This window comes from Arthrobacter sp. P2b (genome assembly GCF_900168295.1).
Lineage (GTDB): Bacteria > Actinomycetota > Actinomycetes > Actinomycetales > Micrococcaceae > Arthrobacter.
In genome coordinates this window covers 1-56,434 of sequence record NZ_FVZL01000008.1, presented here as the reverse complement: position 1 = coordinate 56,434, position 56,434 = coordinate 1, and the positions used below count along the sequence as shown (strand labels likewise).

53 protein-coding genes, 1 tRNA gene, 1 other RNA gene and 1 riboswitch (1 of these 56 cut by a window edge) are annotated in these 56,434 nt (G+C 64.7%); of the genes, 27 read left to right on the top strand and 28 right to left on the bottom strand.

The features are described 5' to 3' along the window. The 4 genes from B5520_RS13885 to B5520_RS13870 all read left to right on the top strand — a co-directional run. Positions 1 to 445: the 3' portion of an FMN-binding protein gene (locus B5520_RS13885; RefSeq protein ID WP_079597657.1), read on the top strand. Its footprint begins 32 nt before the window's first position; the window shows 445 of its 477 coding nt (coding positions 33-477); its start codon lies beyond the left edge, outside the window; its stop codon occupies positions 443 to 445. A 3-nt stretch (positions 446 to 448) separates the two neighbouring features. Continuing rightward, positions 449 to 1,321 carry an FAD:protein FMN transferase gene (locus B5520_RS13880; protein ID WP_079597656.1) on the top strand — a complete coding sequence of 291 codons (873 nt, stop codon included), beginning with the start codon at positions 449 to 451 and terminating at the stop codon, positions 1,319 to 1,321. Continuing rightward, positions 1,318 to 2,859: a ferredoxin--NADP reductase gene (locus tag B5520_RS13875; protein ID WP_079597655.1), complete on the top strand. Its 1,542-nt coding sequence runs from the start codon at positions 1,318 to 1,320 to the stop codon at positions 2,857 to 2,859. The genes B5520_RS13880 and B5520_RS13875 overlap by 4 nt, the downstream gene beginning before the upstream one ends. Positions 2,860 to 2,971: 112 nt before the next feature. Then, positions 2,972 to 3,047 (top strand) — tRNA-Arg (locus B5520_RS13870). A 101-nt stretch (positions 3,048 to 3,148) separates the two neighbouring features. Here the strand turns inward: B5520_RS13870 and B5520_RS23055 are convergent. Then, entirely contained in the window at positions 3,149 to 5,263 is a 2,115-nt protein-coding gene (locus B5520_RS23055) for an HNH endonuclease signature motif containing protein (protein WP_254865578.1), read from the bottom strand. Between the two features lie 168 nt (positions 5,264 to 5,431). On the opposite strand from B5520_RS23055, the gene B5520_RS13860 reads away from it, so the two are divergent. Next, positions 5,432 to 6,484 (top strand): M4 family metallopeptidase, encoded by a 1,053-nt coding sequence (locus B5520_RS13860; RefSeq protein ID WP_079597654.1) that lies wholly within the window; start codon positions 5,432 to 5,434, stop codon positions 6,482 to 6,484. A 60-nt stretch (positions 6,485 to 6,544) separates the two neighbouring features. Further along, the gene (locus tag B5520_RS13855; RefSeq protein ID WP_079597653.1) at positions 6,545 to 6,868 is read left to right on the top strand and encodes a protealysin inhibitor emfourin; all 324 of its coding nucleotides are present in this window, start codon (positions 6,545 to 6,547) and stop codon (positions 6,866 to 6,868) included. Positions 6,869 to 6,937: 69 nt separating this feature from the next. Here B5520_RS13855 and B5520_RS13850 read toward each other — a convergent pair whose 3' ends face one another. After that, positions 6,938 to 7,906: a GlxA family transcriptional regulator gene (locus B5520_RS13850; RefSeq protein WP_079597652.1), complete on the bottom strand. Its 969-nt coding sequence runs from the start codon at positions 7,904 to 7,906 to the stop codon at positions 6,938 to 6,940. Positions 7,907 to 7,987: 81 nt separating this feature from the next. Here B5520_RS13850 and B5520_RS22765 point away from each other — a divergent pair, with 81 nt between their 5' ends. Beyond that, positions 7,988 to 8,155, top strand: coding sequence for a hypothetical protein (locus B5520_RS22765; protein WP_176156865.1), 168 nt, complete (start codon positions 7,988 to 7,990; stop codon positions 8,153 to 8,155). A 69-nt stretch (positions 8,156 to 8,224) separates the two neighbouring features. Then, positions 8,225 to 12,199, top strand: a complete 3,975-nt coding sequence (hrpA, locus tag B5520_RS13845; protein WP_079597651.1) for an ATP-dependent RNA helicase HrpA — start codon at positions 8,225 to 8,227, stop codon at positions 12,197 to 12,199. Between the two features lie 58 nt (positions 12,200 to 12,257). Here hrpA and B5520_RS13840 read toward each other — a convergent pair whose 3' ends face one another. The 3 genes from B5520_RS13840 to B5520_RS13830 are packed head-to-tail and all read right to left on the bottom strand — an operon-like array spanning position 12,258 to position 14,715. Next, entirely contained in the window at positions 12,258 to 12,686 is a 429-nt protein-coding gene (locus tag B5520_RS13840; protein WP_079597650.1) for an HIT family protein, read from the bottom strand. Continuing rightward, entirely contained in the window at positions 12,683 to 13,822 is a 1,140-nt protein-coding gene (locus B5520_RS13835; RefSeq protein WP_079597649.1) for an NAD(P)-dependent alcohol dehydrogenase, read from the bottom strand. The genes B5520_RS13840 and B5520_RS13835 overlap by 4 nt, the downstream gene beginning before the upstream one ends. Further along, positions 13,819 to 14,715, bottom strand: a complete 897-nt coding sequence (locus B5520_RS13830; protein ID WP_079597648.1) for a sulfurtransferase — start codon at positions 14,713 to 14,715, stop codon at positions 13,819 to 13,821. The genes B5520_RS13835 and B5520_RS13830 overlap by 4 nt, the downstream gene beginning before the upstream one ends. A gap of 79 nt (positions 14,716 to 14,794) precedes the next feature. Between B5520_RS13830 and B5520_RS13825 the strand changes: the two genes are divergently transcribed. Then, on the top strand, positions 14,795 to 15,940 hold the full coding sequence (locus B5520_RS13825) for a PLP-dependent cysteine synthase family protein (protein WP_254865577.1): 1,146 nt from the start codon (positions 14,795 to 14,797) through the stop codon (positions 15,938 to 15,940). Here the strand turns inward: B5520_RS13825 and B5520_RS13820 are convergent. After that, on the bottom strand, positions 15,937 to 16,593 hold the full coding sequence (locus B5520_RS13820) for an MBL fold metallo-hydrolase (protein ID WP_079597647.1): 657 nt from the start codon (positions 16,591 to 16,593) through the stop codon (positions 15,937 to 15,939). The two genes, B5520_RS13825 and B5520_RS13820, sit on opposite strands and share 4 nt — an antisense overlap. Before the next feature lie 95 nt (positions 16,594 to 16,688). On the opposite strand from B5520_RS13820, the gene B5520_RS13815 reads away from it, so the two are divergent. After that, positions 16,689 to 17,153, top strand: coding sequence for a Fur family transcriptional regulator (locus B5520_RS13815; RefSeq protein WP_079597646.1), 465 nt, complete (start codon positions 16,689 to 16,691; stop codon positions 17,151 to 17,153). A gap of 18 nt (positions 17,154 to 17,171) precedes the next feature. Here B5520_RS13815 and B5520_RS13810 read toward each other — a convergent pair whose 3' ends face one another. From B5520_RS13810 to B5520_RS13790, 5 genes are all read right to left on the bottom strand, one after another. Beyond that, the gene (locus B5520_RS13810) at positions 17,172 to 18,047 is read right to left on the bottom strand and encodes a metal ABC transporter permease (RefSeq protein WP_079597645.1); all 876 of its coding nucleotides are present in this window, start codon (positions 18,045 to 18,047) and stop codon (positions 17,172 to 17,174) included. After that, positions 18,047 to 18,862: a metal ABC transporter ATP-binding protein gene (locus tag B5520_RS13805; protein WP_079597644.1), complete on the bottom strand. Its 816-nt coding sequence runs from the start codon at positions 18,860 to 18,862 to the stop codon at positions 18,047 to 18,049. The genes B5520_RS13810 and B5520_RS13805 overlap by 1 nt, the downstream gene beginning before the upstream one ends. After that, the gene (locus B5520_RS13800; RefSeq protein WP_079597751.1) at positions 18,863 to 19,849 is read right to left on the bottom strand and encodes a metal ABC transporter solute-binding protein, Zn/Mn family; all 987 of its coding nucleotides are present in this window, start codon (positions 19,847 to 19,849) and stop codon (positions 18,863 to 18,865) included. It lies immediately after the preceding gene. A gap of 125 nt (positions 19,850 to 19,974) precedes the next feature. Further along, a complete protein-coding gene (locus B5520_RS13795; RefSeq protein WP_079597643.1) occupies positions 19,975 to 21,045 on the bottom strand; it encodes a hemolysin family protein in 1,071 nt (356 codons plus the stop codon). Then, positions 21,042 to 22,379 (bottom strand): hemolysin family protein, encoded by a 1,338-nt coding sequence (locus tag B5520_RS13790; protein WP_079597642.1) that lies wholly within the window; start codon positions 22,377 to 22,379, stop codon positions 21,042 to 21,044. Before B5520_RS13790 ends, B5520_RS13795 begins: the two co-directional genes overlap by 4 nt. A gap of 537 nt (positions 22,380 to 22,916) precedes the next feature. Here B5520_RS13790 and B5520_RS13785 point away from each other — a divergent pair. The 4 genes from B5520_RS13785 (at position 22,917) to B5520_RS13770 (ending at position 28,994) form a co-directional block, all read left to right on the top strand. After that, positions 22,917 to 26,723, top strand: coding sequence for a multifunctional oxoglutarate decarboxylase/oxoglutarate dehydrogenase thiamine pyrophosphate-binding subunit/dihydrolipoyllysine-residue succinyltransferase subunit (locus B5520_RS13785; protein ID WP_079597641.1), 3,807 nt, complete (start codon positions 22,917 to 22,919; stop codon positions 26,721 to 26,723). Positions 26,724 to 26,868: 145 nt separating this feature from the next. Beyond that, positions 26,869 to 27,468 (top strand): GDSL-type esterase/lipase family protein, encoded by a 600-nt coding sequence (locus B5520_RS13780; RefSeq protein ID WP_176156864.1) that lies wholly within the window; start codon positions 26,869 to 26,871, stop codon positions 27,466 to 27,468. 84 nt (positions 27,469 to 27,552) lie between these two features. After that, entirely contained in the window at positions 27,553 to 28,380 is an 828-nt protein-coding gene (locus B5520_RS13775) for a DUF4097 family beta strand repeat-containing protein (protein ID WP_079597639.1), read from the top strand. Further along, the gene (locus tag B5520_RS13770; RefSeq protein WP_079597638.1) at positions 28,380 to 28,994 is read left to right on the top strand and encodes a PadR family transcriptional regulator; all 615 of its coding nucleotides are present in this window, start codon (positions 28,380 to 28,382) and stop codon (positions 28,992 to 28,994) included. Before B5520_RS13775 ends, B5520_RS13770 begins: the two co-directional genes overlap by 1 nt. A gap of 306 nt (positions 28,995 to 29,300) precedes the next feature. On the opposite strand, the gene rsrA is transcribed toward B5520_RS13770, so the two are convergent. Continuing rightward, a complete protein-coding gene (gene rsrA / locus B5520_RS13765) occupies positions 29,301 to 29,561 on the bottom strand; it encodes a mycothiol system anti-sigma-R factor (protein ID WP_079597637.1) in 261 nt (86 codons plus the stop codon). Next, entirely contained in the window at positions 29,558 to 30,322 is a 765-nt protein-coding gene (locus B5520_RS13760) for a sigma-70 family RNA polymerase sigma factor (protein ID WP_254865576.1), read from the bottom strand. Before B5520_RS13760 ends, rsrA begins: the two co-directional genes overlap by 4 nt. A 280-nt stretch (positions 30,323 to 30,602) precedes the next feature. Here B5520_RS13760 and B5520_RS13755 point away from each other — a divergent pair, with 280 nt between their 5' ends. From B5520_RS13755 to B5520_RS13710, 10 genes are all read left to right on the top strand, one after another. Continuing rightward, positions 30,603 to 31,151, top strand: a complete 549-nt coding sequence (locus tag B5520_RS13755) for a DoxX family protein (RefSeq protein WP_079597636.1) — start codon at positions 30,603 to 30,605, stop codon at positions 31,149 to 31,151. Positions 31,152 to 31,157: 6 nt separating this feature from the next. Next, complete coding sequence (gene aroA / locus B5520_RS13750) at positions 31,158 to 32,558, top strand: 3-phosphoshikimate 1-carboxyvinyltransferase (RefSeq protein WP_079597635.1); 1,401 nt, start codon at positions 31,158 to 31,160, stop codon at positions 32,556 to 32,558. Further along, positions 32,542 to 33,657: a ribosome small subunit-dependent GTPase A gene (locus B5520_RS13745; protein ID WP_079597634.1), complete on the top strand. Its 1,116-nt coding sequence runs from the start codon at positions 32,542 to 32,544 to the stop codon at positions 33,655 to 33,657. Before aroA ends, B5520_RS13745 begins: the two co-directional genes overlap by 17 nt. Positions 33,658 to 33,705: 48 nt before the next feature. Next, positions 33,706 to 34,518, top strand: a complete 813-nt coding sequence (gene hisN / locus B5520_RS13740) for a histidinol-phosphatase (RefSeq protein WP_079597633.1) — start codon at positions 33,706 to 33,708, stop codon at positions 34,516 to 34,518. Positions 34,519 to 34,689: 171 nt separating this feature from the next. Continuing rightward, a riboswitch (SAM riboswitch) is annotated at positions 34,690 to 34,803 on the top strand. A 37-nt stretch (positions 34,804 to 34,840) separates the two neighbouring features. Next, complete coding sequence (locus B5520_RS13735) at positions 34,841 to 36,265, top strand: aminotransferase class V-fold PLP-dependent enzyme (RefSeq protein WP_079597632.1); 1,425 nt, start codon at positions 34,841 to 34,843, stop codon at positions 36,263 to 36,265. Positions 36,266 to 36,359: 94 nt separating this feature from the next. After that, positions 36,360 to 37,118, top strand: coding sequence for a class I SAM-dependent methyltransferase (locus B5520_RS13730; RefSeq protein ID WP_079597631.1), 759 nt, complete (start codon positions 36,360 to 36,362; stop codon positions 37,116 to 37,118). A 46-nt stretch (positions 37,119 to 37,164) separates the two neighbouring features. Beyond that, complete coding sequence (locus tag B5520_RS13725) at positions 37,165 to 37,878, top strand: metal-dependent transcriptional regulator (RefSeq protein ID WP_079597630.1); 714 nt, start codon at positions 37,165 to 37,167, stop codon at positions 37,876 to 37,878. A 15-nt stretch (positions 37,879 to 37,893) separates the two neighbouring features. Continuing rightward, complete coding sequence (locus tag B5520_RS13720) at positions 37,894 to 38,328, top strand: fluoride efflux transporter FluC (protein ID WP_079597629.1); 435 nt, start codon at positions 37,894 to 37,896, stop codon at positions 38,326 to 38,328. Continuing rightward, positions 38,325 to 38,726 carry a fluoride efflux transporter FluC gene (locus tag B5520_RS13715; RefSeq protein ID WP_079597628.1) on the top strand — a complete coding sequence of 134 codons (402 nt, stop codon included), beginning with the start codon at positions 38,325 to 38,327 and terminating at the stop codon, positions 38,724 to 38,726. The genes B5520_RS13720 and B5520_RS13715 overlap by 4 nt, the downstream gene beginning before the upstream one ends. A 54-nt stretch (positions 38,727 to 38,780) precedes the next feature. Then, complete coding sequence (locus tag B5520_RS13710) at positions 38,781 to 39,155, top strand: hypothetical protein (RefSeq protein ID WP_079597627.1); 375 nt, start codon at positions 38,781 to 38,783, stop codon at positions 39,153 to 39,155. A gap of 15 nt (positions 39,156 to 39,170) precedes the next feature. Here B5520_RS13710 and B5520_RS13705 read toward each other — a convergent pair whose 3' ends face one another. From B5520_RS13705 to ftsE, 6 genes are all read right to left on the bottom strand, one after another. Continuing rightward, complete coding sequence (locus B5520_RS13705) at positions 39,171 to 40,154, bottom strand: S1C family serine protease (RefSeq protein ID WP_079597626.1); 984 nt, start codon at positions 40,152 to 40,154, stop codon at positions 39,171 to 39,173. 177 nt (positions 40,155 to 40,331) lie between these two features. Continuing rightward, positions 40,332 to 40,702: a transfer-messenger RNA gene (gene ssrA / locus B5520_RS13700) on the bottom strand. Between the two features lie 77 nt (positions 40,703 to 40,779). Beyond that, positions 40,780 to 41,253: an SsrA-binding protein SmpB gene (gene smpB / locus B5520_RS13695; protein ID WP_079597625.1), complete on the bottom strand. Its 474-nt coding sequence runs from the start codon at positions 41,251 to 41,253 to the stop codon at positions 40,780 to 40,782. 85 nt (positions 41,254 to 41,338) lie between these two features. Next, positions 41,339 to 42,775, bottom strand: a complete 1,437-nt coding sequence (locus B5520_RS13690) for a M23 family metallopeptidase (RefSeq protein WP_079597624.1) — start codon at positions 42,773 to 42,775, stop codon at positions 41,339 to 41,341. A gap of 28 nt (positions 42,776 to 42,803) precedes the next feature. Further along, positions 42,804 to 43,718 (bottom strand): permease-like cell division protein FtsX, encoded by a 915-nt coding sequence (gene ftsX / locus B5520_RS13685; protein ID WP_079597623.1) that lies wholly within the window; start codon positions 43,716 to 43,718, stop codon positions 42,804 to 42,806. Beyond that, positions 43,715 to 44,503: a cell division ATP-binding protein FtsE gene (gene ftsE, locus B5520_RS13680; protein WP_079597622.1), complete on the bottom strand. Its 789-nt coding sequence runs from the start codon at positions 44,501 to 44,503 to the stop codon at positions 43,715 to 43,717. Before ftsE ends, ftsX begins: the two co-directional genes overlap by 4 nt. A 326-nt stretch (positions 44,504 to 44,829) precedes the next feature. On the opposite strand from ftsE, the gene B5520_RS13675 reads away from it, so the two are divergent. After that, positions 44,830 to 45,573, top strand: coding sequence for a polyprenol monophosphomannose synthase (locus tag B5520_RS13675; RefSeq protein WP_079597621.1), 744 nt, complete (start codon positions 44,830 to 44,832; stop codon positions 45,571 to 45,573). A gap of 190 nt (positions 45,574 to 45,763) precedes the next feature. Here the strand turns inward: B5520_RS13675 and prfB are convergent, their stop codons facing one another. From prfB to B5520_RS13635, 8 genes are all read right to left on the bottom strand, one after another. Continuing rightward, positions 45,764 to 46,882 carry a peptide chain release factor 2 gene (prfB, locus tag B5520_RS13670; protein ID WP_079597620.1) on the bottom strand — a complete coding sequence of 373 codons (1,119 nt, stop codon included), beginning with the start codon at positions 46,880 to 46,882 and terminating at the stop codon, positions 45,764 to 45,766. Positions 46,883 to 46,953: 71 nt separating this feature from the next. Next, complete coding sequence (locus tag B5520_RS13665) at positions 46,954 to 47,391, bottom strand: pilus assembly protein TadG-related protein (protein WP_254865575.1); 438 nt, start codon at positions 47,389 to 47,391, stop codon at positions 46,954 to 46,956. After that, on the bottom strand, positions 47,388 to 47,900 hold the full coding sequence (locus tag B5520_RS13660; RefSeq protein WP_254865574.1) for a hypothetical protein: 513 nt from the start codon (positions 47,898 to 47,900) through the stop codon (positions 47,388 to 47,390). The genes B5520_RS13665 and B5520_RS13660 overlap by 4 nt, the downstream gene beginning before the upstream one ends. A gap of 43 nt (positions 47,901 to 47,943) precedes the next feature. Further along, positions 47,944 to 48,360, bottom strand: a complete 417-nt coding sequence (locus tag B5520_RS13655; protein ID WP_079597619.1) for a TadE family protein — start codon at positions 48,358 to 48,360, stop codon at positions 47,944 to 47,946. 4 nt (positions 48,361 to 48,364) lie between these two features. Beyond that, positions 48,365 to 48,574 carry a hypothetical protein gene (locus B5520_RS13650; RefSeq protein WP_079597618.1) on the bottom strand — a complete coding sequence of 70 codons (210 nt, stop codon included), beginning with the start codon at positions 48,572 to 48,574 and terminating at the stop codon, positions 48,365 to 48,367. 82 nt (positions 48,575 to 48,656) lie between these two features. After that, positions 48,657 to 49,598 (bottom strand): type II secretion system F family protein, encoded by a 942-nt coding sequence (locus tag B5520_RS13645; RefSeq protein WP_079597617.1) that lies wholly within the window; start codon positions 49,596 to 49,598, stop codon positions 48,657 to 48,659. Beyond that, positions 49,595 to 50,452, bottom strand: coding sequence for a type II secretion system F family protein (locus B5520_RS13640; RefSeq protein ID WP_176156863.1), 858 nt, complete (start codon positions 50,450 to 50,452; stop codon positions 49,595 to 49,597). Before B5520_RS13640 ends, B5520_RS13645 begins: the two co-directional genes overlap by 4 nt. Further along, positions 50,449 to 51,672, bottom strand: a complete 1,224-nt coding sequence (locus tag B5520_RS13635; protein WP_079597616.1) for a CpaF family protein — start codon at positions 51,670 to 51,672, stop codon at positions 50,449 to 50,451. Before B5520_RS13635 ends, B5520_RS13640 begins: the two co-directional genes overlap by 4 nt. 289 nt (positions 51,673 to 51,961) lie before the next feature. Between B5520_RS13635 and B5520_RS13630 the strand changes: the two genes are divergently transcribed. Beyond that, positions 51,962 to 54,874, top strand: a complete 2,913-nt coding sequence (locus B5520_RS13630; protein ID WP_254865573.1) for a GH25 family lysozyme — start codon at positions 51,962 to 51,964, stop codon at positions 54,872 to 54,874. 56 nt (positions 54,875 to 54,930) lie between these two features. Here the strand turns inward: B5520_RS13630 and rfbA are convergent, their stop codons facing one another. Further along, positions 54,931 to 55,800, bottom strand: a complete 870-nt coding sequence (rfbA, locus tag B5520_RS13625; RefSeq protein WP_079597615.1) for a glucose-1-phosphate thymidylyltransferase RfbA — start codon at positions 55,798 to 55,800, stop codon at positions 54,931 to 54,933. Between the two features lie 56 nt (positions 55,801 to 55,856). On the opposite strand from rfbA, the gene B5520_RS13620 reads away from it, so the two are divergent. Next, positions 55,857 to 56,434 (top strand): dTDP-glucose 4,6-dehydratase (locus B5520_RS13620; RefSeq protein WP_139386245.1); only part of this gene is annotated, 578 nt, incomplete at its 3' end.

Sequence of the window (56,434 nt, the reverse complement as noted above, 5' to 3'; positions counted from 1 at the left end):
CGGCATCGCCGGCCTGTCCCTCGCCGGAACCGTGGCCGGCTGCGCGCCGTCCGCTACTGAAAGCGTCCCCGTGTCCACCGGCGGCGCCACGTCGGAAACCGCGGCGGCCACGCCGTCGGCGTCCGCGTCTTCCCTGGCCGGCAGCGGCTCCAGCTACAAGGACGGAACCTACAGCGCCGACGGGAACTACGTTTCCCCCAATGGCACCGAGACCGTGGGAGTGCAGCTGACTCTTGCTTCGGGCACTGTGACGGACGTCCAGATCACCCAGCACCCCTCCAACCCCAACACCCGCAAGTTCCAGGGCGAGTTTGCCGGCGGTATCGCCTCCCAGGTGGTGGGCAAGAGCATTGACGAGCTCAAGGTCGCCAAGGTTGCCGGTTCATCCCTTACCAGCGGAGGCTTCAACCAGGCAGTGGAACAGATCAAGTCGGAGGCGCAGTAATCCGTGCCGGGCGGGAACTGGCAGGATTTCGTGTTCGACGGGATTGGCACGCGTTGGGAAATCTCAACGCCGCTCCCGCTCGGACCGTCCCTGCGGGCACGCCTCCTGGCCAGGGTGGAAAAGTTCGACGCCGACTGGTCCCGTTTCCGGAGTGATTCCTTGGTGACCGCGATGGCCCGGGAACCGGGCCGCTATGACTTTCCTGCGGAAGCGGACCAGCTCGGAGAGCTTTACCGGACGCTGTACCGGCTGTCCGGTGGTGCCATGACGCCGCTGATCGGAGCCAGCCTGGAACGCCTGGGATACGACGCGGACTATTCGCTTCGGCCTGCCGGTAGCGCCTTGCCGGCGCCGGCCTGGGCCGCCGTCCTGGACTGGACCAGGACTGCCATCACGGCCCACGCTCCCGTTGTGCTGGACATTGGTGCTGCCGGCAAGGGCTTGCTGGTGGACCTGCTCGCTGCTGAATTGGCGGCTGACGGCGTCGACTCTTATGTCATCGACGCCAGCGGGGACCTTCTGGCGCACGGCGCGGGGGCGATGCAGGTGGGTTTGGAACACCCGTACAACCCTGAGCAGGCGATCGGGATTGTCCAACTCGACGGCCGTTCGCTGTGCGCTTCGGCGGCAAACCGCCGTGCCTGGGGCGACGGACTGCACCACGTGCTGGACGGGATGACCGGACAGCCCGTCCGGACCGCCGTCGCCACCTGGGCAATGGCGGACACTGCCGTACTGGCCGACGCGCTGGCAACGGCGCTCTTCTTCGTACCCGGGTCAGAGCTCCAGGAGACGTTCCGGTTCTCGTGGCTGACGGTGTTTTCCGATGGAAGTGCCGCCTATTCGGAAGAATTTGAAGGGACACTGTTCACATGAGCCCTGTTGAAACGCCGAAGACCGGTCCGGCTCCCTCCGTCGCAGGCCGCCTGGACACCATGCTTGGCCGGTTCACGATGTACCGGCTCATCCTGCTGGTCCTCGCAGCCCTGGCCGCCTACAGCCTGCTGTTGGATGTCCTCGGCTGGCTGACGTTCGGGATCCCCGAGATGCTGGCGCACCTGCTGCTCTGCCTTGGCCTGACATACGCCTCCAACCGTGTACTGGCGGCGCTTTTCCGGGTGCGTCCGCATTCGGAGTCCTCGCTGATCACCGGGCTGCTGCTCTATTTCCTGTTCTGGCCCTCGTTTCAGGCTCTGGACGTGGCCGGTGTGGCGCTGGCGTGTGTGCTGGCGTCGGCGTCGAAATATGCGCTTGCCTGGCGCGGCCGGCACATCTTCAATCCTGCCGCCGCCGGCGCCTTTGTTGCCGGCCTTACGGGACTGAACATTGCCACGTGGTGGGCGGCCACTCCGGCAATGCTGTGGCTGCTGGTTCCGGGCGTGCTCCTGGTCCTGTACCGGACGCGGAAATTCCTGATGGCCACGGTATTTACCATTGTTGCCACATCCATCATCACCGTGGAGCTTCTCCGCGCGGGGATGACGGCGGGCATGGGCATTTACCAGGCGCTGGCCCAGCGGCCGCTGCTCTTCTTTGTAGGTTTTATGCTCACGGAGCCCCTGACATTGCCGCCGCGCCGGTGGCAGCAACTGGCACTGGCAGCCGTGGTGGGTGTGGTGTTTGCGGTGCCCTACAACCTGGGTTTTATTGCCAACTCGCCCGAGGCAGCCCTGCTGCTGGGCAATCTTCTGGCTTTCCTGGTGGGCCAGCGCGGGGGCGTGAAGCTGCGGTTTGCAGGCAGCCGCCAACTGACCCCCAGCACCACCGAGTTCTCGTTCGAGCCGGCCAGGGCCGTGCGGTTCCTTCCGGGCCAGTACATGGAGCTGGACCTGCCGCACGCGAAGTCTGATGGGAAAGGACGACGCCGGGTGTTCAGCCTGACTGGTTCGCCTACGGAACGCCTTGTGAAGTTTGGTGTGCGGACCGCCGAGCCGCTGTCCGCCGCAAAAAAAGTGCTCCTCGCCCTGAAGCCTGGCGACGAGCTGGCCGCCACGTCCGTGGGCGGCGATTTCATCCTGCCCGACCCCAACAAGCCTGTCCTGCTCATCGCGGCCGGAATCGGCATCACTCCCTTCCTCTCCCATCTGGCGTCCGGCCAGTTGCGGGAGCGCGACGCTGTAATGCTTCTTTTAGCCAGGAGCGCCGACGAGGTGGCCTACGCGGACGAACTAAGGGCCTCCGGCGTCCGGGTCCTGGTTCATCTCGCGGATGGTTCAGAGCCACCGGCTGGAATGGCCGCCGTTTCGGGCCATGGCGGACGACTGGACGGGGAGACTCTTGGCCAGCTTGTGCCGGACATCGCCGTCCGGGACGTCTACATCTCCGGTTCGCCTGCCAGTGTGGCTTCGCTTCGCCGTGCTGCACGGAAAGCGGGCGCCCGCCGGGTCCATGTGGACTCTTTTTCCGGCTACTGATTACCCCCGGATATGGCTCCAGGCCCGGCGGGGACGCGCCAATTTTCGCTTGCGGGCCACCTTACTGCTAAGCTCTAGGACGTCCCGCCAGCAACGGCAGGAACCCCGGATTGCCCTCGTAGCTCAGGGGATAGAGCGTCTGCCTCCGGAGCAGAAGGTCGTAGGTTCGAATCCTATCGAGGGCACCACGTAAAGCACCCCGGTCTGTTGACCGGGGTGCTTTCCTTTTGCCCCTGGCTAAACCCAACGGTTTTGCGTTATCCAGCTGACTTGGGCTCAGTTCTGCCCGTTAGGCGTCACACGTCTCGAATGCCAACGAGAGGTGCCAGTCGGGGTCTGGGTCCCGTGGCAGCCTGACGTCCGGAACCCCCGGGTCTTCAGGCACGTCCAGGTCGTCCGGCAGATCAAGCAGCACCAAGTCGTCAGGCAGCTCAAACCATCCTGGGGGCTCCACATCCTCTGGCAGCTCAAGCCAACCCGGCAAACCCGGGTCTTCAAGCAGCTCCAGGTCCTCAAGCACGACCAACTCGTGCAAACGGTCCCCGGGCAGCACGCAAGGCTCGGACTGCCTGTCAGCCAACCACTCAGGCCACTGGGGTGGTTCCCAGTCGGGGTGTTCGCTTTGATATGTGCGGCCCGTGGGCGAGGTCCAGCCGGGCGGTTGATCTTTGGTGGCCGGTGATGGTGTCCAGGCGCTGTTGTGCTTGAGCCGGTGGTGTTTGGGGCAGAGTTGTGCCAGGTTGCTGATTCCGGTGTCCCCGCCGTGCTGCCAGGCGGTGAGGTGGTCAGTGTCGTTGTCCAGGCTGTGGTTGTTGCAGCCGGGGAAGGTGCATCTGCCATCCCGAAGGCGGAGTGCCTGTTTCATTGCTTTGGTGAGCCGGTAGCTGGTGCGGCCGATCTCCAAAGGTGCCCCGTCCCGCGGGTCCACCAGGACCCGGTAGAAAGAGGTTGCACCGTCCGCGATGAGTTTCCGGGCCATCGACGCCGGGATGGGGCCGTGGCCATCGAGGATGGCGGGTTCGTCGGTGAGGCCGAGCAGCGCGAACACCGGGACAGTGATCAGCACGTCCGTCCGAGGGGCGGGCACTTTTCCGGCGAGGGGGCTGGCGGGTGCTGTGGTGCCGGCATTGTCACTGCCCGGATTATTGCTGCGCGGATTGTCACTGCCCGGATTGTGGTCGGTGCCGTTGTCGTCCTGGGCGACGGGGGTGCCGTCCGCGGGGATGTCCTCGTCGGTTGGGTAGTGGTCGCTCTCCGGGATGCCCAGATGCGCGGCTGCTTCGTCCGAGCCGACGAGCGTGGCGAGCCCGATGAAGGCCTCGGGGAGCTGTTCATCAATGCCAACCTGAACCGGCCAGCCGGTGCTGGGTTGGCCGCTGCTGCTGGTATGGAATTGACCGCTGCCTGCCGTGTCCCCGCCAGCCAAGGTGGTGCGGGTCAGGAGGCGGTGGGCCAGGACGTCGGCACGCCGCTGGGGCAGGGTCCGGGTTTCGTGAGGCCCCTCAAGGCCGCGTGCCATGGCGGTGGTGCTGTTCCAGATCGCTGACGCCGAGTCGGCGGGCAGGTACGCGGAGAACCAGGCCATCCCGTTACGGTCCGGGCAGTGCTCCACCCGCCGGTCGGCCACGCTCTTGGCGTGCCGCTTCTCGAGGGATTCGGGGTGATGCCGCTCCCGCCAGGTGCGCACCTTGTGCCGGAACCGCGACGGCACCAGTTCCCCGGGCGCGGCCCCGCGCGCCCGATTCGGCGCATCCGGATCGAAGAAATGCGCCACCAGCGCGGCGCCAGCGGCCGGGTCCAGGCCCTCGGTCTCGTCAGCGATGATCCGCGCGTGCAGCCACGACAGGTTCCCGGCAACCAGCGCATCCATGGCCGGCGGCAGCGCACACAACTGCCGGGACTGACGGACGAACGCCCCCGCGGCCCCCGAACCGATGGTCAGGACACCGCCGATCTCCTCCACGACGGACATCTCAACAAAAGCCCGCTCCTGCAGGGAAGCAGTGGGCGGGATCACCGCCTCCTGCAGTTCAAGGGCCTCGGCGGCATCCCGCGCCTTAATCGCCGCGACCTGCGCCTCCAACCGGGAAACGAGGCCCATCCGTTTCAGCCGGATCTCGTACTGCCGTTCCAGCACATCAACCCCGTCGCCAGCCACAGCGCCTGTAGCACCGCCGCGCAGCGACGCATCCTCAACGAACAGCGCATCAATGGCAGCAACGGAGGCAGAAACGCCCTCCATCACTGCCGATACAACCTCGCCCTGACCCATACAAACATCATCTACGGAGGCACTGACATTGAGAGCCGACGGAAGTGGCGTCACTGAGGCGCCGCCCGCAGCGGCGGTCGGCGCAGAAACCAGCCCCACCCCGCCTGCCGCCGCGCCCGCTTCGTTTCCCATGCCAACATCCTCTACGGAGGCACTGACATTTTGATCAAGGTGAGAGCCGGCGTCGTGCTCAGGCAGCTGATACGGCCGGACGCGAACAGTCCCTATCGGAGCGTGCGCCTGCCACGTATTGTCGGTGCCCCCTCGTAGTCTGAATTCACCAAGTTGAGGGGGTACGCCATGCACGTTCCATTCTGTTCCATCGTCCCGCCCTACCTGCTGAGGCGGCTGGCCCGGCAGGATGCGCCGGAATTCTCTGTTGCCGCGAGGGCTGCCCGTGAAGCCCTGGGCCATGTGGAGTCGGTCCACGCATCACGAACCCAGGCCATGCCGGATGCTCCTTCGGGTGTCCGCCAGGCCAAGCCTGGCCCGGCCAACCGCACTATCTACGATGCTGGCGGCTCGGAGAACCTTCCTGGAAAGCTGGTGCGCAAGGAGGGAGAAGCGGCAATTGGGGACGCCGCAACGGATGAAGCCTACGACGGGCTGGGGCATACCCACCGCCTTTACGCCGACGTCTTCGGCCGTAACTCCATTGATGGCCGGGGGCTGCGCCTGGACGCCACCGTGCACTTTGGCGCGCTGTATGACAACGCGTTCTGGGACGGAACCCAGATGGTCTTCGGCGACGGTGACGGAGAGGTCTTCGAGCGGTTCACCGCGTCGCTCAGCGTGATCGGCCACGAGCTTGCCCATGGTGTGACGCAGCATTCGGCGGCCCTCGCATACCGGAACCAGGCAGGGGCCCTGAATGAATCAATGTCTGACGTCTTCGGCGCGCTCGTTGAGCAGTACGTGAAGAACCAGACCTCGGCGGAAGCGAGCTGGCTCATCGGGGAAGGGCTTTTTACCGCCGAGGTTGAAGGGGACGCTCTGCGTTCCATGAAGGCTCCGGGAACTGCCTACGACGACGATGTGCTGGGTAAGGATCCGCAGCCGGACTCCATGGACTCCTACGTCCGGACCAGTGCGGATAACGGCGGGGTCCACATCAACTCCGGTATCCCCAACCGCGCCTTCTACCTCGTGGCGAATTCGCTGGGCGGAAACGCCTGGGACGCCCCGGGCCTCATCTGGTACGAAACCCTCACGGGAGGCTCCTTGCCCACAACCGCAACCTTCAGCGTCTTCGCGCGGGCCACAGCCTCTGCTGCCGTAGAGCTCTTCGGATCCGATTCGAAAGAGCATGACGCCGTGCGGCAGGCATGGGAAACTGTGAAGGTCAAGCTTTAACGGATGCCTGGTTGCCGGACTTTCAGCCGCCGGGCTGCATGGAAGCCCAGGAACCAGGCCATGAAGATCAGCGTGGAGCGCACCGGCGGCATTGCGGCGATGACGAGAGTGTGGACCGTGGACGCCCGGTCGGAAAACGCCATAAACCAGTGGCAACCGATTGTGGAAGCCTGCCCGTGGGACGCCGTGCCCCGGACTCCCCGGGCGGCGGCCGCGGAGTTCGCCGGCAACCAGCCGGACCGGTTCATCTACTCCATCCGTGCGGGCGAGCGCCGGGCAGCGCTGCCGGAGCGGGCCGTGACGGGCCCCTGGCGGGTGCTCGTGGACCGCACCCGGGCCGCAGCCCAGGAATCCCGGACGGGGCAAGGCAACAGCAACCTGTAGGGCAGCTCGTTAGAGAGATAGACTGCTCCGGCCCGGTCAGGGGGCATGGCTGACCAACGCAGGCCCCGGCTAACCGACCTCAGCCAACTGGCCGCGGAAGGCCCGGCGGTAGGACTGCGGGCTGGTGTCGAGGACCTTGGCAAAGTGGTGCCGCAGCAGAACCGGATGGCCGAAGCCCGCTTCCCTGGCCACCTCGTCAATGTTCAGGTCAGTGGATTCCAGAAGTTCCTGGGCGCGGAGCACCCGCTGCGAATTCAGCCACGCAGCGGGCGTGGCTCCCGTTTCCGAGCGGAACCGCCTGGCAAATGTCCGGGCGGACATGTGCACCCGGGCAGCCAGTTCATTGACCGTATGCTCACGGTCCAGGTTCTGCACCATCCAGCGCAGCAGTTCCTCCATGGGGGCGGAGCCGCAGGTGGGCATCGGCCGGTCGATGAACTGGGCCTGGCCGCCGTCGCGGTGCGGTGGAACCACCATGTCCCGGGCGATTGCGGCAGCCACCTGCGCGCCCAGTTCCACCCGCACAAGGTGCAGGCAGGCGTCGATGCCCGCAGCGGTTCCTGCCGAAGAAATAATGGTGCCGTCCTGGACATACAGGACGTTCTCATCCACGTGGACGTCCGGATAGGCTGCCGCCAGCTCGTTGGAGTAATGCCAGTGTGTGGTGCAGCGCCGCCCATCGAGCAGACCGGCGCGGGCAAGGGCGAAGACTCCGGAGCAGATGGACATGACCCATGCACCCCTGGCGTGGGCGGCGCGAAGTGCTTCCAGCACGGACTCCGGCATCTCCTGGTCCCGGCCGTAGGGGGCCATGATGACCAGGTCTGCATCGTTGGTGGCGTCCAGCCCGAGGCTGACGTTCAGGGAAAGCCCGGATTTCATCTGCACATTCCCGGGAACGGGCGTGCACACGCGGAAGTCGAAGGCCGGGACACCGCTCCCCCGGGCGGACCTGTCGATCCCAAAGACCTCACAGGCGGTCCCGAATTCGAAGATCGAGAAGTTGGGGACCACAATCACAGCGACTGTTTTCAGCATGTATCCATTGTGGCAGGAATTATAGCTTTTTGGGCATTTCTGCCACTGTTTAATTCGCTGCGCCAGGAGAAGCATGGAGGCATGGAAATCTTCGCAACCATCCTCGTCATCGTGCTCCTCCTCGTGGCTGCCGCCACCATCGCAGCCCTTCTCCGCGACGGGCGAGGGCACACACCTCCCGTCGAGTCGCACCAGGAATGGTCCGCCCTGGACCTTCCCAGCACCAGCTATACCCTCCGCATTTTCTAGGAACGCAAGGAACGCCGCAGGCAGTCGACCCGGGGGTGCCGGCCCCACCGCAGTAGACTGTCTGCAGCCATGACTTTTCATATCTCCTATCCCGCCGAGCTGCCGGTCTCCGAGCGCCGCGAGGACCTGATGGCGGCCATCGCCGCCAACCAGGTGACCATCATCGCCGGCGAGACCGGCTCCGGAAAGACCACCCAGATTCCCAAGATGTGCCTGGAACTTGGCCTGGGCGAAAACGGCCTGATCGGCCATACCCAGCCCCGGCGGCTTGCAGCCCGCACGGTGGCCGAGCGCATCGCCGAGGAACTGGGGGTGGACATCGGCCAGGAGGTGGGCTTCCAGGTCCGTTTCACGGGCGAGGTCAGCCGCGCCACCAAGGTCAAGCTGATGACCGACGGCATTCTGCTGGCCGAGATCCAGCGCGACAAACTGCTGCGTAAATACAACGCGATCATCATCGACGAAGCCCATGAGCGCAGCCTCAACATCGACTTCATCCTCGGCTACCTGAAGCGGATCCTGCCGCAGCGCCCGGACCTGAAGGTGATCATCACCTCTGCCACCATTGATCCCGAGCGCTTTGCCAACCACTTCGGAACCCCGGAAAATCCTGCGCCGATTATCGAAGTGTCGGGCAGGACCTACCCGGTGGAGATCCGGTACCGCCCGCTCTCCCAGCCAAAGACGGACGAGGACGATCCCTCCGACGACGAACTCGAGGAGGACCGCGACCCGCTGGATGCAGTCTGCGACGCCGTGGACGAGCTTGCCGCGGAAGCCCCGGGAGACATCCTGGTGTTCTTTTCCGGCGAGCGCGAGATCCGGGACGCGGCGGACGCGCTCCAGGCCCGCATCCAGTCCAACCGCAGGCTGGCCGGCACCGAAGTGTTGCCCCTGTTCGCGCGGCTGAGCCTGCAGGAGCAGCACAAAGTCTTCCACCCGGGCAACAAGCGCCGGATCGTGCTCGCCACCAACGTCGCGGAAACGTCCCTGACCGTGCCCGGGATCAAGTACGTCATCGACACCGGCACAGCCCGCATTTCGCGCTATTCGCACCGCACCAAGGTCCAGCGGCTGCCTATCGAACGGGTTTCCCAGGCGTCGGCCAACCAGCGGTCCGGGCGCTGCGGCCGTGTTTCCGACGGCATTGCCATCCGCCTCTACTCAGAGGAGGACTTCGAATCCCGGCCCCAGTTCACTGACCCGGAAATCCTGCGGACCAACCTCGCCGCCGTCATCCTGCAGATGACCGCCATGGGTGTTGCCCGCGGTCCGAAGGACGTTGAGAACTTCCCCTTTGTTGAGCCGCCGGAGACGCGGGCAATTAACGACGGCGTCACGCTGCTCCGCGAACTCGGCGCCCTGGCTGCCGCGAAGCCGCAGAACGCAGAAAGCGACGGGAAAGGCGGCGGCGGGCTCACCGCCGTCGGACATAAGCTCGCCCAACTTCCCGTCGACCCGCGGCTGGGCCGGATGATTGTGGAAGCGGGAAAACGGAACTGCGTCCGGGAAGTCATGATCCTGGCCGCGGCGCTCACCATCCAGGACCCCCGCGAGCGGCCCACGGACAAGCAGCAGCTTGCAGCGGAAAAACACAACCGCTTCAAGGACGAGAATTCGGACTTCACCGGTTACCTGAACCTCTGGAACTACCTGCAGGAGAAGCAGCAGGAACTTTCCTCGTCGGCGTTCCGGCGCCTGTGCCGCAGCGAGTTCATCAACTACTTGCGGGTGCGGGAATGGCAGGACCTGTTCGCCCAGCTGCGCCAGCTGGCACGCCCGCTGGGCATCAGCCTGGACAACAAGCGCCTTGCCGATCCGGTGGGCAACCACGACGGGATCCACATCAGCCTGCTCTCCGGGCTCCTGAGCCACATCGGCATCCTGGATGAGCGCAAGCGCGAGTACGCCGGAGCCCGCGGCAGCCGGTTCGCAATCTTCCCCGGTTCCGCGCTGTTCAAGAAGTCCCCCACATTCGTGATGGCGGCCGAGCTGGTGGAAACCAGCCGGCTGTGGGCACGGGTGGCAGCGAAATTCGATCCCGTCTGGGCCGAGCAGGTGGCGCCGGACCTGGTGAAGCGGAGCTACAGCGAGCCGCACTGGTCCAGCCGCCAGGGTGCGGTGATGGCATACGAGAAGGTCACCCTTTACGGTGTACCCATCATTGCCCAGCGCAGGATCAACTACGGGAAGGTGGACCGGGAAGTTGCCCGGGAACTCTTCATCAGGCATGCCCTGGTGGAGGGTGATTGGAAGACCCATCACAAGTTCTTCCACCGCAACCGCGCCCTGCTGAATGAGGTGGAGGAGCTCGAGGCCCGGATGCGGCGCCGCGACCTGCTGGTGGATGACGAGACGCTGTTCGAGTTCTACGATGCGCGCATCGGCCCGGACGTCGTGTCCGAAAGGCACTTCGACAAGTGGTGGAAGGACGCCCGGAAGCAGAACCCGGACCTCCTGGACTACGACAAGTCGCTTCTCCTGAGCGACGATGCGGACGATCTCGACGAGGCCGCATACCCCAAGACCTGGCTGCACAGGGGTTTCGAGCTGCCACTCAGCTACGAGTTCCATCCGGTGGCTCCCGGTTCACCGCCCAACCCCTCCGACGGCGTCACCGCCGAAGTCCCCGTCCTGTTCCTCAACCAGCTGGATGACGCCCCGTTCCGCTGGCTGATACCCGGCCAGCGCGTGGAACTGGTGACCGCCCTGATCAAGTCGCTGCCCAAGCAGGTCCGGAAGAACTTTGTTCCGGCACCCGACGTGGCGCGCCAGGCCGTCGCCGTCCTTGAGTCCGATTTCGATCCGGCCAACGATGAGCTGGAACCGTCGCTGGAGCTTGCCCTCCGGCGGATCCGCGGCGCCGTCATCCCGCCCGGTTCCTGGAACTGGGACGCCGTACCCCCGCACCTGCGCGTCAGCTTCAAGGTGGTGGACAGCAAGGGAAAGGTGCTGGACGAAGGCAAGGACCTTGCAGTCCTGCAGGAGCGGCTTGCCCCCGCCACCCGGCGCGCCATCGCCGAATCGCTGGGCGCCACCCCGGCATCGACGGGCCCCGGCAGCCGGACATCGGATGCCAGGGGGGCCCGCGGGCAGGGCACCGCGAACGACGGCGGCTCCCCCGCAGTGCGGACGTCCGGGCAGGTGCAGGGTGCTTCCGCCGCGGCCGGGTTCAGGGAGCAGGAGGGCCTGACGGAATGGAGCTTCGGAACCATCCAGCGGCAAGTCAGCAGCATGGTCAAGGGCCACACCGTCACCGGATACCCGGCGCTGGTGGACGAGGGTAAGTCCGTATCCCTTCGCGTGTTCCAGACCCCGGAGGAGCAGCTGGACGCGATGCGTGGCGGTGTCATCAGGCTGCTCGCACTGCGGGTTCCCGCTCCGGACCGCTACGTCCTGGAGCACCTGAGCAACACCGAAAAACTGACGTTCAGCCAAAACCCGCACGGCTCGGTGTCCGCACTGATCGCTGACTGCGCGCTGGCGGCGATCGACAAACTCACGCCGGCTGAGCTGCCGTGGGACCGGAAGGCCTTCGACGATCTCTATGAGGTGGTGCGGGCGGAACTGATCGACACGGTCTTCAGCGTGACGGCCGTGGTGGAGCGCATCCTGGCCAGCACCCGCCGCATCGAAAAGCAGCTGAAGGGCACCACCAGCCTGGCGCTGATCAGCGCGCTCAACGATGTGAAGAGCCAACTGGAACAGCTCGTCTACCCCGGCTTTGTAGCACGCACGGGCTATGCCCAGCTCAGCCAGCTGCCGCGGTACCTGACTGCCATCGAGAAAAGGCTTGAACGCCTTCCCGGCAACGTGCAGCGTGATGCGCTGAACATGGCAGTGGTGCAGCGGCTCGAGGACGACTACGACGACGCCGTGTCCGCGCTCCTGCCGGGCAAGCGCGCAGGCCGCGAGTTAACCCAGGTGCGCTGGATGATCGAGGAACTTCGGGTGAGCCTCTTCGCCGTCGAACTTGGCACGGCCTATTCCGTGTCCGAAAAGCGCATCCGGGCGGTGCTCAACAAGGCTTTGGCACCCGCCTAGCAGCACGGGACAGCACAGGACAGGAGGATGTCCCGGTCAGCGCCGGGACATCCTGGGGCTACGCGGACGGGACGAACTCGCCGTAGCCTGCCGCCCGAAGGCCCTCGCGGAGTTTTTCGGCATTCGCGTCGAGGACAGCCGGATCCGGGTTCTGGTCAGCGGTGGCGAAGTTGAACTCCGCCATGCTCCTGGACGGCCATACGTGCACGTGGAGGTGGTTGATCTCGTAGCCGGCCACAATAAGGCCCGCCCGTGCAGCGTCGAAAACATCCACCTGCACCGCGCCGATCCGGCGGGCGACCTCCATGACCCTGGCGAGGGTTTCCGGGGACGCGTCGGTCCAGCGGTCCACTTCCTCGGTCGGGACCACCAGGGTGTGGCCGTCGGCAAGCGGGCCGGTGGTGAGGAATGCGGACACGTCCGGTTCCCGCCAGACGAACCGGCCGGGAATCTCCCCGTTGAGGATCCTGGTAAAAAGCGTGCTCATGCGTCTGCCTCCTTGGCGGGTGCCTGCAAGGTGCTGGTATCCAGCACGAACCGGTATTTCACGTCCCCTGCGACCATGCGGTCGTAGGCGTCATTGAGCCCACTGGCGGAGACCACTTCGATGTCGGCCACAACGCCATGCTCGGCGCAGAAGTCCAGCATCTCCTGGGTCTCCGCGATCCCGCCGATCAAGGAGCCTGCATAGGCGATCCTGCGCCGGATGAGGGCCCGGGGATTGACGGGAGGCATGGCCTCAGAGGGAAGTCCCAGCTGGAAAAGGGCGCCGTCCACCCGGAGGGTGCGGAACAGCGGGTTCAGGTCATGCGGGGCGGCAACGGTATCGATGATCAGGTCGATGGTGCGGTCCGCCGCAGCCATGGCCTCTTCGTCCCGGGACAGGACCACTTCGTCGGCCCCAAGCTCAAGCGCAGCGGGCACCTTGGACTCTGACGTCGTAAAGACCACCACCTTGGCGCCCATGGCTTTGGCAAGCTTGACCGCCATGTGGCCGAGTCCGCCGAGGCCCACCACGCCTACAACGTCTCCCTCTTCCACATCGAAGTGCCGCAGCGGGGAGAAAGTGGTGACCCCCGCGCAGAGCAAAGGCGCGACTGCGGCCGGGTCGAGTGATTCAGGGACGCGCACCACGTAGCGGCGGTCCACCACGATGGACGACGAGTAGCCGCCCTGGGTGGTGGCGTCACCGTTCCGCCGGTCTGTCGCACCGTAGGTGCCGGTCATCCCCTTTTCGCAGTACTGCTCCAGGCCGTCCAGGCAGCTGTCGCATTCCCGGCAGGAGTCCACGATGCAGCCCACGCCCACCCGGTCGCCCACTGAAAAATCGGTGACACCTGCGCCGATCCGGCTGACGGTCCCTACGATCTCGTGGCCGGGCACCAGCGGATATGTCTGGCCTCCCCACTCGCCCCTCACCGCATGCACGTCGGAGTGGCACAGGCCGCAGAATTCGATGGCAATTTCGACGTCGTCCGGCTTGGGTGCGCGCCGGGCGACGGTCAACGGGACCAAACCGCTGTCACTGGATACTGCGCCATACGCGGCGGCAAGGACTCCGGCGTCGGAAGCGGGCGTTATGGGTTTGGCGAGGGGCGGCGGTACGGGACGTCCTGGGGTCATAGTGCGACGCTACCCTTGCCGCCGACAAACTTTCCACCCGACCGGTGCCCGCCGCCGGGTTCCGGGCCGGTGGCTACGGGCAATTCGGCATTGTTGGACCATTCCGAGAAGGAGCCTGGATAGAGGGCAGCCCGAATGCCGGCGACTTCCAGCGCCGCCACCTCGTGGGCCGCCGTCACGCCGGACCCGCAGTAAACAGCAACCGGGATGCCGTCACGCACACCCACCGATTCAAACCTGCGCCGCAATTCTGCCGCAGGCAGGAAGCGTCCGTTCCCATCCACGTTGTCCGACGTCGGCGCGCTCACCGCTCCGGGGATGTGGCCTGCCCGAGGATCAACGGGCTCGATCTCGCCGCGGTACCTCTCCCCCGCGCGTGCGTCGAGCAAAAGTCCGCTGCCCGCCCAGGTGGCGGCAGCAGCGGCGTCGAGCACTGGCATGTTCCCGTCAGCCAAGGTGACGTTCCCGGGCTCCGGCTGCACCGGGCCGGCTTCAACCGGCAGGTCCGCCGCACGCCAGGCGGCGAGGCCGCCGTCAAGAAGGTAGACGTCGGCGAACCCGGCGTTCCGCAGCATCCACCACACCCTGGCGGCGGCCATGTTGGCTGTGTCATCGTAGGCCACCACCACGTCTCCGTCGTTGATCCCCCAGCGCCTCGCTGCAGCCTGGAAGTCGTCCGGTGCCGGCAACGGGTGCCGCCCCCGCTCCGGAGCCGCGGGCGCCGCCAGTTCAGTGGCGAGGTCCACAAAGACGGCGCCAGGCAGGTGTCCGGCGAGGTAGTGCTTGTGCCCGTGCGGGTCACCCAGCGCCCAGCGGACATCCAAGGGCACGGTGCGCCGGCGGTCATCAGCGAGACGCGCCTGCAGCCCGGCAACATCGATCAGGGGGTTCATGTGCACTCCTTTGGAGGTGGTGGAACCAACGGATCCCACTCTAGGCTGGTCGCCGTCCGGCCGCAGGTAGGCTGGATCGGTGATGAACGGGACCAGCGGCAACAGGCAGGGCGGCAACAGCGAAGGCTCAGACTGGGAGGTCCGCGGGTTGTCGGACCGGGACTGGGCTGACCAGGCCATCCGCAGGATCAGGGCAGAAAACAACCGCTCGGCCGACACACACCTCTACTCCGTGCCCCTGCCGGAACACTGGGGAGTCCAGCTCTACCTCAAGGATGAATCGACCCACCGCTCAGGCAGCCTCAAGCACCGGCTGGCGCGCTCCCTGTTTCTCTTCGGCCTGGTGAACGGCTGGATCAGGGCGGACACCACCATTGTGGAGGCTTCCAGCGGCAGCACCGCGGTCTCCGAGGCCTACTTCGCCCAGCTGCTGGGGCTTCCGTTCATCGCGGTCATGGCGCGTACCACGAGCCAGGAGAAGATCGCCCTGATCGAACAGTTCGGTGGCTCGTGCCTGCTGGTGGAGCATGCCTCCGACGTCTATGCAGCTGCAGAAGAGGTGGCAGCTACCTGCAACGGCCACTACATGGACCAGTTCACGTATGCGGAACGGGCCACGGACTGGCGCGGCAACAACAACATCGCTGAGTCCATTTTCGGGCAGCTCCAGCTCGAGGAGCATCCGGTTCCCGACTGGGTCGTGGTGGGTGCGGGGACGGGTGGAACCAGCGCAACCATCGGCCGCTACCTCCGCTACCACAGCCATCCCACCCGGTTGCTGGTGGTGGATCCGGAGAATTCGGCGTTTTATCCGGGCTGGCTGGGTGGGACGGCCAATCCTCCGGCCGGCCTGCCGTCCCGCATCGAGGGCATCGGGCGGCCGCGGATGGAGCCCAGCTTCGTGCCCTCCGTGATCGACCGCATGGTCCAGGTTCCCGATGCGGCATCGGTGGCAGCCATGCGCCACCTGCGGGTCCTGGCCGGCCTCCACGCAGGACCGTCCACCGGCACCAATTTGTGGGGCGTCTGGCAGGTCGTCGCCGAAATGGTCGCCGAAGGCAGGCGGGGCAGCATCGTTTCGCTGATGTGCGACGGCGGTGAGCGCTACGCGGGCAACTACTACAACCAGGAGTGGCTGGCATCCCACGGCCTCGACCCCGAGCCGTATGAAGCGGTCATCAGGACGTTTTTCGATACAGGGCAGTGGGACCCCACGGCCATCTAAATCTCCACGGACTCCCTGGCAGCCAGATGCGTGTACTCGGTGCCGTACTTGGCGCCGATCCGTGCCACGTGTCCTTCCACGATCTTCAGGCCGTTCTCATTGAGCAGCCCGTCATGGATCTGGAATGCGCGCGGGGCCCGCACTCCGACGACGAAATCCACCACTTCCGCGGATTTGCTCCAGGGCGCATGCAGCGGAACCAGCAGGGTCTTGACGCTGATGCCGTCCGGTATGACGAACGAGTCGCCCGGGTGGTAGACGTTCTCGTCAATGAGGTAGCCGATGTTGGCTACAACCGGAATCTGCGGATGGATCAGCGCATGCTGGCCGCCAAAGCTTCGGATCGCGAAGCCCGCTGCTTCGAAAGCTGTACCCGGCTGCACGGCATTGACGCGGGCGACGGCCTCCGGAGCTTTGGTGCGCAACGTGTCCGCTACTCCTTCCGGCGCGAAAATGGCCAGGGCCGCGTTGCTGCCAAGAGCCTCAAGGACCGGTCCGACGTCGATGTGGTCGGCGTGTTCGTGGGTGACCAGCACGGCGTCCGCACCGTTAAGGGCCTCGGCTGTTTCGGAGAAATTGCCGGGATCCACCACCAATACGCGGTTGTCCTTCTCGAGCCGCACGCAGGCGTGGGTGTATTTCGTCAGCTTCATAGCGCCAGCCTAGGGTTAGGCGGCGAACGGTGTCCACGAGGCTGCGGCTGGTAATCTGTATCTTTGCCACCATCCCCACGGAAGCGAGTTCGTCCATGCCGCTCGGCGCCAAGGCTGATTCCACTACGCCCTCCCCCGTTACGGGTGGCGGCAAGGAACAGCGCGTCACCAAACAGCGCCGGGCCGTCAGTGCGGCGCTGGATGAGCTCGACGACTTCGTCAGCACGCAGGAGCTGTACCGGATCCTGCAGAACCAGGGCGTCTCGGTTTCGCTCGCCACCGCCTACCGGATCCTTCAGTCCCTTGCCGACGAAGGGCTCGTGGACGTCCTGCGCAACGGCGAAGGCGAAGCCGTGTACCGGCGCTGCGCCGTCACCGGCCACCACCACCATCTGCTGTGCAGGAACTGCGGGAAAGCGGTGGAGGTCGAGGCCCCTGCTGTGGAAACCTGGGCGGCACGCACCGCCGCGGAACACGGCTACACGGAAGTCGCCCACACCGTGGAAATCTTCGGCCTGTGCCCCGACTGCACGGCCCTGAGGGCTGCGGGCAAGCTGTAGCAACCGGGCCCGGTGCGCTTACCGGGGCTGCAGGACCCGTCCGTTGATGCCCCTGCCGGCACGGACCGAGCCCACAACGCGGCACACCACGTAGATCAGGAATGAGAGCGTGGTGACGTAGGGGCTGATGGGGATCCGGCCGCCTAGGGCCAGCAGGATTCCGCCGACCGTTGCCGTCACGGCGAAGACCACGCTCAGCACCACCACTGCCACCGGCGAGGACGTAACCCGCAGGGCCGCTGCGGCCGGGGTGATGAGCAGGGCCAGCACCAGGAGTGCTCCCACTACCTGGATGGAGAGGGCAACGCTGATGCCCAGAAGGACCATAAAAACGATGGCCAGCGTCCGCACCGGAACGCCCCGGGCTTCGGCGAGTTCAGGGTCCACGCTGGCGAAGTTCAGCGGCCGCCAGATGGCAATCAGGGCCACCATCACCACCACCGCTGTCCCGGCGAGTGCCTGCAGCTGGACCGTGTCGACGGAAACAATCTGGCCGGTGAGCAGTCCGAATTTGTTGGCCGCACGGCCCTCGTACAGGGAGAGGAATAGGATCCCCAGCCCCAGGCCGAACGGCATGATGACACCGATGATCGAATTCTTGTCCCTTGCCCTGACGCCCATGAGGCCCAGCAACAGCGCCGCGGCGACGGACCCGATGAGGGACCCGAAGACGATGTCCGCACCGATCAGGAGCGCAAAGGCCGCGCCGGCAAAGGAGAGCTCGGAAATACCGTGAACGGCAAAAGCCAGGTCCCGCTTCATCACGAACGTGCCTACGAGGCCGCCGAGGAGGCCAAGGACGGCGCCTGCCCAGATGGAGTTCTGGACGAGGACCAGCAGCTCGCCATAGTTCTCGAAATTGAAGATGGCCCCAAGGATGCTGTCTGCGTCCATCAGGCTGCCTCCCCTGCCAGCGCATGGGTCTCTGCGTGGTGGTGGGTGGTGGCGTCAGGAAGCCCGACCACCACGATGCGGCCGTTGGCGTGAATGACCTCAACATGGCTGCCGTAGAGGTCGGACAGCACCTCCGTGGTCATGACTTCGTCGGGAGTTCCCACCTTGAAGCGGCCCCCCGCCAGGTAAAGTACCCGGTCCACGTAGTCGATGATCGGGTTGATTTCATGGGTCACGAACACCACTGCGCTGTTCCGCTCGTGGCATTGCTTGTTGATCAGTGCGCTGACGGCCTGCTGGTGGTGCAGGTCAAGGGACAGCAGCGGTTCGTCGCACAGCAGGACCTGGGGATCGGTGGCAAGGGCCTGGGCAACGCGGAGCCGCTGCTGCTCGCCGCCGGAGAGCTGTCCTACCGGAACCCTTGCGTAGTCCGTGGCACCCACCAGGTCAAGGAGTTCGTCGATCCTGCGGTTAGCCTTGGCCGATGACAGCCGCAGTCCCCACCGGTGGCCGTCGACGCCGAGTCCCACCAGGTCCCTTGCGCGCATCGGAGTATCGGGGGCAAACGACTTCTGCTGGGGGATGTAGCCGATCAGGCTGCTGCCGCGTTCAACAGGGCGGCCGCCAAGCGCAGCCCGGCCCTGGTGCAGGTCCTGTAATCCGAGCAGGACTTTCAGGAAGCTTGTTTTTCCGCTCCCGTTGGGACCAAGCACCGCGAAGAATTCGCCGGGCTTGATGTCCAGGTCCAGGTCCTCCCAGAGCGCCCGCTTACCGAACTTCAGGGACGCACCGGTGAGGCTGACGACAGGTTTCAACTATTTGCTCTCCAGAACTTTGCTGATGTTGTCCACATTGTCCGTCATCCACTGGAGGTACGTCTTGCCTTCGGGCAGCGTTTCATTGAAGTCCACCACCGGAACGCCGGCCGTTTCGGCCGCTTCCTTCAACGACTCCGTCTGCGGACCTTCGGTTTGCTCGTTGTAGGCCAGGAAACGTACTGACTTCGATGCCACCAGATCCGTTGCCGCCTTGAGCACGGCCGGGGGCACGTCGGAGTCTTCCTCGATCGCAGCAGTGTAGTCCTCGGGGGTGGCGTTCACCAGACCTGCGTCCTCCAGCAGGTACAGCGGAACGGGTTCCGTAACAGCCACCGTGGCGCCGGCGGCGCTGCCCTTCAGCGAGTCGAGCTTTCCATGCAGTTCTTCCAGCGTGGACGTGAAGGTGGCCGCATTGGTCTCGAACGTCTGTGCCGACGCGGGATCGAGCTCCGCGAGCTTGGCTGCGATGTCACCGGCGAGCTGCTCCATGGCGTGCAGGCTGTACCACACGTGTTCGTTGAGTTCGCCGTGGTCGTGGGCTTCCCCGCCTGCCGGTTCGGACTCCGTGGCGGTGGCTTCGGCTGAAGCTTCTGCCCCTTCCGGGTGCGCCAGGCCGGACAGGTCGACGGCGTTCAGCACCTTGCCGGCGTCGAGGTTGCTGTCCTCCGCCAGGGTGTGGATGAAGTCGTCGTACCCGCCGCCGTTTTCGATGACGAGGTCAGCCTTGGACACTGCAAGCCGGTCCTGGGCGGTCGCCTCGTAGGAATGCGGATCCTGGCTCGTCTTGTTGATGATGGCGGTGACGCTGACTTTGTCCCCGCCGATGGCCTTGGCGATATCCCCGTAAACGTTGGTGGACGCCACAACGTTGATTCCCTCGGCAGCGTCCGACGGCGGCTCGGCCTGGGGGCTGCAGGCAGTCAGCAGCAGGCCAAGCCCGGCGAGGGCGGCAACGGACGAACGGGCAGCGGCAGAACGACGCACGAAAAACCTCAGTTCACTGGGGACGGAAAACAACCAGTTCAGTTTATACCTAAATGGGAATCATTCCTATTTAGGTCCGGCAATGGAGAGGCGCCCTTCCCGGTCGGCCGGGAAGGGCACCAGCGTTATCCTCCGTTGGGTTGTCCCAGGCGCCGGATCCCCGTGGCTTGGGTGGCGTCCCGGATCTCGCCCACGAGCTGTTCGATGACGTCCTCCAGGAACAGCACTCCCTGCGTATTGCCGTCAGGACCGATGACCCGGGCAAGGTGCGAACCTGTGCGCTGCATGACATACATCGCCTTTTCGATTTCGTCATCCAGGGCAAGGTTCGCCAGCGACCGGATGCGGCTTTCGGCGATGGGAAGCCCGTACGCCTGCTCCGGGATGGACAGGACGTCCTTCACGTGCAGGTAACCGTAAAGCATGTCCTCATCATCAAGCATCGGGAACCGGGAGAAGCCGGTGCGGCTAACGGCCTTCTCAAACTCCACCGGAGTGGTGGCGGCCTTCAGCATGACCAGATTCCCGAGCGGCACCATGATGTCAGCGGCGGTGTGCTCCGAAAATTCCAGGGCACCGTTAATCAGCCCGGCGTCGTCGTCCACCAGGCCGTGGCGGGTGGACTCCTGGACGATGGACTGCACCTCCTCAAGGGTGAACGAGGAGTTCACCTCGTCCTTGGGCTCGATCCGCAGCAGCTTGAGGATGTGGTTTGCCGACCAGTTGAGGACGGAAATCACCGGGTGCACCAGCCGGGCGATGAACATGAGCGGCGGCGCCAGGAACAAGGCCGCCTTGTCCGCGACGGACACCGAGATGTTCTTCGGCACCATCTCGCCGAAGGTCACGTGCAGGAATGTCACCAGCATCAGTGCCACGGCGAAGGCTGCCACGTCGGCCACCTCCATGGGCAGTCCCACCATTTCCAGCGGGTAGGCCAGCAGGTGGTGGATGGCAGGTTCTGCCACCAACAGGATCAGCAGCGAACAGACTGTGATGCCGAGCTGTGCACACGCCAGCATGAGCGACACGTTTTCCATGGCCTTGAGGGTGGTTTGCGCGCGTTTGGAGCCGCTCTCCGCGAGGGGCTCGATCTGGCTGCGCCTCGCGGACATGACAGCGAATTCAGCTGCCACGAAGAAGGCATTTCCCAGGAGCAGGACGCCCAGCCAGAGGATTCCGGCCCAGTCGCTCATCGTTCAATCCTGTCGCTGGTGTCCATGGTCCCGGCTTCCGGACCGGCCGGCCGGAAGCAGATCCGGTCGATCCGGCGGCCGTCCATCCTGGTGACGCTGAGGGTTCCGCCGCCAACCGGCACGGTGTCCCCCACCGCGGCGATCCGGCCCAGCTTGCTCATGACGTAGCCGCCCACGGTTTCGTAGGCTGCTTCGTCGGGGACGGTCAGTCCCGGAATCTGTTCGGACAGTTCGTCCGGACGCAGCAGTCCGGGGAAGTACCAGTCGCCGGACGCGCTTTGCAGCAGACCCGGGCGGACCTTGTCGTGTTCATCAGCCACTTCACCGACGATCTCCTCCACCAGGTCCTCCAGGGTTGCGATGCCGGCGGTCCCGCCGTACTCGTCCAGGACGACGGCGAGCTGCAGGTTCCCTTCGCGGAGTTCGGCGAGCAGGGCGTCAAGGTGGATGGTCTCGGGGACCCGGAGCACCTCTGTCATGATGGCGCCGGCTTCCAGGTTTTGCCGGCGCTCGGACGGAACCGCCACGGCCTTCTTGACGTGGACCAGGCCGCGGATATCGTCCGCGGAGTCACCGATGACGGGGAACCGTGAGTACCCCGTCCTGCGTGCGGCAGCCACGATGTCAGAAACAGGCTGGTCCGCGTCGATCGTTTCCACCCGGATGCGGGGCGTCATAACGTCCGCTGCCGTCCTGGTGGAAAAGTTCAAGGTGCGCGCAATGAAGTTGGCCGTGCCGGCGTCGAGCGTTCCCATCGCCGCCGAGCGGCGGACCAGCGAAGCAAGCTCCGCCGGGGTGCGTGCCCCGGAGATCTCTTCCTTGGCCTCCAAGCCGAAAACGTTGAGCACTTTGTTGGAGAAGCCGTTGAGCACCACAATCGCCGGCTTGAAGATGGCAGTGAAGATCAGCTGGGGCCGCGCCAGGGCCTTACCTACGGGGAAGGACAAGGCGATGGCCATGTTCTTGGGAACCAGCTCGCCCAGGAGCATCGAGAGCAGGGTGGCAATCACCATTGCCAGGACCAGCGAGATGGACGCCACGGCCACGTCGGGAAGTCCGACGGCGGCCAGCGGGGCTTCGAGGAGCCGGCCCACCGAGGGCTCCATGACGTAGCCCGTGAGCAGGGTGGTGAGGGTAATGCCCAGCTGGCAGCTGGAGAGCTGCGTCGACAGGGACTTCAGGCAGGTGAGCAGGGCAACGGCGCCGGTGTCGCCGTCGTCCACCGCGCGCTGGACGGTGGGCTGGTCGAGGGCGATGAGGGAGAACTCAACGGCAACAAAGAAACCTGTACCGGCGATGAGCAGCAGACCTGCTGCAAGGAGTAGCCATTCCATTCAGCATCCCGCCTGGAGGGCGTCGAGCTGTGCACCGGCCTTACGCGGATTGCGGATGCTGGAATATCTGCCCGGCGGAGGATGGTCGGCAGGAACCGACGCTCTTTCCTTGCGGGCTGCGGCCGGCTTGGCCGCTGGTGGGTGATGGGCGCGTGTTCGGGGTTTGCCGGCTCTGCGGGTGGACTGTGCGGCGCTGTTCTTCGTGCTCCGCTGACAGCCCCCAGGCCGGCACCTAGATTTACTGTCCATAAGAATTTCAGTCTACAGGAGCAGGTGGCCTGTCCCGGCGGGCGAAGGACGGGCTGGAGCGGCGGATTCCCTTACCCACAAACCGCCCGTTGAGACGCGTCCGGCCGCCATATTCAGCCCTTGGCGCGTCACTTCATGATTTGGGTCACCCTTATTGGCAGTTAAGACGACATGCTCACTAGACTTGCAAACGTCTGGGTTCAGAGGACGCAGAGACTGGTTCGAACGTAGTGCTGAAGCACCGTGGGGCCGGAGAGAAATCAAACTCATGGAAGAGGCGTATTTCAAGTGCCAGAGCAGCCAAGCCACCGTCTACCAGAGGAATTTGGCGGAAACGAGTGGCTCGTTGACGAACTGTACGAGCAGTACCAGCAGGACAAGAACGCTGTGGATGCCAAGTGGTGGCCGCTGTTTGAATCGTTCGACTCGGGCAGCAGTTCTTCTTCCAACGGAAATTCGGGACAGGCCACGGCCAACCCTCCCACCCGGCAGATGCCCATCGTGAACGCGGCTCCTGCAGCACCGGCACCGTCGCCGGCCGCAGCTCCGGCCGCTCCCCCGGCTCCGCCGGCCGCTGCCGCACCCGCCCCGGCACCGGTGAAGAAGGCTCCCGCCACCGTAGCCCGCGACGGCGGCAAGAAGACCGAGGGCGCTACCGGATCCCAGCCGATCCCCGCGCAGCTGCCTAAGAATGTCAAGGCCCCCACCGCTCCCGAGGAAGACGTCGTCTCCGTCCTCCGCGGACCGGCCAAGGCGATTGCCACGAACATGGTCACCAGCCTCGAGGTGCCCACCGCCACCAGCGTCCGGGCCATTCCTGCCAAGCTGCTGATCGACAACCGTGTGGTCATCAACTCCAACCTCGCCCGGGCACGCGGCGGCAAGGTCTCCTTCACGCACCTCATCGGCTACGCCGTGATCCGTGCCCTGTCGCAGTTCCCCTCCATGAACGTGTACTACGACGAGGTGGACGGCAAGCCTTCGGCTGTCCAGCCCGCCCACGTCAACTTCGGCATCGCCATCGACATGCCCAAGCCCGACGGGACCCGCCTGCTGATGGTTCCGAACATCAAGAAGGCCGAAACCCTTAACTTTGCCGAGTTCTGGCACACCTACGAGGACCTCATCAAGCGTGCCCGCAACGGCAAGCTCACCGCAGAGGACCACCAGGGCACCACTGTTTCACTGACCAACCCGGGCGGCATCGGCACCGTCCACTCGGTACCCCGCCTCTCCAAGGGCCAGGCCGCCATCATCGGCGTCGGCGCCCTTGACTACCCCGCTGAATTCCAGGGCGCCAGCGAGAAGATCATCGCCCAGAATGCCATCAGCAAGGTCCTTACGCTCACGTCGACGTACGACCACCGCGTCATCCAGGGTGCCGGCAGCGGCGAGTTCCTGAAGCTCGTCCACCAGCTCCTGCTCGGGGCACAGAACTTCTACGACGAGATCTTCGAAGCCCTCCGGATCCCGTACGAGCCTGTCCGGTGGAGCGCCGACAAGCAGGTGGACCCGGCCGACGAAATCAACAAGGTGGCCCGGATCCAGCAGCTGATTCACTCCTACCGCGTCCGCGGACACCTGATGGCGGACACCGATCCCCTCGAATACGTTCAGCGCAAGCACCCTGACCTGGACGTCCTGACCTATGGGCTCACCCTGTGGGACCTGGACCGTGAATGGCCCACCGGTGGCTTCGGCGGCAAGCCGCAGCTGAAGTTCCGCGACATCCTGGGTGTCCTGCGTGACGCCTACTGCCGCACCACCGGCATCGAATACATGCACATCCAGGAGCCTGCCGAGCGCAAGTGGTTCCAGGACCAGCTGGAGCACCCGTACTCCAAGCCGAGCCGTGAAGAGCAGCTCCGGATCGTTTCCAAGCTGAACGCCGCGGAAGCCTTCGAAACGTTCCTGCAGACCAAGTTCGTGGGCCAGAAGCGCTTCTCCCTGGAGGGTGGCGAGTCCCTGATTCCGCTGCTTGACGCGATCATGTCCGACGCCGCCGACGACGGCCTCGACGAAGTCGCCATCGGCATGGCCCACCGTGGCCGCCTCAACGTGCTCACGAACATCGCCGGCAAGACCTACGCACAGGTGTTCCGCGAGTTCGAAGGCACCCAGGACCCCCGCTCCGTCCAGGGTTCCGGCGACGTCAAGTACCACCTGGGTACTGAGGGCACCTTCACGTCGGACAACGGCAAGGAAACCAAGGTCTACCTGGCCGCCAACCCCTCCCACCTGGAGGCCGTTGACCCCGTGCTCGAAGGCATCGTCCGTGCCAAGCAGGACCGCCTGGACCAGGGTGAATCGTTCCCCGTCCTGCCCATCGTGGTCCACGGCGACGCCGCCTTCGCAGGCCAGGGTGTTGTCGCTGAGACGCTCAACCTGTCCCAGCTGCGCGGCTACCGCACCGGTGGAACCATCCACATCGTGGTCAACAACCAGGTGGGCTTCACCACCGCCCCGTCCTCTTCGCGTTCCTCCACGTACTCCACGGATGTCGCCAAGATGATCCAGGCACCGGTCTTCCACGTGAACGGTGACGACCCCGAGGCTGTGGTCCGCATCGGCCAGCTCGCCTACGAGTTCCGCCAGCGTTTCCACAAGGACGTTGTCATCGACATGGTCTGCTACCGCCGCCGGGGCCACAACGAGGGCGACGACCCCTCGATGACCCAGCCGCTGATGTACAACCTCATCGAAGCCAAGCGCTCCGTCCGCAAGCTGTACACCGAATCCCTGATCGGACGCGGCGACATCACCGAGGAAGAAGCAGAGCAGCTGCTCCGCGACTACCAGGAGCGGCTGGAACGCGTCTTCGCCGAGACCCACGCAGCGCAGACGTCCCCGATCCCGATTGTCACCGCAGACTCCGCTGCAGTATCGGACATCGAGCGGCCCATCGCCCAGCAGTCCGACTCCAGCATCAGCGCCCCGGCCTCCACGGCCATCTCGGCGGAGACGCTGGCCCGGATCGGCAAGGCGCACGTGGAGATCCCCGAGGGCTTCACGGTCCACGCCAAGCTGAAGCAGCTGCTCGAGAAGCGTGAGCAGATGTCCCGTGAAGGCGGCATCGACTGGGGCTTCGGCGAGATCGCGGCCTTTGGCTCACTCATCATGGAAGGCGTTCCCGTACGCCTTGCCGGCCAGGACTCCCGCCGCGGTACCTTCGTGCAGCGCCATGCCGTGTTCCATGACCGCGCCAACGGCAAGGAATGGCTGCCGCTGGGCAACCTTTCCGATGACCAGGCCAAGCTGTGGATCTACGATTCGCTGCTGTCGGAATACGCGGCCATGGGCTTCGAATACGGCTACTCGGTGGAACGGCCGGACGCGCTGGTCCTCTGGGAAGCCCAGTTCGGTGACTTCGTCAACGGCGCCCAGACCATCATTGACGAGTTCATCTCGTCGGCCGAGCAGAAGTGGGGCCAGCGCTCCTCCCTGGTGCTGATGCTTCCGCACGGCTACGAAGGCCAGGGCCCGGACCACTCCTCCGCCAGGATCGAGCGCTTCCTGCAGCTGTGTGCTGAAGAGAACATGATCGTGGCGAACCCCACCACGGCTGCTTCGCACTTCCACCTCCTGCGCCGCCAGGCGTACAGCCGTCCGCGGAAGCCGCTGATCATCTTCACGCCGAAGCAGCTCCTCCGCCTGAAGGCCGCTGCATCATCGGTCGAGGACTTCACCACCGGCACGTTCCGCCCGGTCATCCCGGAGCATGAGCAGCTGGCGGCAGACGCCGTCGAACGCGTCCTGCTGGTCTCCGGCCGCCTGTACTACGATCTTCTGTCCACCCGGCAGAAGACCGGCGACAAGACCACCGCGATCGTCCGCGTGGAGCAGCTTTACCCGCTGCCGCACGCCGAGATTGCCGCGGAACTTGCCAAGTACCCGAACGCCGAGGTTGTCTGGGCCCAGGACGAGCCTGCCAACCAGGGACCGTGGCCGTTCATCGGCCTGAACCTGCCGGACGCCCTTGACCGCCGGGTGCGCCTGGTGTCGCGTCCTGCGTCAGCCTCTACGGCTGCCGGTTCCATGAAGCGGCACGCCGCGGAGCAGGATGTTCTGCTGAAGCAGGCATTTGCACGGAAGTAAGCAGTAAGGCTGCCCGGCCGGACGTCGAAATACCAGACTCCGGCCGGGCAGTTCTGTTTAATGGATGGACAGCGCCGCCCCGTTATCCCGCATCCGCGGCGCCACGGTGGCAGCGGCCAGTCAGGATCGAAGTAAAGAGGATCGTGTGGAAGACAGGAAGCTGCGTATTGCGGCTGTAGGAGATGAACTGCTCGCCGGACTGGGAGATCCCCGGGCGCTCGGCTGGCTGGGCCGCGTCCTTGCCCGCACTCCCCAGGACGGCATGCTGATGGAAAGTTATGCCCTCCCCTGTCCACAGGAAGGGACGGAGGGTCTGGCCGCGCGCTGGCTGGAAGAAGCGGGGCGGCGGTTCAGCCCGCAGGCGGAAAACCGCCTGGTGATCGGGCTATCCGGCCGGGACATCGAGTTCGGCCTGTCCACTGCACGGAGCCGGCTCAACCTGGCAAACATCCTGGACTCGGCCTCGCAGAACCGGATCGAGGTTTTCGTCGTGGGGCCGCCGCCCACTTTGGATCCGGCGCAGAACCGCCGGCTGGATGAATTGAACACCGCCTTCGCGGATGTCACCACCCGCCGAAAGCACCTGTACGTCGACACGTTCTCACCGCTCCTCAACCACGAGCAGTGGCGCCAGGACCTCGCGGCAAACGGTGGGACTCCCGGCCAGGCCGGGTACGGGCTCATGGCGTGGCTGGTGCTGCACCGCGGCTGGTTCCAGTGGCTCAAACTGGACGCACCGGCCTAAACCACTCGCGATATATCTTGACCACCCCTTCCGGCAGCGGTACCGTTGAAGCCTACACACGATATATCGCCTTTTGGAGGGGCCATGTCTGAGCAGAACTGGACTGTCACCAGCCCGCAAACCATCGACGTCGACGGCGTGACGTCGTTGAAGCTGGGCATGGTCCGCGGGCGGTTCGACGTCATGACCCACCAGGAACCCGTTGCCCGCATTGAAATCGCCGAGGTCCATGGAGACCCCGTGGCGGTTTCCATCAGCAACGGCAGGCTGGAAGTCCGGCACCAGCTTCACGGTGCCCAGGGCTGGTTCAAGAACCTCATGGGAGCGGTGAGCCACAACAGCGAGAACTCGGCCGTGATCAGCATCGCCGTTCCGGAGAACGTTGACGTCGAAGCCGGAATCGTCAGTGGCGACGGCCTGGTCTCCGGGGTTACCGGCAATACCCGGCTGAATACCGTCTCCGGCTCCGTCATGGCGAACGGCACAGGCGGTGAATTGCATGTCAACACCGTCAGCGGAGAGGTTGCTGCCCGGAACCACGCCGGCGTCCTGACCGCCAAGAGCGTTTCCGGGGAGGTGACGGCCTCCGGCCGCTTCACCCATGTCCGGGCAAACACCGTCAGCGGGCACCTGAGCTTCGACCTGCAGGACTTCACGCACGACTTTGGCTCCAACTCGGTTTCCGGCGACCTCACCGTCCGGCTGCCGCACAATGTAGGCGTGGACATCGTGGCCAAGTCTGCCAGCGGGGCCGTGGTCATCGACGACCAGCACTATGCGCAGGTGGGCGGAAAGGTGGAGACCATTGCAGGTCCTGACGGGCAGCTCATGCTGGTCCGGACGAACTCCGTCTCCGGCAAGACATCGATCTTCCACAGCCCCACACCCGGAAATGCGGAAGCGGCGAACTGATGCCGCCGGTATTCGCGCACGGTGCTTTGCGCCTGTACCTCCTGGCGCTGCTTGAATCAGGCCCCAAGCACGGCTATGAGCTCATCAAGGCCCTCAAGGACCGTTTTGGCGGCACCTACTCCCCCAGCGCCGGCACCATCTACCCCCGCCTCGGAAAGCTCGAGGAGGAGGGCCTGGTGGCCACGGAATCAGCCGGCCGGCGCACCAACTACCGCATCACCGCCGCGGGCCTGGCCGAACTGGACCGGCGGCGCGACGAGTTGGCCGGGGTGGAAAACGACATTTCAGCCTCGGTCCGCCGGCTGGCCGATGACCTGCGGGAGGACATCCGCAGCAACATGCGCGGCCTCCGTGCCGACCTGGCCGCAACGGCGGAAGCTGCCCGTGCCACTACGCTGGCGGCGGACTTCCGGCTTCCGGGCGGACGGGGCCCCGTGGTGGGCCAGCGGTCCCTTAAGGAAGCGGAAATGATGCTCCAGGAGTTTCGCGACGATGTCCGCACCGAACTCAGGCTGGCGGCCCGCACCCAGCCTCTGAGTCCTGTCACCCTGGAAACCATGAGGACGGTGCTGGAGCAGGCCCGCATCGCTATCCGGAACTCCCTGCACTCCTGAGCCCGGCGGCGTGGATGCGTCCGAGCGCAGGTCATGCGGCGGTTCCCGGTTCGCGGGCGGTCTGATGATGTGCGAGACTTGAGGGCAGCTCTTTTGAGTACCAACAGTAAGGAGGCCAGCTATGAGCAAGCGTGCACGCAAGCGTCGTGACCGTAAGCGTGGCGGCGCGAACCACGGGAAGCGCCCCAACACCTAGGCAAATGCCAGGGACTACGGTTCAAGCAAAGACCCCGGAAGCCATTCGGCTTCCGGGGTCTTTGCTGTCCAGTGGCAATTGCGGCGGCTGGATCCTGGCAGCGCCTGGACTTAGGCGTCCACCGGCTTGATGGCGTGGATGCGGTCCAGGATGGCGTTCTTCAGGTTTTCCGGAGCTGCTTCGGTGCAGGAGCGCTTGACCATGTTGCGGATGACGCATTCAAGGTCGTACTGCTCCGTGCATTCCGGACAGTCGTCAAGATGGTTCTTGATCTCCGTAATGTCCTCGCGGGTCAGCGCTCCGTCGAGGTACTCGTAGATGCGTTGCATCCGGGTGTCGTCGCAGTCGCCCAATCCCTGGCAGTCGCTCATTTCCTGTTCTCCTGTTGTGTGCTTGCAGCCGTGTCCTGTGAATCCGCGGCCGTTTTGAATCCCCGCTCGGCGGCGTACTCCGCGAGCATGTCCCGCAACATTTTCCGGCCGCGGTGGAGCCGGGACATCACGGTGCCGATAGGCGTGTTCATGATGTCTGAAATTTCCTTGTACGCGAACCCCTCGACATCAGCGAAGTAGACCGCAAGGCGGAATTCTTCCGGGATGTCCTGGAGCGCACGCTTGACGTCCGAATCCGGAAGGTGGTCCAGCGCCTCAGCCTCAGCAGAGCGGAGTCCACTGGAGGTGTGCGATTCTGCCCGCGCAAGCTGCCAGTCCTCGATGGTGTCCGAGTTGGACTGGAGGGGCTCACGCTGCCGCTTGCGGTAGAGGTTGATGTAGGTGTTCGTCAGGATGCGGTACAGCCATGCCTTCAGGTTGGTGCCCGGCTTGTACTGGTGGAACGCTGAGAACGCCTTGGTATAGGCCTCCTGGACAAGGTCTTCGGCATCCGACGGATTCCGGGCCATCCGCATCGCGGCGGAGTACAGCTGGTCAACGTACTGCATGGCGTCGCGCTCGAACCGCAGGCGGCGCTGTTCGGATGTTTCCGTGGAAACATCCACCACGTTTTCGGTGGTTTCAGCTCCGGGTTGTGGGGCCTCAGCCGCTTCGGACACGGACGCCGCATCCGCGGCGCCCTTCACTTCGTTGTTCGAAGCCTCATACATGGCCGACACGGCCGGATCAAGGGTGCTCATTGCCTTCAAGTCTACTGTCAGGCTGCGTGCACGCGGCGAGCCATACTCCGGAGGTTCCACCTCCAGGGAACTCATTGCCACGGGGCCTGCCGCTTCGATTCCGTCCAACACCCGCCTCAAGGCCCAGCTCCGCTCATTGTTTTCGCACTTTGACTCGTGACCCGACCTTCGCGGACCCGTTTGGCATAACCCCTGCCCTTGGGCAAATATTCCCCAAAAGTGCAAGACTAGGACGGACTCCGCCGTTCACGACGCGGTTCGTCCATCCAGGAGGAAATCCATGTCCTTTGTCCGCACGCTCGCCCGGCCCATGCTGGCTTCCAGTTTCGTTCTTGCCGGCGTGGATAAGCTCAAGAACGCTGACGATACGGCGCAGCAGCTCTCCCCCCTGCTCCGCAGGGCCGCGGCATCTCTGCCGTTCCAGGCTGACGAGAAGATGCTTGCCCGGGTCATCGGCGGAACGCAGGTGGGCGCAGGCGTCCTGTTTGGGCTGGGCAAGTTCTCCAGGCTTTCGGCCACCCTGCTGACGGTCATTTCCCTGCTCAACACCTTCGTCGAATGGCGCAGCGCGGACATCAGCAGCAAGGAAGGCCGCGAGACGCGCCGCAACCAGCTGCTGAAGAACCTGTCCCTGAGCGGCGGCGCCCTGCTTGCCTCCGTGGACACCGCAGGCAAGCCGGGGCTGGCCTGGCGCGCCGAGCACCTGGCCGCCGATGCCCGGAAGGGCGCCTCGCACTTTGCTGCGGATGCCAGGAAGACCACGAACAAGAAGCTGTCCAAAGCGGACAAGGCCGTGCGCCGCGCCGTGGAACAGGCCACGGGGGCATAAGCACGAATGACCGCTGCAGCCGCCACCCGGGACGACTCCGGAGCTCCTGTCCCCCATTGGCCCGCACCTTTCGCCTCGCGGCCCGTTGATGCCACCGTCACGGTTCCCGGTTCGAAATCCCTGACCAACAGGTACCTCGTCCTCGCGGCGCTGGCCGATGGTCCGTCCCGCCTGCGGGCTCCCCTGCACTCCCGCGACTCGGCCCTGATGATCGAGGCCCTCCGCCAGCTCGGTGCCCGCATCACGGAAGTGCCCGGTGACGGCGCCTTTGGGCCGGACCTCGAGGTGGTTCCGCTGGGACAGGACACGGCTGCGCCCCTCACCAGGATCGACTGCGGCCTCGCGGGCACGGTAATGCGGTTCGTCCCGCCGCTCGCGGCCCTCCGCAACGGGGACAGCGTGTTTGACGGCGATCCGCACGCCCGCAAGCGGCCTATGGGAACCATCATCGAAGCGCTCAAGGCCCTGGGGGTGGGCGTATCCGCGGAAGGCGGCGGCGCCCCGGCGTCTCTGCCGTTCGTGGTGGAAGGCACCGGAGAAGTCCGCGGCGGTCACCTGGTCATCGACGCGAGCGCTTCCTCCCAGTTTGTCTCCGCGCTTCTGCTGGTGGGGGCGCGGTTCACCGAGGGCCTCCACCTGGAGCACGTCGGCAAGCCGGTGCCCAGCCTGGACCACATCAACATGACGGTCGCCGTCCTCCGTGGCGCCGGCGTGTCCGTTGATGATTCAGTCCCCAACCACTGGGTTGTCTCACCGGGGCCCATCCGCGCTTTTGACCAGCGGATTGAGCAGGACCTTTCGAATGCCGGGCCGTTCCTCGCGGCAGCACTGGCTTCGGGCGGAACGGTCCGGATCCCGGGCTGGCCTGAGCAGACGCAGCAGGTGGGTGACCTCTGGCGCAGCATCCTGGCCGAAATGGGCGCCGAGGTGACGCTGTCGGACGGCGTCCTGACGGTCACCGGCGGTCCGGAGATCAAGGGCGCCGACTTTGCTGATACCAGCGAGCTGGCGCCCACCGTGGCGGCACTGTGCGCCCTGGCCACCGGCCCCTCCCGGCTCAGCGGCATTGCCCACCTGCGCGGCCACGAGACGGACCGCCTGGCCGCGCTGGTGACAGAGATCAACCGCCTTGGCGGTGATGCCGAGGAGACCAGCGACGGCCTGGTCATCCGCCCCGCACGGCTGCACGCCGGCGTCGTACACAGCTATGCGGACCACCGCATGGCTACCGCCGGCGCCATCCTGGGCCTGGCTGTCGACGGTATCCAGGTGGAGGATATCGCCACCACGGCGAAGACCATGCCTGATTTCCCGCGGCTGTGGGCGGACATGCTTGCCCAGGGCGGCGCATCCGAAAAGGAGGCCGACGCCGGGGCGGAAGGTTCCAGCGGTGGCGCGGCGAACTGACTCGTGGGACGAATCGGATGTCCGGATCCGGCCCAGCAAGAAAGGCTCCCGGCCCCGCACGAAGGACCGGCCCAGCCATGATGACGCCGTCACGGGCCGCATCATCACCGTGGACCGGGGCCGCTACACCGCCGTGGTGGGCGAAGATTCCGGCAACGAACGCACGGTGATTGCCGCGCGGGCCCGCGAGCTGCGGCGCTCCCCCGTGGTGGCCGGTGACTTCGTTTCACTGGTGGGGGACGTCTCCGGCGAATCCGATACCCTGGCCCGGCTGGTGAAAATCCAGGACCGGAAGACCCTCCTGCGGCGCAGCGCCGATGACACCGACCCTGTGGAGCGGGCCGTGGTGGCAAACGCAGACCAGCTGGTGATCGTGGTGGCGGCAGCCAATCCCGAGCCGCGCACCGGCTTCATCGACCGGGCGCTGGTGGCAGCATACGACGCCGGCATCGAGCCGATCCTGCTCGTCACCAAGGCCGACGTCAAGGACCCGGCGGAGCTGCTGTCCAACTACACGCACCTGGACTTCCCGGTGATCATCAGCCGCACCGCCGATATGAAGGCGTCCGGCATCGATGCGCGGTCCGACGACGGGCTGTCCGCCCGGCTGGACAGCGCAGCGGTCGCCGAACTCAGGGCCCACCTCGACGGGAAGGTCACGGTCATGCTGGGGCACTCCGGCGTCGGGAAGTCGACCATGGTCAACGCGCTTACGGGTGCGGAAAGGGCCACCGGCGGAGTGAATGCGGTGACCGGACGGGGCCGGCACACATCGTCGTCGGCCCTGGCTCTGCGGCTTGCGGGCGCCCCTCCCGGCAGCTGGATCATCGACACCCCGGGCATCCGGTCCTTCGGACTGGCGCACGTGGATCCGGACCGGATCCTGCGGTCCTTCCCGGACCTTTCGCCGGGTATCGATGACTGTGAACGCGGCTGCAAGCACACTGCCACGGCCGTGGACTGCGGCCTGGACGCCTGGGTGGCCGGAGGCCATGCGGGTCCCACCGGTGAAGCCCGGCTTGCGTCCCTGCGGAGGCTCCTCGGAGCGGATCCCCGCATGGAAGCGCAGGAGACCAAGGAGCTCGGCAGCGTCAACTGACAACGCCGATCTCCCAGCAGAACCGCCCGCAGACGGTAGTTTGGAACCATGATCCAACCCGCTTCGAGCTACAACGATGACCTGCGCCTGGCACATGTCCTGGCCGACTCCGTGGATGACCAGACCATGAGCCGCTTCAAGGCACTGGACCTCCACGTGGAGACCAAGCCTGACCTGACGCCGGTCACCGATGCGGACAAGGCAGCGGAGGAGGCCATCCGCGGCCAGCTCTCCCGCTCCCGTCCACGGGACGCAGTACTCGGCGAGGAGTTTGGCAGCACCGGCCACGGCTCGCGCAGGTGGATCATAGATCCCATCGACGGCACCAAGAATTTTGTCCGCGGCGTGCCCGTGTGGGCCACCCTTATTGCCCTCGTTGACGAGGGCGAGCCGGTAGTTGGCGTGGTCAGTGCCCCGGCACTGGGCAAGCGATGGTGGGCGGCCAAGGGCATGGGCGCCTACATGGGCCGTTCACTTGCCGCGGCCACCCGGTTGCGGGTGTCCGACGTCTCCAGCCTGTCCGATGCTTCACTGTCATATTCCAGCCTGGGGGGATGGAAGGAACGCGGAAACCTTGACGAGTTCCTTGGCCTGACGGAGGACGTCTGGCGGACCCGGGCCTTTGGCGACTTCTGGTCATACTGCATGGTGGCCGAAGGGTCGGTGGACATCGCCTGCGAACCCGAGCTCAACCTCTACGACATGGCGGCCCTGGTACCGATCGTGGTGGAGGCGGGCGGCCGCTTCACGTCGCTGGAGGGCGAGGACGGTCCGTTCGGCGGCAACGCCCTGGCCACCAACTCCATCCTGCACTCCGAGGTGCTGCAGCGGTTGAACCCGGGCCTCGACGACCTTCTCTGACCCCGGCCCCGAACACCATTGACCGAAGAATCGACGGCGGGCGCCCCCGAAAGGAGGCGCCCGCCGTCGTTTTCTTCGGCTAGAAACGCCTTTTGCGACGGCGCGTAACAAAAGCCTTAACAATTGCGCCGGCTTCAAACCTGGCCGCCCCATGTTCTACGCTCTTAACCAGGTCACGAGTGCCAGCGCAAAACCCCGGTTTGCTGGCCGGCAACCCTCCATTCGCGGTGGGGTGCCCCGGGTGACGACCAGGCCGGTCCGGAGCGGATGCGGCAAGCGCGGATTCCTCTATGCCGGAGTCCTGTTTTGAAGTGAGGTCTCTGTGACAACTGCCACCGTCTCCCCCAACGCCGCCATCACCACCGAAGCTGCAACGGCCCTCGACGCGCGCCAGGCGATCGCCGGCCGTCCCCTCGCCGCCGTCACCGGCGCAGAAATCCAGGCGCCGCTGATCGCCGGCGGGCATGTGCGGTACGCCAACCTCGACTATGGCGCATCTGCCCCCGCCCTCTCGGTGGTGTCCGCCTACCTCAACGAGATCCTGCCGTACTACGCCAGCGTCCACCGCGGCGCCGGGTACGCGTCGCAAATCAGCACCTCCGTGTACGAGAACGCCCGCAGCATCGTCCGCGATTTCGTGGGCGGCCGGCCGGACGATTCCGTCATCTTCACCAGGAACACCACGGACTCCCTCAACCTGCTGGCCGGCTGCCTTCCCGTCGCTGACGGACGCCATGCCGGTGACGTCCTGTACCTGGACATCGAGCACCACGCCAACCTGCTGCCCTGGCAGGGAGTACCCCACCGCAGCATCGTTGCCGCCGACACCATCGCGGGAACCATCGAGGCCGTCCGCGCTGAGCTGGAGCAGGGCGGCGTGAGCCTGCTGGCAATCACCGGTGCCTCCAACGTCACCGGCGAGATCCTTCCCGTCCGCGCCCTGGCAACGCTCGCCCACCAGCACGGCGCACGTATCGTGGTCGATGCCGCCCAGCTGGCGCCGCACCGCCGCATTGACATCAGCGCGGACGACGTCGACTACGTCGCGTTCTCCGGTCACAAGCTTTACGCGCCCTTCGGCGCCGGCGTCCTGGTGGGACGCCCTGACTGGCTCGACGCCGGTGTTCCCCACCTCGCCGGCGGCGGCGCCGTCAAGGAAGCAAGGCTCGACGGCGTCAGCTGGGCAACAGGCCCGGCCCGCCACGAGGGCGGCTCCCCCAACGTCCTGGGCGCCGCCACCCTTGCCCGCGCCACCCAGGTCATCGCCGGGTTGGACAAGGACCGCTGGCACGCGCACGAGTCCGCCATCCGCTCGTTCCTGGTGGAAGGCCTGCAGGACATCGACGGCGTCACGGTCCACCAGATCTTCAAGGACACCAACGCGGACACGGACACCATTGGCGTAGTCAACTTTTCCGTCGAGGGCTACGACGCAGGGCTCGTTGCCGCGTACCTTTCCGCTGAGCACGGGGTGGGGCTGCGGGACGGGCGCTTCTGCGCGCATCCCCTGCTGAAGCGGCTGGGGCTGCCCTCAGGATCCCTTCGTGCCAGCTTCGGCCTCGGTTCCCGGCTCGAGGATGCCGAGCGGCTCCTGGCAGGCATCGCCAAACTCCGCCGCGACGGGCTGGGCTGGGACTACGTGGTGGACGCCGGCCGCTGGGTTCCCGCGAACGACACCCGCACCTACCCGCACTGGGCTCCGAACACGCCGGGAACCGCGGGGGCTGCTCCCTGCATTGACGACTGACCGTCACCAGCGGCTGACCGGCCGTGCCCTGCTGACGGACCCGGATGCGGTAAATTCGGAGGATACCGCAGGGCATTAGTGAAGGAGGCCGCAGGTGGTTCGGGGTGGCCCCAAGCTTGATCATGGGCGGCGCCGGGAGCTCGGCCAGAGCTTCCAGGACGGCGGCAAGCATTACCAGCGGGTCCGGCCCGGGTATCCTGCGGAAGCGGCGGAATGGCTCGTTCCTGCCGGAGCCCGTGACGCGCTGGACGTTGGCGCCGGCACCGGCAAATTCACCGAACTCCTGCTTGCCGACGGGCTTTCGGTGACCGCCGTCGATCCATCCGCAGACATGCTGGGACAGCTGACGGCGCACTATCCGGACGCCACGGCCGTCCTGGGCACCGCGGAGGCGACGGGCCTGCCGGCGGCGGCGTTCGACGTCGTCACCGTTGCCCAGGCCTGGCACTGGTGCGATCCCCTCGCGGCGAGCACGGAACTGGCCCGTGTCCTCCGCCCGCACGGAACGCTCGGGCTGGTCTGGAACCAGCTGGACACGTCCGTCCCGTGGGTTCACCGGCTCTCCCGCATCATGCATGCAGGGGACGTGTACAAGCCGGACCACCGGCCCGTGGTGGGCCCCCAATTCAGACACCTTGAAGGCCATGTGACGCACTGGCAGGACCTTGTCAGCACCAGGGATCTGATGGAGCTCACCAAATCCCGCAGCTACTATCTTCGCGCCGGCGAAGCCACCCGGGCCAAGGTCCTCGCCAACCTTGACTGGTACCTGCATGAGCACCTGGGCCATGCCGACGATGAGGACCTGGAATTGCCGTACCTGACCCTGTCGTGGCGGGCCGTCAAAGCATGAAGAACGCCGCCGTTGCGGTCCACCGGCACCCGGTAGGCTTGGTCCTGTGAAGACCAGCGCGCCCTCCTCCTCCATCGAGGACTACGTCAAGGTCATCTACTCATTCACTGAATGGCAGGACAAGCCCATCACGTCCTCGCAGCTTGCCCAGCGGCTGGGGGTGGCCAACTCGTCGGTGTCGGAGATGGTCCGCAAGCTCAAGGACCAGGGCCTTGTTGACCATAAACCGTACAGTGCCATCACACTGACCGACACCGGCCTGCGCCTGGCCCTGTCCATGGTCCGGCGCCACCGGCTGATCGAAACGTACCTGGTGCAGCAGCTGGGTTACAGCTGGGACGAGGTCCACGATGAAGCCGAACTGCTGGAGCACGCTGTCTCGGACACGTTCATTCAACGGGTTGCTGCCAAACTTGGCGACCCCAGCCGCGATCCGCACGGGGACCCGATTCCCACGGCGGACGGCAAGGTTCTGATGCCCCGGGCCCACCTGATGGGTGAGCTGGACAAGGGCCATACGGGCAGGATCACCCGAATCAGCGACGACAACCCGGATCTCCTCCGCTATCTGTCCGCGGAGGAGATAGACCTCGACGCCGAGGTGGAGGTGGTGGGGCGGCGGCCGTTCGGCGGTGCGCTGGTGGTGCGCATCCGCAACTCCGGCCGGACCCGGGACTACGACCTGGCCGATGAGATTACCTCGGCCCTGTGGGTCCACAGCGACCATCCGCATCCCGGCTGCATCCTGGCAGACGGCTGAGATGCAACCGGCAGGATGAGTCCTTCGGGAATGCCGTCCGCGCGGGCCTGGCTTGCGGTGGCCGCCGGTGGCCTGGTGGGCAGTGAACTCCGCTATGGCCTGGGGCTGGCCTTTCCCGAGATTCCCGGATCAATACCCTGGGTGATGCTCTGGATCAATGCCGCGGGAAGCTTTGTGCTGGCGGCGCTAACGACGGCCTGGATGGCCCGGCCGGGGACAGCGTTCTGGCTGCGCGCGGGGCTGGGGCCAGGACTGCTGGGCTCCTTCACCACGTTTTCTGCCGTGGTGTTCGCGGTGGATCAACTGGCCCGGGCAGGCCAGCATCCCGTCTGGGTTGCCTACCTGGCGCTCTCACTGCTCCTCGGACTGGGGGCTGCCGGCCTCGGGTGGCGTGTGGGCAGGCTGCTCCCCTGGACATCGGAGGCTGACGCTGCGGGCGGCAGGCCATGACCGCTGCCGCGCTGGTGGGAATCTTCGGCGTCCTGGGCTCACTGCTTCGCTTCGCCATCGACAGCTGGTTCGCGCATCACCTTTCCACCCGCAGCGTCCGGACGGCGGGAGGGCAGGAAAAGCTGCACTGGCCGTGGGCCACGCTGCTGGTGAACGTGCTGGGCTGCCTCATCATCGGGGTGTCCTTTGGCCTGACCGGGCGGCTGGGACTTCCGGACGAGTGGCATGCCGGACTTGCCACGGGCCTGGCCGGAGGACTGACAACCTTCAGCTCGTGGACCACCGCCACCGTGCGGCTGCTGAGTGAAGCACGCTTCGGTTCCGCAGCCCTGAACATCGTGGCAAACCTGGCCCTGGGCTTTGCAGCTGCAGCGGGGGGCATCGCGCTGGCAGCCTAAGCCTGGCTGCCGGAGGAGCAGCCGATTTGGCGGCCTCCCGTATCGTGGATTCTGATGATCAGCAGACGTGACGCGGCAATTGCCCTGGATGTACCAATGGAGATGGCCCAGCGCCATGGCCTTCCGAAGTGGATGACGGAGGCAGAACTGGGCGAAATCCTGGACAACCCGCCGCCGTGGCTGGTCCAGTCACGTGCCAACCGGACGGGCAAGCGTCCGGTCTGGGTCCACCTGGAATGCGCCGTGTGCGGCTACGAGGAGGCGGCCCGTCCCAAGAAGTGGTGGCCGGACTTCACGTATGTCGTGTGCAGCCATCACGCACCTGCTGACGTGCCGCCCGTCCAGGCCGGCTTCATTCGAAGCGAGTTCGACGGCGTAGGCACGCGTTTTGTAGGCATCGCGGACGTTGCGGCGCCGGACCACCACTAGGTATTCCCGGGCGGCTCAGTTGCCGTTGCTGGACATCTCCTCGGGAACGGCCACGAGGTGGAGCTCCACGCCGTCCCGCAGCACTGCAACATCGAGCGGTTCGCCGATGGCGTCGGAAAACAGCAGCCGCTGCAGGCTTTCGGCATCACTGACCGGGCGTCCGCCGGCTGTCAGGAGGACATCACCCGCCGTAAGGCCTGCCTTGTCTGCCGGTGATCCCGGCAATACCTCAACGATGCGCAGGCCTTCACGCTGGCCAGTCCTGATGACCGCACTGGGATTGAGCCGCATCGGCGTGCTGACCAGGCCCAAATAGGCCCGTCTGACCCGCCCGTCGGACAGCAGGGCGGAGATGATCCGGCGGGTGGTTGCGTTGATGGGAATCGCCAGGCCCAGTCCTGCACCGGCCACTGCGGTGTTGATGCCAACGATCCGGCTGTGTGTATCGGCCAGCGCTCCGCCGGAGTTGCCGGGGTTCAGCGCTGCATCGGTCTGGATGACGTCTTCGATGACTCTCCGGTTGCCGCCCGACCAGACCGGAATGGCCCGGCCCAGGCCGCTGACCACGCCTGCCGTCACAGAACCGGCCAGACCCAGGGGGTTGCCTACCGCCACCACGAGCTGCCCAACATGCAGGGATTCCGCCGCGCCGAATACCGCCGGCGGCAACTTGGCCCGCCTGCCGTGCACCACTGCAAGATCGGACAAGGGATCGGCGCCCACCAGTTCGAGTTCCATGCGGCTGCCGTCGGCAAAGACTGCATGGCCGGTCCGGGTTCCTGCCACCACATGCGAATTGGTGAGGAGGTAGCCGTCCTCCGTGAAGAGCACCGCCGAGCCTGCGCCCACCCGCCCTCGTCCGTTGCGCCGTGCCGCTGTCATTTCGATGGCAGCCACATGGGGAGTGACGGCTGCTGCCACCCGCATGACTGTCTGTGAGTACGAATCCAGCACATCGTCGTCGTACTCGGGAAAAGCCGGCTCCCGCGCCTGGTCCATGGCGCACCTCCTGGTTGTGCCGCCCGGCCGCCCTGAAATACGTGTCCGGGTCCTATCGGAGTCAACGAACCGCGGACGGGTAGTAGTCCCGTCCCCGCTACGCCGTTGGTGAACGGGGGAAGGGACCGGAGCGGGGCAAAGAAAAACACCCCGGTCCGAAGACCGGGGTGTTTCCCAGGGTGGAGATGGGGGGAATTGAACCCCCGTCCGATGTCGTGTTGTCAGGGCTTCTCCGGGCGCAGTTTGCGTCGGATTTTCTCGGCCCCAGCCATGCTGCAAACAGCTGGCTGATCCGGGCCCAGTCATCAAAGAGTCCCACTCACCCCGATGACGAGGGTAAGCAGCAGTGGCTATCTAAATGACGCCAGCATCCGGGGCGATAGCAACCCCGGGCTGACGAACTTGCTAAGGCTGCTTAGGCAGCGAGAGCGAAGTTATCGCGTTTTGATTCGGCGATTATTTTTTTGCAGACAGCGTTAACGAGATAATTCTGCATCCTCGGCCCGCTTCACCTGTCGCGACTAACATCGTCGAAACCGATCATCCCCATATTTTGTTACCAAACCGGTGGACAAGCCCACCGGACTACCTAGTATAACTCACCCTTCAGGCAATTCATTCCAGCCTAGCGGCGACGGTTGCGCTCCCGCATTTCCCGCTGCGCCTCGCGGTTGTCCTGCTGCTCCCGGAGGGTCTGGCGCTTATCGTATTCGCGCTTGCCGCGGGCTACACCGATCTCCACCTTGGCCCTGCCGTCAACGAAGTACAGCTGCAGCGGGACGATGGTATAGCCCGATTCACGGACCTTGTGCGAAATCTTGTTGAGTTCCTCGCGGTGCAGCAGAAGCTTACGGCGGCGCCGTGCCGCGTGGTTGGTCCAACTGCCCTGGTTGTACTCAGGAATGTGGATGGCTTCCATCCACAACTCGTCGTTGTAGAAGGTGCAGAATCCGTCCACCATGGAGGCGTGCCCCTCGCGCAGGGACTTCACTTCGGTGCCCATCAGGGCGATGCCGGCCTCGTAGGTGTCCAGCACGTGGTAATCATGCCGGGCCTTGCGGTTGGTGGCCACCACTTTTCGGCCACTTTCTTTAGGCACGGGAAAGCTCCTCAGGTTCAGATCCGTTGTCCTCCTGGCCGGTTCGGCGCGGAGTGATACCAGTGTACGGCAGGGCAATCAACCCCTACAGCAGCCCCATCGGGTCAACAGGAGCCCCATTGAGCCAGGTTTCGAAGTGGGCATGGCAGCCGGTGGAGTTGCCGGTGTTGCCGGAGTAGGCGATGAGCTGGCCCTGTGAGACCCGCTGGCCGTTCGACACCACGATGCTGGCGTTGTGGTAGTAGATGGTGTTCAGGGTGTTGCCCTGCATCAGGCCGTGGGAAATCTTGACGCGCCAGCCGCCGCCGTCTGCTGAACTCCAGCCCGAGCTGAAGATCTCGCCTGCTGCTGCAGCGTAGACGGGCGTGCCGCAGGCTGCTCCAAAATCGAGCCCCGTGTGCATGTAGCCGCCCTGCCCGTAGAAGTCGATGGTGCCCGGCGGGGTAGCCCGCCAGCCGAACCCGGACGTTATGGGTACGTTGCCGGAGAAGGGATGCCGCAGGCCAAAGACCGACGGCGATCCGGCCGGGGGCATAAAGGACTGCACCGGCGGGGGCGGCGGGGGCGCCTGGCCCTTGGCAGCAGCTGCTGCGGCCGCGGCGGCAGCCGCAGCAGCCGCAGCTGCTTCTGCCTGCCTCCGCTGCTCGGCCTCCCAGGCCTCACGCAACCTCCGGTCGCGCTCCTCAATTTCTGCGGCAACCGCGTTCTGGCTGGCCTGGACGCCCGCCAGCTGTGCCTGGATTCCGGGCTTGGCAGCCTGCAACTCTGCATCAAGCCGGGTGGTGTCGGCGATCAGCTGGTCGACCTGTTCCTTCTTGGCGGCTGCCTCGTCCCGGGCAGCTTTTTCCCTCTCCAGGGCAGCATCGGCCTTGGCCTTGAGGTCTTTAATCTCAGCCTCGACCGCCTGCAGGCGCGCTTCCGAATTCACGTTCGTGGCACTCTGCTGCGACAACTTGTCCATTGCCGCGTTCTGGCTGCGCATGGCCTGGTCCGCCAGGTCCATGGTTTCCGTGAGGCTGGCGCCGTTGTTGTCGCCGAAGAACAGCGAAAGGTTGGAGGGGACTCCCCCGGACTTGTAGGCCTGGGTGGCAATCTGGCCGATGAGTTTCTTCGTATCGGCGATCTTTTGTTTGTCCGTTTCCAGCTGCTGGGTGATCTTGGCCTTGTTCTGCTGGGCCATGTCCACACGAGCTGAGAGCGCTTCAACCTCTTTAACGGCACCTGCCACACGGCCCTGTGCTTCCAGGAGTGCCTGCTGGGCACCCGGCAGCTGGCCCTGGTACATCACCAGGTCGCTGGCTGCCTTTGCGATGCGGGAATCCACGAACTCCAGGGACTGCTGGACGCGCGCCGCCTCAGCCTCAAGTGCTGCCTGCTTGTCTTCGAGCTCGTCCGCGAAAGCCACCGGTGTGGATGAGGCGAGCCCGGCGGCGAGGACGACGGCAAGCACGCCGCTGATGACCCCTGACCGGCGGGAAGCAGTTCGGCGTCCTCGGGCGGAGGTCTGGTCGGTTACGTTCATGGGCATTCCTTGATCGGTTTGCATGGTCCTAGACGCGAAGGTATCTGCGCAAGGTCAAGAGAGACGAAATTCCAGCCAAGGATGCACCAAGGATTAGCAGAGCCGGTGCGAGGATCAGCGTCTGGCCTGAGGAGATGAAGGCCGTGTCCGGGTACTGCCGGGACATGAACTCGCCCAGGAAGAAGTGGGACACCGCCCACAACGTGGCGGAGGCCAGGGCAGCGCCGATCACGGCAGCGATAACGCCTTCAAGGATGAATGGCAGCTGGATCACCGTCTTCGAAGCGCCCACCAGGCGCATGATGCCCGTTTCCCGCCGGCGGCTGAACGCGGAAAGCCTGATGGTGGTGGCGATCAGGAGGATGGCGCAGACAATCATGACGCCGGCGATGCTGACCGCCACAAGGGAGGCGCCGTTCATGACGGAGAAGAGCCGCTCCAGGAGCTGGCGCTGGTCAATGACCGTTTCCACGCCGGGCTGCGAGGAGAAGGTCTCGCTGATGATCTCGTACTTCTGGGGATCCTTCATGTTGATCCGGAAGGATGCCGGGAGCTGGTCCGGCGTCACGGAATCCACGATGGGTGAATTCGAGAACTGGTCCTTGAAGTGCTTGTACGCCTCTTCCTTGGACTCGAACTGGAAGTCGTTGATGTACTGTGCAACCGCCGGCGACTCCAGCAGGGTGTTCAAGCTTTCCTGCTGTTCAGAGGTGACCGGCCCGCCCGCGCAACCTGCCGCCGTCGAACCTTCACTGCACAGGAAGATGGCCACCTGGACTTTGTCGTACCAGTAGCCCTTCATCTGGTTGATCTGCATCTGCAGCATTCCTGCGGCACCCACGAAGGTGAGCGACACGAAGGTGACAAGGATGACCGAGACCACCATGGACAGGTTGCGGCGGAGTCCGCTGCCGATCTCGCTGAGGATGAATGCAAGCCTCATCGCTGTGCCTCGCCTTCGCGTCCATCGCCGGGGACGCCCGTTTCAGGGTTTTCCCTGCCGCTGGCGTCCTTGAGCCTGCGGGACTGTCCCACCACGGGAATCATTGAGGTGTAAAGTGCCTTGGCTTCGTCACGGATGACCACGCCGTTCCGAAGCTCAACCACCCGCTTGCGCATCTCGTTGACGATGTCGTCGTCGTGCGTGGCCATCACCACGGTGGTGCCGTTCTGGTTGATCTTGTCCAGGACGCCCATGATGCCCATGGAGGTGGTGGGATCCAGGTTTCCGGTGGGCTCGTCCGCGAGCAGGATGCCGGGGCGATTGACGACGGCGCGGGCGATGGCCACGCGCTGCTGCTCACCGCCGGAAAGTTCGTGCGGCATGCGGTGCTCTTTGCCTTCCAGGCCAACGGTCTTGAGGACCTCAGGAACAGTGTCACGGATGACGCTGCGGCTCTTGCCGATGACCTGCATGGCGAACGCGACGTTGGCGAAGACGTTCTTCTGTGGAAGGAGCCGGAAGTCCTGGAAGACGACGCCGATTCCGCGCCTTAGGCGGGGGACGCGCCAGCTGGAGATCTTGGCAACGTTCTGGCCGGCGACATAGACAGCGCCGGAGGTTGCGCGGTCCTCCTTGAGCACCAGGCGCAGGAACGTGGATTTGCCGGACCCTGACGCGCCGACCAGGAAGGCGAACTCGCCGCGGTCGATCTCAAGGTTGACTGAGTCCAGCGCAGGCCGGGTTGTCTGGTCGTAGACCTTGGTGACATTTTCGAATCGGATCATGGCCCTAAGTACCCTGCAGGGCATGGCTGATTCTCACATGCAGCCCAGTTCTGCAGCCGGTGCACGGGTTTTCGTTTGGGGAAAGTAGGGCCCCGGCCCCTCGACTATACGCACGAACCCCGGCGTATTACCGGGCTTTCAGAGGGCGTGTCGCGGGAACCAGGTGCCAGAGTGAACAAATTGAAGCCTCGTGCATGCATGTCTTACTGAGAGAACCGCAGCACTCTCCGGACCGCCTTTACTCGCTCCTATAATGGGTAGCTGCGCCTGCCGGCGGCTAGCTGGCCGCCAGGTGCACCGACCGCTCCCTCCAGGAAAGGCCCTCTGTGCGCGTCCTTACGATCATTCCCACGTACAACGAACTGGAATCGCTGCCCAAGACGCTCCAGCGGCTCCGGTCTGCTGTCCCGGCCTCGGACGTGCTGGTGGTGGATGACAACAGCCCTGACGGCACCGGCAAACTCGCCGACACCATCGCGGCCGGGGACTCCCAGGTCCACGTCCTGCACCGCAAGGGCAAGGAGGGACTGGGAGCCGCCTACATCGCCGGGTTCAAGTGGGGCCTGGATGCCGGCTACGACGTGCTCGTGGAAATGGACGCGGACGGATCCCACCAGCCCGAGCAGCTGCCCCAGCTCCTGGAGGCCATCGACCAGGGCGCAGACCTTGCCATGGGTTCCCGCTGGGTGCCCGGCGGACGCGTGGTGAACTGGCCCCTCTACCGGCAGGCCATTTCGCGGGTGGGCAGCACCTACGCCCGACTGATGCTCGGCCTGAAGATCAAGGACGTCACCGGCGGATACCGCGCCTTCCGCCGGACAACCCTGGAAAAACTCAACCTGGACCAGGTGGACTCCGTCGGTTACGGCTTCCAGGTCGACCTGGCATGGCGCGTGGCACGGATGGGCCTGCGCATCGAGGAACGCCCCATCACCTTCGTGGAGCGCGAACTCGGCGCCTCGAAGATGAGCGGCAACATCGTGGTCGAAGCCATGATCAACGTCACCAAATGGGGCCTGCAGGCACGCTGGAACACCCTGACAGGCAAAAAGGCCTCCGCCCAACCCTAGGCTGGGCCCCGTTCCGGACCACGGAGCAAAGAAATGGACAGCGGCTGGAAGCGCTGGGCCTGCCCCACCTTTAGGGGGCAGGCCCAGCGCAGCGCATATGGTGCTGCCGCTCGTTCTTACCTCGGGTTGCAGCACGGTTCGTCGCGACAAACGCTCGCAGGCACCACTGCGGTTACCCTCTCAACGAAGGCTACTTACTCTCCGCGTTGCGGTTATCGGTGCGCCAGCGGATACCGGCGTCGATGAAATCGTCGATTTCGCCGTCGAACACGGCCGAGGTGTTCCCCACCTCGTGTTCCGTCCGGAGGTCCTTAACCATCTGGTAGGGGTTGAGGACGTAGGAGCGCATCTGGTCGCCCCAGGACGCTTTGACATCACCTGCCAGTGCCTTCTTCTCGGCATCCTCCTGTTCCTTCTTGAGAAGCAGGAGCCTGGACTGCAGGACGCGCATGGCCGCGGCGCGGTTCTGCAGCTGCGATTTTTCGTTCTGCATGGACACCACGGTGCCCGTCGGAATGTGGGTGAGGCGGACCGCGGAGTCCGTGGTGTTGACCGACTGCCCGCCGGGGCCGGACGACCGGAAGACGTCCACGCGGATTTCGTTGTCCGGGATCTCGATGGAGTCCGTTTGCTCGATCAGCGGGATGACCTCCACGGCAGCAAACGACGTCTGCCGCCGGCCCTGGTTGTCGAACGGGCTGATCCTGACCAGGCGGTGGGTTCCGGCTTCGACGCTGAGGGTGCCAAAGGCGTAGGGCGCCTTGACCTCGAAGGTGGCCGACTTCAGGCCTGCCTCTTCGGCATAGGACGTGTCCATGACCGTGGTGGGGTAGCCATGCCGCTCGGCCCAGCGGAGGTACATGCGCATCAGCATCTCGGCGAAGTCGGCGGCGTCCACACCGCCGGCGCCTGCGCGGATGGAGACCACGGCTTCGCGTTCGTCGTACTCACCCGACAGCAGGGTGACGACTTCGAGCTCCTTGAGTGCCTTTTTGATGGACTCAAGTTCTGCGGCCGCCTCCCCCATGGAAGCGGCGTCATCCTCGTCCTGCCCCAGCTCCACGAGGACTTCGAGATCATCAATCCGTGAAGCCAACGTGTTGAGGCGTTCAAGCTCGGACTGCCGGTGGGACAGCCGGGAAGTGATTTTCTGTGCCGCTGCAGGATCATCCCAGAGGTCCGGTTCGCCCGCCCGCTCGCTCAGTTCGGCGATGTCTTCCTTCAGAGTTTCCACATCGGAGACTCGCTCGATGGAATCGTACGTGGCGCGAAGGGCGCGGATTTCAGCGGAAAAATCAATATTGGCCATGGTTGTTTAAGCCTACGCTATCCGGCGAAAGGCTCCGGTCCCGCCCGCCAGCAGCAGCCCCGTGCCGTTCTTCAGCGCGTTAACCGCGAACGGGCGGTGGACGTTGCTTCTATCGGGATTCCGGCAGGTATCAGGAAGTTCACGACCGGCGGGTGGACTGCCGCCGTGAGAACCACGACGGCGGTGGAACCATCGGGTGTTCCTGTCGTCCCTGCCACCGCCAGGTCAGCAAACCGTTCCGACGCCGGGCTCCTGGCGACGAAGTCCGCCGCCACATTTCGCACCCGCGCAGGATTGAGCACTGCCGACGGGCTGCCACCCTGCGCTGCGACTTCACCGAGGGTGTAGCTGTCCGCTGCCGCAAGCGAGGCGCCGTCCGCGAGGGACAGTAGCCGCTTGTGTTCGAGGTAGACGGCCGAGATACCGATGACAACCGTTGTGACGAGCAGGGCCAGCGCTACGTATCCCAAAATCATCACCATCATCTGGCCGTCTTCGTTCTTCGTCATCGGAACCTTCCCACCACCTGGGTTGCGGATGCCTCCACCTCGGTAGCGGACAGTCGGAGGCCGTCACGGAAAGGAACAAATGGCAGGGGCACTGCCAGCCTGACGTTTGCAGTCACCACCGTGCCCGCGGCCTGGCAGTCGGCGGGGTCGCAGCTGATAGCCACCGTGGCTTCCTCCGGCCGGTGCCCAAAGTCAGCCAGCGCAATGGCTACCGCTTGTTCGGCGGCTGCCTGGGCTGACGATGTGTCGGGCTTGGCGACGTACACCTTCGCGGCCTGGTCAGCTGCCCCAACCACGGCAAACGAACCACCCTGTATTTGTCCCACGGTGATGATGAAGTACACGAGGGGAACCATCAGTAAGAGCGCCAGGAACGTGAACTCAACAACCGCGCTCCCCTGCTCATGCACGCCCTTCTGCGGCCTTGCGTCGTGTGGCAGGGTTTGCTTGTCTCCCGGCCATACCTTCCGTATGTCTCGCATGGCCACGTTTGCAGTATCCGTTTTCATGCAGAGCGCCTCACGCAGCCGGGTACGAACGCGCCACCGGATGTCAGGGCTGCACAGCGGCATGTCCCTTCACCTCCAGCATGTCCCGCGGACCGATCAGACCAATGACCGGCATCGGCGCCCGCACGGTCACTTCCAGGGTTCGCAATCCCTGCACGGTCACTTCGGTGGTGCTGACCTGGCCGGCAAAGCCAGGATTCAACGCGGTCACAATGAGGGCACGCGTCCGTTCTTCCGCGTCGACAGCTCCCCGGTCCGCCAGGGTTCCGTACCTGGCCCCCGAGGCGGCGGCATCAATTAAGGTGTTGCGCACGTGCAACACGAGCGCCAGTTGGATGATCGCCAGGAAAAACATGGTGAGCAGTCCTCCCACCAAAACAAAATCCACCACCGCCGAGCCTTGTTCCCTCGATACAGGCTGTTCAGGGGCGCCTTTGGCTACCTTGGCGGGACGTGGCATGGGCTTAGCTGCCCACCTTGTCCATCGCCTGGTTGAACATGGACTCCAACGCTGGTCCGGCGAGCGCCAGGAGGGCTGCCACCAGGACAGCGGACATGAGGGTGATCATGACCCACCCCGGCACATCTCCCCGCTCAGGGTGATCATTCGGGGTGCGGCGTGAATCTGCGAGAGTCAGGAGCAACACTGCGCAGCGGATTCCTACGTTTTTCATTTCTCTTCCTCTTCCTCTGTACTTCCTGCGTTGATTGGGCATGACGCCACGGTCCGGTCATCACCGTTGGTCGGTGCCACCGCTAGAAACCCAGGCTGATCGCCGCAATGCCCGGAAAGACGGCGAAAACGACGGTCAGCGGGAGCACACCAAAAACGAGTGGCACCATCATGGCGATCTCTTTCTTGCCGGCGGCTTCCATCAGGTCCCGTTTTGCGGTGTCACGGACATCCTGGGCCTGGGCACGAAGCACGTCAGCCAGGGGTGTGCCCCGCTCCACGGCGACAATGATGCCGTCGACGAACCTCACCAGCGGCGCCAGGTCGGTGCGCGACGAGAACTCCTGGAGGGCAAGGACGAGCGGCTTGCCGGCCCGTGTCTCGGCGAGGATCTTCGAGAACTCCTCGGCCAGCTCCCCCTTGGCGCTCCGGCAGACCCTGTCCAGGGCGCCGGTGGCGCTCTCCCCGGCGCCGACGGCGAGCGCCATGAGCTCAGCGAGGCTGGGGAATTCAGCCATCATCCGGGCTTCCCGTTGGCGGACCTGAACGCCCAGCCAATAGTCCCGCAGCACGAAGCCTGCTGCAGCGCCTCCGATGATGATCAAGGCCGCGACGAGTGGACTGAACCTGCCGGAAGCAGCCCCAATGAGGGACAGAGCCAACGCGAGGGCGAATCCGGCGGCCGCCCACAGCAGCTGTTCAGCCCTGAAATCAATGGCAGATTTGTTGATCCCCGCCTGTACCAGCCGACGGGCGGTCGCGCCCGGTGAAGGGCTAAGCTTTCCCAGCGCCGCGAGGGCATCGTGGACCACCGGGCGCAGTATCCTCTCAAGCGGCCCGAAGGGCGTCAGCGTCTGCTCTCCTGAGCGCAGGAGCCGCGACTCAACGTTCTGGGCCTTGAGCTGCGGCTCAATCCGCTGCGCAAAAGTTGTTGCCCTCATCATCGGGGACCTGAAGATGACCAGCCACAGGCCTATCCCCATGACAAGTCCGCATATGACGGCGGCTGGAGAGACAGCGGTCACCGGAGGACCCTTTCATCCTGGGGAAGAGCGCCTATTCTCAGCATGGTGGAGTAGCAGATCAACGAAACCACCAGCCCTCCGAGCAACACTGCTGCCCCCATCGGTGTGTTGTATGCCTGTACCGCTTCCGGCCGTGTAGCCAGGAGAACCATGACGATCCATGGCGCGGCTACGGCAAGGCGTGCGGCGTTGACGGTCCAGGACTGCCGGGCTTCGAGTTCGCTGCGGGTGCGCGCGCTCTCCCGCAAAAATTCGGCAAGCGTACCCAGCAGTTTGCCCAGATCCGACCCTCCGACCTCCCGGGTCAGACGCAGGGCTTCGACGATCCGGTCAGCGACCGGATCTGCAAGCTTGTGCTTAAGTTTGTTCAACGACCCATCAAAGTGTCCCCCGGCCCGGTAGTCGGCGCCGAACTCCCGAAACGCCGGCCGCAGTTCTTCCGGGCCTTTGTCACCCAGCTGGATCAGCGCCTCCGGCAAAGGCAGTCCTGCGCGAATTGCCGAACGAAGGTGATCGACGACGTCCGGCCAGAGCTGGCGCAGTAACGCCGTACGCTTTTTAGCGCGCCAGCGGAGGACGCTGACGGGCAACCATCCGGCGAAAAGTCCGAAGCATGCGGCGATGGGCCACGAGCGGCTGACGGCGTAAAACACCAGGACCACAAACAGCACCAGGCCCAGGCATGTGCCCGCCAGCCCGCCCCCGGAAACCTTGTCGACACCCGCAGCTGCCAAAAGATCGCCCAGGCGGCTTGGCTTCCGTTCCCGCTGTCTTTTCGGCGGTGACTCCCAGAACGCCCACCAGATGAGGAAAAGGCCCGTTCCTGTTGTTACTCCGAGCAGTGCCGAGATCATCGGGGATCCAGCAAAGCAGCGACATCATAGCCCGCACGCGAAAATTTCTCCGCCGACGGCATCGCGTTCGCCCGGGGCTGCAGGACGCCGTCAGCCATGGCGAAAACCAGCGATGATTCGATGATGCCGTTCTCTACGCGTCGGCCAAGGGACAGGATCTCGGTGACCTCCCGCCGGCCGTTCGCCTGCCGGCTGCAATGGACCACGAGGTCGATGCAGGATGCGACCGTGGGAACGACGAAGGCGCTGGAAATATTCTCGCCGGCCAGCAGTGGGAGTGTGCAGATCTTCGTGACTGCGTCATGGGCAGAATTGGCGTGCACCGTGCACATGCCTGGAAGACCTGAGTTGAGCGCAATCAGCATGTCCAGGCTCTCGGCCTCACGCACCTCACCGACCACCAGGCGGTCCGGCCGCATGCGGAGCGCTTCCTTCACCAGGCGCCGGAGCGGAATTTCGCCTTCACCTTCGAGGTTCGGCTGGCGGCACTGAAGCCCCACAACGTCCCGCAACGGGAACTGCAGCTCGAAGATCTCTTCAACCGTAATGACCCGCTCCCGGCTTCCGATGCTGGACGCCAGGCAATTGAGCATCGTCGTCTTGCCTGCCTGGGTGGCGCCGGACACCAGGATGTTCAGTCCACTGGATACTGCTGCACCAAGAAACCGGGCGGATTGGGGCGTCAGAGTGCCCAGCTCGACAAGGTGTTCCAGCCGGGTTGCCTTCACAACGAACTTCCTGATGTTCACTGCCCAGTGGCGGCGCGTGACATCCGGAATGACCACGTGAAGCCTCGAGCCGTCGGGCAGGGCCGCATCAACGAAGGGAGACGACATGTCAAGGCGCCTGCCGGAGCTCTTCAGCATCCGCTCCACGAGGTCGCGCACTTGCTGGTCGGAGAGGCTGAGCGAGGTGAGTTCGGATTCACCGTTGCGCGCAACAAAGATTTCATTCGGCGCGTTGAGCCAAATCTCTTCTATTGAGGGGTCGTCGAGCAGTGGCTGGAGGACACCGAATCCCGCCACAGCATCGAAGAGGAACCTGCGAGCCGAGTCCAATGGTCCGAGGGGCGGAAGCGGTCCCATCAATGCCCGCTCGTCATAGTCCATGACGGCTGCTTCCACCAGCCTGCGCACCTCACTGGCCTGCCGCAACGGATCGAGGCCCTTGCGCCGTATCAGCTCGCGGACTTCGTCCTCGACTATCCCCAGAGCATCCATAAGTACTCCCCCACATGACTGCCGCCCAGCGCGGGCAGTGCAATTGCGTCCAGCCTAAGGAGGGTAAACCCCGGCAACAAGTCATAGGGGCGCTCAATGTGGATAACTAACGGTGCGACAACTATCACTTGAGCAACAAGAGAACCACTAGTTCCGCTGGTAACACCAGTGCTATGGTGAGCGCGTTAATTGTCGAACCACCACCTGTCAGGCGTATCCCTGGGGGAAAAACCTGAACAGCTATCGAAATGAGCGCTCGCGGGAGCGCCACATTGTCTCCGGAGCAAATATGAAGCGGAACCTGTCTCAGTCCCGTCACCCCGCCATGAAAACTTTGGGGATAGTGCTGCTGGCTGCCTCCCTGGTAGCTGGCCCCGGCCTCGTCAGCGTTGCGTCCGCCGTCGAACCCGCGCCTACCCCAACCCTTTCCTCCAGTGATGGAAGCACTGGGGCAACCGCTGCCCCCGCGCCCACGGGCGCACCGGCCCCGTCGACGCCCCAAACTGCCCCCGCAGAACCGCGGCCAGTGGAAAAAGCCACAGGAGAACCGCAGCCGGTTGCGACTTCGCCGGGGACATCACAATCCATGGCTGAGGCGGTGGGCGTAGGTGGAGCGGAAATGGGCCAGCGTTCAGCCCGGGTCACGGCGTCAGCCCCCTCCGAGTCCTTGCGGCGCCTGAGTACGGAATCTTTGTCGTCCGAGGGCACCTGGATGCCAACGTTCGGTATCCAGGGGCTGGACGTCAGCGGCCACCAGCCAAGCGTGGACTGGCAGCAGCAGTGGAATATGGGTGCGCGTTTCGCCTACGTGAAAGCCACGGAAGGCAACTACTACACCAACCCGTCCTACGGCTCCCAGTATCAAGGGGCACGGAATGTCGGAATGATCCGCGGCGCCTACCACTTCGCTATTCCGAACTGGTCGTCCGGAGCAGACCAGGCCCGGTACTTCGTACAGAACGGCGGCGGCTGGTCAGGAGACGGGTACACCATGCCTCCTGTCCTGGACTTTGAGTTCAACCCCTATGAAGGCCGTACCATCAACGGCTTCTACTTCGGGAACACTTGCTACAACATGTCCCCGGCGCAGCTTCAGACCTGGGTACGCGACTTCGGCAACACCGTGCAGTCGCTCACCGGTAGGCTCCCCGTCATCTACACCAATACAAGTTGGTGGAACCAGTGCTTGGGAAATCCTGCCGGCTTCGGTGACTACCCGTTGTGGATCGCGGCCTACCCCGATGCGCCCACCAACAACGCAGGACCGGTACCCACCGCAAGCTGGGGTACTTACAGCATCTGGCAGTACAGCAGCACCGGGCCGTTCGCTGGTGACTCCAACGTGTGGAACGGCGACTACGCAGGCCTTAAGGCCTTCGCTACCAGCGGCGTTCCACCCGCAGCGGTCAAGGCCATCGACGCATTCCGTGCCTCCATGCCTTCCCTGGGTGCACCCACTTCCACGATAATTTGCGGCCTCCGTGACGGCGGATGCTTCCGTGGCTATGAAGCCGGCATCGTCATGTGGTCTCCGACCGCCGGAGCACAACCAAGCCTGGCCGGACCGATCCGTGACGCCTGGGCCCGGAAGGGATACGAAAACGGCCAGATGGGCTATCCCGTGTCCGGCGTTATCTGCGGACTCAAGAATGGCGGCTGTTTCCAGAACTACCAGGGCGGGTCCATCATGTGGTCCCCGTCGACCGGTGCCGCCCTGGTGCCGTTCGGAGCAATCCGTGAGCATTGGGCAGCCCAGGGATACGAAAACGGAGGTCTCGGATACCCTCTCAGCGATCAGGTTTGTGGACTCAAATCAGGTGGATGTTTCCAGCTGTTCCAGGCCGGTTCGGTTCTCTGGAGCCCTGCCACCGGCGCCCGTCTGGTCAAGCCCGGCCCAGTGATGGAGGCGTGGGGACGAGCAGGCTACGAAAACGGCCTGCTGGGCTATCCGAACGCCGAAGCAAACTGCACCAGTTCCTTCTGTACCCAAAACTTCAGCGGTGGAGTCGTTGCCTGGACGCCCACTTCAGGAGCCTGGCCTGTTTTCATGGGCATGGGCGAAACCTGGAAAGCGTCGCGCACGAAGGGAGAGCCAATAGGCTTCCCGGTCGCGGGAGAAGTGTGCGGCCTCCGCGGCGGCGGCTGCTACCAGCTGTTCCAGGGCGGCGCGCTCCTGTTCTCACCGGCCACCGGCGCCCACACGCTCACCGGGCGGATCCTCGATTACTGGCAGAAATCCGGGTTCGAGAACGGCCGCCTGGGGTATCCAGCCGGCCCTGCCAGCTGCGGAGCGGTCCAGACCGAGTGCCGGCAGGCGTTTGAAAAGGGCGTCGTTGGGTATTCCGCCGCCACTGCCCCCGAAACAGTAGCCGCCGGGCCGATGGCCGCAGGATGGGAACGCTTGGGTTGGGGCGCAGGCAGCCTCGGCTACCCCACGTCCGGCCAGTACTGCGGGCTCAAAGACGGCGGGTGCTTCCAGATGTTCGCCAAGGGGGCACTCATGTATTCACCCGCCACTGGAGCGCAGCCGAGCTTACTCGGCCCGATCCGTGATCTGTGGCAAAAAACCGGCTTCGAAAACGGGTCATTGGGATACCCGGCTTCCGACGTAATCTGCGGCCTGGTAGACGGCGGCTGCTTCCAGAACTACTCCTCGGGAACTGTGATGTGGTCCGCCGGGAGCGGAGCGAACGCGGTTATGTTCGGGCCGGTCCGTGATGCCTGGGTCAGCACAGGTTTCGAAGGCGGCAAGCTCGGCTACCCTGTGAGCGGCCAGATCTGCGGGCTGAGGAATAACGGCTGCTTCCAGAACTTTGCCAAGGGAACGGTGATGTACTCTCCTGCCACCGGAGCCCAGGCGCTGACGTCAACACCCATCAGGGAACGGTGGGGCGCATCAGGCTACGAATCCGGCTCACTGGGCTACCCCACGAGCGGGACCATTTGTGGGCTGCGGAATGACGGCTGCTTCCAGAACTTCGAGAAGGGCACCGTCATGTGGTCATCAGCAAGCGGAGCCCACCTGATCGTGCCCGGCCCGATCCAGCAGAGCTGGGCCGGACAGGGATTCGAAGCCGGGGCTTTGGGCTACCCAACCAGCAGCCAGACCTGCACTGCGGACAGGTCTTCATGCAGCCAAACCTTCCAGGGTGGAAGCATCACTTGGACAACGGCGGGTGGGGCAAGGATCACCTTGCGTTAGCCACCCAACGAAAAGGCGGGACCCGCATGGTGCGGGTCCCGCCTTTTTGGCCTCTTCTAATGGCCGTGTTCCAGCAAATCGATCAAGTAGGAGCCATAACCGCTCTTCACGAGGGGCTCAGCCCGCTGCCGGAGTTCATCGTCACTGAGGAAGCCGAGCCGCCAGGCGATCTCCTCGGGAGCACCAATTTTCAGGCCCTGCCGGTTTTCCGTGGTCCGGACGAAGTTCGATGCATCGTTCAGGTCATTGAAGGTTCCGGTATCGAGCCAGGCAGTGCCGCGCGGGAGGATCTCCACCTGCAGTTTTCCCTTTTCGAGATAAGTGCGGTTGACGTCCGTGATCTCCAGTTCCCCCCTCGCGGAAGGCTTGAGGTTTTCAGCGATCTCCACCACGTCATTGTCATAGAAGTAAAGACCGGGGACAGCGTAATGGCTCTTCGGCTTTTCCGGCTTCTCTTCCAGGGAGATCGCTTTGCCCGCGGAATCGAACTCGACCACGCCATAGGCCTTGGGATCGGCAACCCAATAACCAAAGACCGCTCCGCCGTCGATGTTTTCGAAACGGCGCAATTGGGTGCCCATCCCGGGGCCATAAAAGATGTTGTCCCCCAAAACAAGGGCCACGCTGTCATCACCAATGTGTTCCGCTCCGAGCACAAAAGCCTGGGCCAGGCCGTCCGGCGACGGCTGCTGCTTGTAGGTGATGGATACGCCGAAACGTGACCCGTCGCCGAGCAGACGTTCAAATTGCTCGGCGTCGTGGGGCGTGGTGATAATCAGGATGTCGCGGATACCCGCGAGTATCAGGGTGGACAGCGGGTAGTAGATCATGGGCTTGTCGTAGACCGGGACCAACTGCTTGCTGACGCCCAGAGTGATGGGGTGAAGCCTGGAGCCGGTACCGCCGGCAAGTATTATTCCGCGCATGTCCCCCATCTTTCCGTTCGCTAAGTGCCGCGGCAAATCCGGTACCCTTGGGAATTATGCAGCGACTTCTTGTTACCGGCGGTGCCGGGTTCATTGGTTCCAACTTCGTCCACTACGTACTTGATAACACCGATGACCACGTCACCGTTCTGGACAAGCTGACCTACGCAGGAAACCTTGAATCGCTGAAGGGACTGCCGGACGCACGCTTCACGTTTGTCCAGGGAGACATCGCCGACCCCGCACTGGTGGACGGCCTCGTCGCCGACACCGACGTCGTGGTCCACTACGCTGCCGAATCGCACAATGACAACTCCCTGCACGATCCCCGCCCGTTCCTGGACACCAACATCATCGGCACGTACACGCTGATCGAGGCGGCACGGAAGCACAACAAGCGCTTCCACCACATCTCCACCGACGAGGTCTACGGCGACCTGGAACTCGACGACCCCGAACGGTTCACCGAGCAGACCCCCTACAACCCTTCCAGCCCCTATTCCTCCACCAAAGCCGGCTCCGACCTGCTGGTCCGGGCATGGGTGCGCTCCTTCGGGCTGCAGGCGACCATCAGCAACTGCTCCAACAACTACGGCCCGTACCAGCACGTGGAGAAATTTATTCCGCGCCAGAT

What these genes read in the sequence shown, in the direction of transcription:
- B5520_RS13815 (WP_079597646.1), top strand. Translation starts at nt 16,689, where the DNA reads ATGCCGCTCGGCGCCAAGGCTGATTCCACTACGCCCTCCCCCGTTACG.
- B5520_RS13770 (WP_079597638.1), top strand. Translation starts at nt 28,380, where the DNA reads ATGCCGCCGGTATTCGCGCACGGTGCTTTGCGCCTGTACCTCCTGGCG.
- rfbA (WP_079597615.1), bottom strand. Translation starts at nt 55,800, where the DNA reads ATGCGCGGAATAATACTTGCCGGCGGTACCGGCTCCAGGCTTCACCCC.
- B5520_RS13875 (WP_079597655.1), top strand. Translation starts at nt 1,318, where the DNA reads ATGAGCCCTGTTGAAACGCCGAAGACCGGTCCGGCTCCCTCCGTCGCA.
- B5520_RS13715 (WP_079597628.1), top strand. Translation starts at nt 38,325, where the DNA reads ATGACCGCTGCCGCGCTGGTGGGAATCTTCGGCGTCCTGGGCTCACTG.
- hisN (WP_079597633.1), top strand. Translation starts at nt 33,706, where the DNA reads ATGATCCAACCCGCTTCGAGCTACAACGATGACCTGCGCCTGGCACAT.
- B5520_RS13655 (WP_079597619.1), bottom strand. Translation starts at nt 48,360, where the DNA reads ATGCCACGTCCCGCCAAGGTAGCCAAAGGCGCCCCTGAACAGCCTGTA.
- B5520_RS13660 (WP_254865574.1), bottom strand. Translation starts at nt 47,900, where the DNA reads ATGAAAACGGATACTGCAAACGTGGCCATGCGAGACATACGGAAGGTA.
- B5520_RS22765 (WP_176156865.1), top strand. Translation starts at nt 7,988, where the DNA reads ATGGAAATCTTCGCAACCATCCTCGTCATCGTGCTCCTCCTCGTGGCT.
- B5520_RS13640 (WP_176156863.1), bottom strand. Translation starts at nt 50,452, where the DNA reads ATGATCTCGGCACTGCTCGGAGTAACAACAGGAACGGGCCTTTTCCTC.
- B5520_RS13810 (WP_079597645.1), bottom strand. Translation starts at nt 18,047, where the DNA reads ATGGACGCAGACAGCATCCTTGGGGCCATCTTCAATTTCGAGAACTAT.
- B5520_RS13720 (WP_079597629.1), top strand. Translation starts at nt 37,894, where the DNA reads ATGAGTCCTTCGGGAATGCCGTCCGCGCGGGCCTGGCTTGCGGTGGCC.
- B5520_RS13850 (WP_079597652.1), bottom strand. Translation starts at nt 7,906, where the DNA reads ATGCTGAAAACAGTCGCTGTGATTGTGGTCCCCAACTTCTCGATCTTC.
- B5520_RS13650 (WP_079597618.1), bottom strand. Translation starts at nt 48,574, where the DNA reads ATGAAAAACGTAGGAATCCGCTGCGCAGTGTTGCTCCTGACTCTCGCA.
- B5520_RS13630 (WP_254865573.1), top strand. Translation starts at nt 51,962, where the DNA reads ATGAAGCGGAACCTGTCTCAGTCCCGTCACCCCGCCATGAAAACTTTG.
- B5520_RS13775 (WP_079597639.1), top strand. Translation starts at nt 27,553, where the DNA reads ATGTCTGAGCAGAACTGGACTGTCACCAGCCCGCAAACCATCGACGTC.
- B5520_RS13855 (WP_079597653.1), top strand. Translation starts at nt 6,545, where the DNA reads ATGAAGATCAGCGTGGAGCGCACCGGCGGCATTGCGGCGATGACGAGA.
- B5520_RS13840 (WP_079597650.1), bottom strand. Translation starts at nt 12,686, where the DNA reads ATGAGCACGCTTTTTACCAGGATCCTCAACGGGGAGATTCCCGGCCGG.
- B5520_RS13665 (WP_254865575.1), bottom strand. Translation starts at nt 47,391, where the DNA reads ATGACGAAGAACGAAGACGGCCAGATGATGGTGATGATTTTGGGATAC.
- B5520_RS13635 (WP_079597616.1), bottom strand. Translation starts at nt 51,672, where the DNA reads ATGGATGCTCTGGGGATAGTCGAGGACGAAGTCCGCGAGCTGATACGG.
- rsrA (WP_079597637.1), bottom strand. Translation starts at nt 29,561, where the DNA reads ATGAGCGACTGCCAGGGATTGGGCGACTGCGACGACACCCGGATGCAA.
- B5520_RS13835 (WP_079597649.1), bottom strand. Translation starts at nt 13,822, where the DNA reads ATGACCCCAGGACGTCCCGTACCGCCGCCCCTCGCCAAACCCATAACG.
- hrpA (WP_079597651.1), top strand. Translation starts at nt 8,225, where the DNA reads ATGACTTTTCATATCTCCTATCCCGCCGAGCTGCCGGTCTCCGAGCGC.
- B5520_RS13705 (WP_079597626.1), bottom strand. Translation starts at nt 40,154, where the DNA reads ATGGACCAGGCGCGGGAGCCGGCTTTTCCCGAGTACGACGACGATGTG.
- B5520_RS13860 (WP_079597654.1), top strand. Translation starts at nt 5,432, where the DNA reads ATGCACGTTCCATTCTGTTCCATCGTCCCGCCCTACCTGCTGAGGCGG.
- B5520_RS23055 (WP_254865578.1), bottom strand. Translation starts at nt 5,263, where the DNA reads ATGGGAAACGAAGCGGGCGCGGCGGCAGGCGGGGTGGGGCTGGTTTCT.
- B5520_RS13820 (WP_079597647.1), bottom strand. Translation starts at nt 16,593, where the DNA reads ATGAAGCTGACGAAATACACCCACGCCTGCGTGCGGCTCGAGAAGGAC.
- ftsX (WP_079597623.1), bottom strand. Translation starts at nt 43,718, where the DNA reads ATGAGGCTTGCATTCATCCTCAGCGAGATCGGCAGCGGACTCCGCCGC.
- B5520_RS13760 (WP_254865576.1), bottom strand. Translation starts at nt 30,322, where the DNA reads ATGAGCACCCTTGATCCGGCCGTGTCGGCCATGTATGAGGCTTCGAAC.
- B5520_RS13755 (WP_079597636.1), top strand. Translation starts at nt 30,603, where the DNA reads ATGTCCTTTGTCCGCACGCTCGCCCGGCCCATGCTGGCTTCCAGTTTC.
- B5520_RS13690 (WP_079597624.1), bottom strand. Translation starts at nt 42,775, where the DNA reads ATGAACGTAACCGACCAGACCTCCGCCCGAGGACGCCGAACTGCTTCC.
- B5520_RS13710 (WP_079597627.1), top strand. Translation starts at nt 38,781, where the DNA reads ATGATCAGCAGACGTGACGCGGCAATTGCCCTGGATGTACCAATGGAG.
- B5520_RS13790 (WP_079597642.1), bottom strand. Translation starts at nt 22,379, where the DNA reads ATGGAATGGCTACTCCTTGCAGCAGGTCTGCTGCTCATCGCCGGTACA.
- B5520_RS13795 (WP_079597643.1), bottom strand. Translation starts at nt 21,045, where the DNA reads ATGAGCGACTGGGCCGGAATCCTCTGGCTGGGCGTCCTGCTCCTGGGA.
- ftsE (WP_079597622.1), bottom strand. Translation starts at nt 44,503, where the DNA reads ATGATCCGATTCGAAAATGTCACCAAGGTCTACGACCAGACAACCCGG.
- prfB (WP_079597620.1), bottom strand. Translation starts at nt 46,882, where the DNA reads ATGGCCAATATTGATTTTTCCGCTGAAATCCGCGCCCTTCGCGCCACG.
- aroA (WP_079597635.1), top strand. Translation starts at nt 31,158, where the DNA reads ATGACCGCTGCAGCCGCCACCCGGGACGACTCCGGAGCTCCTGTCCCC.
- B5520_RS13830 (WP_079597648.1), bottom strand. Translation starts at nt 14,715, where the DNA reads ATGAACCCCCTGATCGATGTTGCCGGGCTGCAGGCGCGTCTCGCTGAT.